This window comes from Pseudomonas sp. NPDC089996 (assembly GCF_044748405.1).
Classification (GTDB): Bacteria; Pseudomonadota; Gammaproteobacteria; order Pseudomonadales; family Pseudomonadaceae; genus Aquipseudomonas.
This window is the reverse complement of sequence record NZ_JBIVGA010000025.1, coordinates 1-44267: the sequence shown is the minus strand read 5'-3', so window position 1 is coordinate 44267 and position 44267 is coordinate 1. Positions and strand designations below refer to the sequence as shown.

The following is a 44267-nucleotide window of genomic DNA, read 5'->3' as shown; positions in this document are numbered from 1 at the left end:
CGAGGCGCGCATTCTACGCTTTCCTCAGAGTGTGTCAAGCGTTTATTTTGAAGTTTTTTGCGAGAAACTCGTTTAGCTTCAAACACTTGACTCGCTGCGATCTCTCGTAACGGGAGGCGAATAATACAGCGTTTAAAACCGCTGTCAACCTTCATCTCGACCGCTATCGATCATTCGATCGAAGCCCTTTCAGTGACCTCGTAACAATCTAACTCATTGAATTTCAAGGAGTTTGTCGTTCCGATGTCGCTGGAAGTGGGGCGCATTATAAGGGGATTCGAGAGGGCGTCAACCGATAATTTCACATATTTGAAATATTCCAGAAAAAGACCATATCAAGGCCACCAGGTGTTGTGGCAGGCGCCTCTCAAAACCAACTCAATCTCCAGCCAGCCCCCTTGCACCCCGCCCAAGCAATTGCGCACTATATTGCACACCCCGCACACCTCCCAAGGATAGCCGCAGACAAATGAACACCCAGCCCCGCAGCCTGGCCGCGACGCTCTTCCCGATCGGCCTGCTGCTCATCGCCATGGCCTCGATCCAGTCCGGCGCCTCATTGGCCAAGAGCATGTTCCCGATCATCGGAGCTCAAGGCACCACCACCCTGCGCCTGATCTTCGCCAGTATCATCATGTTGCTGGTCCTGCGCCCCTGGCGCGTGCGGATGACGGCCAACACCCTACGTAACGTGGTCATCTACGGCATGTCCCTGGGCGGCATGAACTTCCTCTTCTATATGTCACTGCAAACCACACCGCTGGGCATCGCCGTTGCCCTGGAGTTCACCGGCCCGCTGGCCGTGGCGCTGTTCGCTTCCCGCCGTCCACTGGACTTCTTGTGGATTGCCCTCGCAGTCGCCGGCCTGCTGCTACTGCTGCCGGTCGGCCACGGCGGCCAGCCGCTCGACCTGCTGGGTGCAGCCTACGCACTTGGCGCAGGCGTGTGCTGGGCCCTGTACATTCTGTTCGGCCAGCGCGCCGGCGCCGAGCATGGTATCCAGAGCGCCGCCCTCGGTGTGGTGGTCGCGGCCTTGTTCGTCGCCCCCATCGGCATCGTTCATGCCGGCAGTGCATTGCTCAACCCTGCCGTCATCCCATTGGCACTGGGTGTCGCCGTGCTCTCCACCGCCCTGCCCTACAGCCTGGAAATGGTCGCCCTGACGCGCATGCCTGCGCGCACGTTCGGCACCCTGATGAGTATCGAACCCGCAATTGGCGCACTGTCAGGCCTGCTCTTCCTGGGTGAGGTGCTGAGCACCACCCAATGGCTGGCTATCCTTGCCATCATTGCAGCCTCGGCTGGCGCGACACTGTCCATGCGCCGCGAGGCAACCCCGGCAGTCGCAGCAGACTGATTTGAGAAATATTTTCATTTGCGACGAGATTAATCATTGTCCCCATACGCCTCGCTGATTAAGCTGTCACAAAATCATAATCTTTACGCTATCTACTTGTGCAAACACGGAAGCCGAGGAAGATTCAGGAAGAACCGCAGCGATAACGACAGGGCCAGACAGCCGATCAGCCCTGCATTTAAGGACAGGAATGAAACGTATTTTGCTCATCCTGGCCGTCTTGGCCATTGCCGGATGCGCCGCAACAGCCAAGACTGAGGTCAAAAAGGGGAAAAAGGGTCTGCATATCAATTGCTCCGGCCTGTCTTCGTCGTGGGACAAGTGCTACAGCAAGGCGGCCACTTCCTGCAGCGCCCGCGGTTACAAGGTGATCGCGCGCTCAGGGGACACTGACGAGGAACCGGGGGACTACCTGTTCGGCATCAACCCCGCCGGCTACACCAGCCGGAGCATGATCGTCATCTGTAAATAAGAAAGGGCAGCCCGCGAGCTGCCCTTCTTTCATCTACCGACTTGCCGGAAGCCCGGTCAAAGCGGTTCTGTACGCGCCTTCAACCAATCCAGCGAAGCCCCTTGCAGCAACGGGGCCAGACGCTCACGCACCGTTGCGTGGTAATGGTTCAGCCACTCCCGCTCTTCCTTGGCCAGCATTTCGGGCAGCAGGCAACGCGTATCGATAGGGCACAGTGTCAGGGTCTCGAAACGCAGGAAGTCACCGAACGCACTTTTGCCCGACTCGCGGTTGGCAACCAGATTTTCGATACGCACACCCCAGGCTCCAGGCCGATAGGTACCCGGCTCGATCGAACTGATCATACCTTCCTGCATGGCCGTCTGCGGCATGGTTGCCGCCTGGTAGGCAATCACCTGAGGGCCTTCGTGTACGTTCATGAAGTAGCCGACGCCATGCCCGGTACCATGGCCGTAGTCGACCTGGTCTGCCCAGATCGGCGCCCGCGCGATGGCATCGAGCAGCGGCGACAGGATGCCGCGCGGGAAACTGGCACGCGACAAGGCAATCATGCCCTTGAGTACGCGCGTGCAGTCCTGCTTCTGCTCCAGGGTCGGCGTACCCACCGGGACCATCCGCGTAATGTCGGTGGTGCCCCCCAGATACTGCCCTCCAGAGTCGATCAACAGCAGGCCATCACCTTCGATGACCGCATGGGAGTCTTCGGTGGCGCGGTAATGCGGCATTGCACCATTGCCGTTGAACGCGGCAATGGTCGAGAAGCTCAGCGAGACGAAGCCGGGCCGGCGGGCACGCGCAGCACTCAACTGCTCGTCGACCGTCAGCTCGGTGATGACCTGGTGGCCCTGATGCGCCTCGAACCAGGCGAAGAATTCGCACAGGGCCGCGCCATCCTGCTCCATTACCTGGCGCACATGCACCAGCTCCTCTTCGCCTTTGCGTGACTTGCTCAGCGTGGTCGGGTTCAGGCCCTCAATCAACTGCACCTGGGCATCGAGGTTCTTCAACAAGCCGCAGGTAACGCGAGCGGGGTCGACCAGCAACCGGCTACCTGCCGCCAGCTGCGCCAGTGCCTGGTTCACTGCAGTGTAATCGCGCACTTCGATGCCGTCGGCCTTGAGCACCTGGCGCAAATGCTCATCGAGCTTTCCTGCTCCGACAAACAGGATCGCCTGGTCCTTGCCGATCAAGGCAAAAGAAACGAACACCGGGTTGTAGGACACATCGCTGCCGCGCAAGTTGAACAACCACGCGATGTCGTCCAGGGTCGCGATAAAATGCCAATCGGCGCCCTTCTCCTGCAGCGTGGCCCGCAACTGGTCGAGCTTCGCGGCCCGGCTGACCGTGGCGTGAGGCGGCAGGTGTTGATAGACCGGGTTGCCCGGCAGCGCCGGGCGGCCTTCCCAGACTTCGGCGAGCATGTCACGGTCGGTCACCAGCCGCGCCTGACGGGCCTTGAGCCGTTCTTCGAGCTGACGCGCCGGCGCCAACGCCATGACCGCGCCATCCACAGCCACGGCGCCGTTCACTCGAATATTGTCCCCCAGCCACTCCAGGGCGCCCGGCTTGCCAGGTAGCAGCTTCATCAACGCGATGCCGCTATCGGCCAGTTCCTTCTCGGCCTGTTCCCAGTAGCGGCTGTCGACCCACACCCCGGCAAAGTCTGCCGTCACCACCAGCGTGCCCACCGAACCGTCGAACCCTGACAGCCACCGACGCCCCTGCCAATAGCCCGGCAGATACTCGGAAAGATGCGGGTCGGCCGACGGTACCAGCAGGGCATCGAGCCCTTCGCGGGCCATAACGTCGCGCACGCGCGCCAGGCGCTCCGGCACACTTTGCTCGATGGTGGTCTGAACGTTCATGCGCACTCCTGCGGAAACTTCGTGGTTATTCCAAGATGAGAATAATGGAACAGCTACCACGGCGCCGCAATCGTGGCGACCGACTCACGGCACGCTATGCCCATGACGTCATCTGCAAAAAAGACATTTCCTACAACTGGGCCGGGACCATCAGTCACTTCCAGCTGAACTTACCGCTGGTACGGGCTTCACAACCTGTACATTCATTGCACAGAGGCACAAGCCCATGCCCAGTGCCTGCGACCCGAAGACTGCCGTGGTACTGCTCGACACCCGCGAGCACACCCCGGAGCATGAACATGCCGTGCACCTGAAACTGGCTGAGCGCCTCGCCCGACTGCTGGGTTGCAATACCGTGCTCAGCGATGTGCCGGCCAGGGAAGACAGCAACTACTATTACCTGCCTACCGCAACCCTCGTTGGCCCGGAGCGTTATGCCGCCATGGGCATTCGCAACGAGCAGGATCTGTTCGGCGGCCTGGTCAGCCACCCTTACATGGCCACCAAGGCCATTTCCCACCCGTTACCGGCCGATGCCGAATTCCCACCGGGCTGGACCGATGCCTTCGCTCGCCAGGCCAGTGACGCCCTGCTGTGTGGTTACACCGTATTCAGCAAGGACGATGCCCGGCGCGCCGCCCACTTGCTACTGCGTGATGGCCCGCTGCGCGTCAAGCCGGTGCTGGCTTGTGCCGGCCGTGGCCAGCAAGTCATCACCCAGACGGATGAACTGGAGCCACTGCTGGCCAACATGGATGAACGGGACCTGGCCTTGTGGGGCCTGGTGCTCGAGGAAGACCTGGGCAATGTCGAGACCTTCAGCGTCGGCCAGGTCCGCGTCGCCGGCCTGACCTGCAGCTATCACGGCACCCAGCAGCTAACCCATGACCACCAAGGCACCGAGGTCTACGGTGGCTCCGACCTGGTCGTGGTACGGGGGGACTACCCTGCCCTGCTGCAACTGCCCATGGAAGATCACCTGCGCCTGGCAATCAATCAGGCGATGGCCTATGAGCAAGCCGCCGAACAGCACTTCCCGGGGTTCATTGCATCGCGACGCAACTACGACATTGCCCGCGGCACCACCGCCCAAGGCCACCTGCGCAGTGGCGTGCTCGAACAATCCTGGCGTCTGGGCGGCGCCAGCAGCGCAGAGCTTCTGGCCTTGCAGGCGTTTGCCGACGACCCGGCACTGCAGCGGGTATGCGCCTCAACCCATGAAGTGTTCGGCAACCCTGACCTGCCCTCTGACGCCACCCTCTTCTATCAAGGAAATGACAGTGAACTCGGACAACTCAGCAAATACGCGCGGATTCGCCAGCATGAGCATTCAGAGTGAAACCGTGGAACTGCAGGTCGAAAATGACAGCATCGTCGGAACCTTGGTCAGCCCTGGCAGCAAGATGCCCGGCATTCTCTTCGTCCACGGCTGGGGCGGCAGCCAGCAGCGCGACCTGGCGCGCGCCCGGCATATCACCGGGCTGGGCTGCGTATGCATGACCTTCGACCTGCGCGGCCACGAGAAGACCGAAAGCCAGCGCCTGACCGTCACTCGCGAACAGAACCTCAATGACCTGCTGGCCGCTTACGACCGGCTGGTCAGCCACCCGGCGGTCGACAGCAGTGCCATCGCCATCATCGGCAGCAGCTATGGTGGCTACCTGGCTACCCTGCTGACCTTGCAGCGCCCGGTGAAGTGGCTGGCATTGCGGGTGCCGGCAATGTATTGGGACGACGAATGGAACATGCCCAAGCAGGCCCTCGACCGCCAGCGCCTCAATGCCTACCGCCAGCGCGCCCTCGGCCCGGCAGACAACCGCGCCCTGGCCGCCTGCGCCGAATTCGCCGGCGACGTGCTGCTGGTCGAATCCGAACAGGACGACTATGTGCCGCACTCCACACTGATGAGCTATCGCTCGGCATTCGTCAGTGCACACTCGCTGACCCATCGTATCGTCGACGGCGCTGACCATGCCTTATCCAGCGAAGCGAGCCAGAAAGCCTACAGTTCGATCCTCGCTGCGTGGATCAGTGAGATGGTGGTGGGCGCGCGCCTGGACCGTTACCCACACTACGCCCCTTGGTATGCCTGAACGTCACCCACCTGGCAATGCAGGCCACCATCGGCACCGCGTACCAGATTGCGCAGCGCCTGGTAAGCGGTAAAGTTGACGCCACGCGCCTGGTACTGGCTGAGCAACTCGAAGAACGGCTCCTCGGCAAAGCAATCGGCGGCCGCCGCCCAGGCCTGGCGCGACTGCCATTGCAGGTACTGCAGCACCCGGCTGCCATCGTCGCTGGCCTGGATGCTCACCCCTTGCAGGCCTTGGCAACGCGATGCGAGCTCCTCGCTGCGGGCGACCAACGCCTCGGCCAGCGCCGCCTGACGCGAGGCAGGCACTTCGTATTCGATCATCTGAGTGAACCACAGGGAATGTGGCGTGGCCGTCATGGCGAGTCTCCTTGCTGCGGGCGCTTGCTACGGAATGGTCAGCAGGGTAAAACCTCTAGTTAACTCAAGGTCAAGAGCTATTTCGCATGGCGAGCAAAACCCCTGCCACCCCGGAAAAACTGCTCAGCGTCGGCCAACTGGCAGCGCGCAGCGGCGTGGCGGTGACCGCGCTGCATTTCTATGAAACCAAGGGGCTGATCCAGAGCTCCCGCAACGCTGGCAACCAGCGACGCTATCCCCGGGCAATGTTGCGCCGCGTAGCTGTCATCAAGATGGCCCAGCGCCTGGGCATACCACTGGCCGAGATCGTGTCTGCCCTGGCCACGCTGCCCAACGACCACACCCCGACCGCCGAGGACTGGCAACAGCTTTCGGCGCGCTGGCGTGAGGATCTGAGCCGCAGGATCGACGAAATGATCAGGCTGCGCGACCAGCTCGACGGCTGCATCGGCTGTGGTTGCATGTCGCTCAAGGAATGCCCGCTGCGCAACCGCCAGGACCATCTGGCTGACGCAGGACCTGGACCACATCTACCCTGAACAAGACAAAGCGAAAGGTACCCCTGTAACCGACGCTATCCAACGACCACTGCCACAGGAGGCAGCATGAGCAAGCAGGCCCTGATCATCATCGACATCCAGAACGACTACTTCCCTGGCGGCAAATGGACACTCGACGGCGCCCACAAGGCGGCCGACAACGCCGCGCGCCTGCTGGCCGCGGCACGCCAGAAAGGTGACCTGGTGGTTCACGTGCGGCATGAGTTCGAAAGCGCCGATGCGCCATTCTTCGCGCCGGGGACCCAGGGTTCGGCCATTCATCCGAAGGTAGCGCCAACGCCAGGCGAACCCGTGGTACTCAAGCACAAGGTCAACGCGTTTCTCGGCACCGACCTCAAGCAGACGCTGGACCAGCATCAGGTCAAGGCCGTGACCATCGTTGGCAGCATGAGCCACATGTGCATCGACGCCGCCTCGCGAGCGGCCGCCGACTTTGGCTATGACGTCACCGTGGCGCACGATGCCTGCGCCACCTTGCCGCTGGAGTTCGATGGCCAGCGGGTACCGGCGGCCCATGTGCATGATTCGGCCATGGCCGCCCTGGCGTTTGCCTACGCCAAAGTGGTGAAGACTGACGAATTGCTCAAGGGCTGACCCTGGGGCCGTTCAAATCACCACATTACGCACGAAGCGCACGGGCACCGCCCCATCATTGCGGTAGGCATAGCGGCAGTTGCTGGGGAATACATGGAACTGGCCGACTTGCAGGCAGTGCCCGGCGCCTTCGATTATCAGCGTCAACTGGCCTTCGGCCACGTAGATCTGCTCACTCCAGCCCTCGGCATCGGCTTCGCTGATGTAACACTCGCCAGGCGCGAGGGTCCACTCCCAGATTTCCACTTCGCGCCGGGCGCTACTGCTGGCCAGCAGTACGGCCTTGCTCTGCGGGTGCTCGCCGGTCCAGGCAAGCTCGTCGATGCGGCTGGGGTCGCGCTGATCCGGTGCCTGGATAAGGGTGCTGAACGCAACCTCGAGGGCTTCGGCAATCAGGTCGAGGGTGGTCAGGCTGACATTCTTCTCGCCCGCCTCGATCGCCACCAGCATCCGCCTGCTGACGCCCGAGCGCTCGGCCAGGGCGCTCTGGCTCATCCCGGCCGCGTTGCGCAGGCCGCGGACATTGAGGCTGACATGCTGCAGCACCGATGCACGGTGCGCTGATTCTTTGTGCACTATATTGCTCACCTGTAGGAATTGCGCAGTATACTGCCCACTTTGCGGCGATTGTGCGCCGCCCCTTCCGAGTGCGCAAGACCATGAGCCAACCGACCCTCCACACTTCGACCACTGTCTCTTTTCGCCTGAGCAAGGCGGAAATGGTACTGGTGTTCATCACCATGCTGTGGGGCGGTACCTTCTTGCTGGTGCACAACGTCATGACTGTGAGCGGCCCGATGTTCTTCGTCGGCCTGCGCTTCGCCGCTGCGGCGTTATTCGTCGGCCTGGCCTCGGCGCGTGCATTGTCCGGCCTGACCTTCACCGAGCTGAAGGCCGGCGTGCTGATCGGGGTGTCCATCATGCTCGGCTATGGCCTGCAGACCATGGGCCTGCAAACCATCAGCAGCAGCCAGTCGGCGTTCATCACCGCACTCTACGTCCCCTTCGTGCCGCTGCTGCAATGGCTGGTGCTGGGGCGCCGTCCCGGACTGATGCCCAGCATCGGAATCTGCCTGGCGTTCGTCGGCCTGATGCTGCTGGCCGGGCCCGAAGGTGGCGCATTGCACTTCAGCGAAGGTGAAGTGGTCACCCTGGTGAGCGCCGTGGCCATCGCCGCCGAGATCATCCTGATCAGCCGCTTTGCCGGTCAGGTCGATGTGCGCCGGGTCACTGTGGTGCAGCTGGCGACCGCTTCGCTGCTGGCTTTCCTGATGATCGTCCCGACCCAGGAACGTCTTCCCGATTTTTCCTGGTTGCTGTTGCTCAGTGCACTGGGCCTGGGCGCCATGAGCGCGGTGATCCAGGTGGCGATGAACTGGGCACAGAAGTCGGTCTCGCCGACCCGCGCCACGCTGATCTACGCAGGTGAACCGGTATGGGCGGGTATCGTCGGGCGTATCGCTGGCGAGCGCCTGCCCGGCATCGCGCTGATCGGCGGCCTGCTGATCGTCATTGCCGTGGTGGTCAGCGAGCTGAAGGTGCGTCGCAACGGCGAAACCCGCGAAGCCCTGGAAGCGCCAACCTCACACGAACATGAAGCCGGCAGGTAAAGCGCCCGTCAACGTCTATGCTCTGTAAAAAACTGTTATAAAAAAACGGCTTGTCACAGCGCTTTTGTAGGATTCTGCGACAGCTTGCGTGTTGGTGATATACGGCCCGGCACGTATGATCCTTGCAAACCTATCCAGAATAGAACGCTATGTCATTGATAGTGCTACTGCTTCTGCCGTTCGTGGGCAGTTGCCTGGCAGCTGTGCTGCCGCACAACGCACGTAATGCCGAGTCCATACTTGCCGGGCTCGTGGCCCTGGTCGGCACCATACAGGTAGCACTGCTGTACCCTCAGATCGCCGATGGCGGTGTGATCCGCGAAGAAATCCTCTGGCTGCCCAGCCTGGGCCTGAACCTGGTCCTGCGCATGGACGGTTTCGCCTGGCTGTTCTCATTGCTGGTGCTGGGCATCGGTACCCTGGTGTCTCTGTACGCGCGCTATTACATGTCGCCGCAGGACCCGGTGCCACGCTTCTTCGCCTTCTTTCTTGCGTTCATGGGGGCCATGCTCGGCCTGGTGATCTCCGGCAACCTGATCCAGCTGGTGTTCTTCTGGGAGCTGACCAGCCTGTTCTCGTTCCTGCTGATCGGTTATTGGCACCACCGCGCCGACGCCCGCCGCGGCGCCTACATGGCCTTGATGGTCACCGGTGCCGGTGGCCTGTGCCTGCTGGTCGGCGCCCTGCTGCTCGGCCATGTGGTCGGCAGCTACGACCTGGACAAGGTTATGGCTGCCGGCGAAACCATCCGCCAGCACGCACTGTACCCCGTGCTGCTGCCACTGATCCTGATCGGCGCATTGAGCAAGAGTGCGCAATTCCCCTTCCAGTTCTGGCTGCCCCACGCGATGGCGGCACCCACTCCGGTTTCCGCCTACCTGCATTCGGCGACCATGGTCAAGGCCGGGGTATTCCTGCTGGCGCGCCTGTGGCCGGTGCTGTCGGGCAGTGAAGAGTGGTTCTGGATCGTTGGTGGCGCAGGTGCCGTGACCCTGTTGTTGGGCGCCTTTGCTGCGATGTTCCAGAACGACCTCAAGGGCCTGCTGGCTTATTCGACCATCAGTCACCTGGGCCTGATCACCCTGTTGCTGGGCCTCAACAGCCCGCTCGCTGCGGTCGCCGCCGTGTTCCACATTCTCAATCACGCCACCTTCAAGGCCTCGTTGTTCATGGCCGCCGGCATCATCGACCATGAAAGCGGCACCCGCGACATCCGCCGTCTGAGCGGCCTGATACGGCTGGTGCCCTATACCGCCACCCTGGCCATGGTGGCCAGCGCCTCGATGGCCGGCGTACCCTTGATGAACGGCTTCCTGTCCAAGGAAATGTTCTTCGCCGAAACCGTGTTCATCACCTCCACTGCCTGGGTCGAAGCGACACTGCCGGTCATCGCCACCCTCGCCGGGACCTTCAGCGTTGCCTATGCCTTGCGCTTCACCGTCGACGTGTTCTTCGGGCCCAAGGCCGAGGACCTGCCGCACACGCCGCACGAGCCACCCCGCTGGATGCGCGCGCCGGTCGAACTGCTGGTGCTCACCTGCCTGGTCGTGGGTATTTTCCCGGCACAGTCGGTCGGCCCGCTGCTGGCTGCCGCTGCACTGCCAGTAGTAGGTGGCACGCTACCGGAATATAGCCTGGCCATCTGGCACGGCTGGAACGCCCCGCTGATCATGAGCCTGGTAGCCATGAGCGGCGGCATCGTTCTCTATCTGCTACTGCGCAAACAGCTGCGCCGCGGGCGCTTCCCGTATCCGCCGCTGATCGAGCGCTTCAATGGCAAACGCCTGTTCGAGCACGGCCAGGTCCGGCTGATGCTGCTGGCGCGACGCATCGAGCGGTTGCTGACCAGCCGCCGCCTGCAGTCGCAACTGTTCATGCTGGTGCTGGCGGCCTTCCTCGCCGGCCTCACACCGATGCTGTACAGCGGCCTGAGCTGGGGCGACCGGCCGAAGATTCCTGGCTCCGGCGTATTCGTCGCGCTATGGCTGATCGCCATCGCCTGCGCCATCGGTGCCGCCTACCAGGCCAAATACCACCGCCTGGCGGCATTGATCATGGTCGGGGTCTGCGGCCTGATGACCTGCATCACCTTCGTCTGGTTCTCTGCCCCGGACCTGGCCCTGACCCAGCTGGCGGTCGAGGTGGTCACCACGGTGTTGATCCTGCTCGGCCTGCGCTGGCTGCCACGGCGTATCGAAGGCGTTTCGCCGCTGCCTGGCAGCCTCGACCGCGCCCGGGCACGGCGCCTGCGCGACCTGTTGCTGGCGGTGCTGGTCGGCGGCGGCATGGCGGTGCTTTCATACGCCATGCTGACCCGGCCGACGCCCAACGACATCTCGTCGTTCTACCTCAGCCGGGCCCTGCCGCAAGGCGGTGGCACCAACGTGGTCAACGTGATGCTGGTGGACTTCCGCGGTTTCGATACCCTCGGCGAAATCACTGTGCTGGTGGCCGTGGCGCTGACCGTGTTCGCCCTGCTGCGGCGCTTCCGCCCGCCAAAGGAGAGCATGCAGCTGCCAGCCCAGCAGCGCCAGCTGGCCCCCGACGTGGTCACCGACCTGATCAATCCGCGTCATGCTACCGACACCGCCCTGGGCTTCATGATGGTACCGGCCGTGCTGGTGCGCCTGCTGCTGCCGATCGCCCTGCTGGTGTCGATGTACCTGTTCATGCGCGGCCATAACCAGCCGGGCGGCGGTTTCGTGGCGGGCCTGGTGATGTCGGTGGCGTTCATCCTCCAGTACATGGTGGCCGGCACCCAGTGGGTCGAAGCGCAGATGAGCCTGCGGCCGCTGCGCTGGATGGGAACCGGGCTGTTCTGCGCGACCCTGACCGGGGGCGGCGCCATGCTGTTCGGCTACCCGTTCCTGACAACCCATACCGCCCACCTGCACCTGCCACTGCTGGGCGATGTGCACGTGGCCAGCGCGCTGTTCTTCGATATCGGCGTGTACACCGTGGTGGTCGGCTCGACCCTGCTGATCCTCACCGCTCTGGCGCACCAGTCGGTGCGCGCCTATCGCCCGGGCAGCCCATCGAAGTCCAGCCAAGCAGGAGCCGCCTGATGGAAGAAGTCATTGCAGTCGCCATCGGTGTACTGGCCGCCTCGGGGGTGTGGTTGATTCTGCGCCCGCGCACCTACCAGGTGATCATGGGCCTGTGCCTGCTGTCATACGGGGTCAACCTGTTCATCTTCAGCATGGGCAGCCTGTTCATTGGCAAGGAGCCGATCATCAAGGACGGCGTGACCCAGGACCTGCTGCACTACACCGACCCGCTGCCGCAGGCGCTGGTGCTCACCGCCATCGTCATCAGCTTTGCCATGACCGCACTGTTCCTGGTGGTCCTGCTGGCATCGCGCGGCCTGACAGGCACCGACCATGTGGACGGCCGGGAGCGTGACGAATGAGTGGCATGAGTCAACTGATCGTCGCCCCCATCCTGCTGCCGCTACTGACTGCGGCGCTGATGCTGCTGCTGGGCGAGAAACATCGCCGGATAAAGGCGCGCCTGAACCTGCTGTCCACCTTCACCGGGCTGGCCGTTGCGGTCTGCCTGCTGTTATGGGTGCGTACCCAAGGGCAGGCGGAATCGATCGGCGTCTACCTGCCCGGTAACTGGCCCGCACCCTTTGGCATCGTACTGGTGGTGGATCACCTTTCAGCCCTGCTGTTGACCCTGACGGGCGTCATCGGCATCAGCGCCCTGCTGTTCGCCCGCGCCCGCTGGGATGGTGCCGGCGCCAGCTTCCATGCATTGTTCCAGATTCAGCTGATGGGCCTGTATGGCGCCTTCCTCACAGCGGACCTGTTCAACCTGTTCGTATTCTTCGAAGTGTTGCTGGCCGCCTCCTATGGCCTGCTGCTGCATGGCTCGGGCCGCGCACGGGTGCGTGCCGGGCTTCATTATATTGCCATCAACCTGTTCGCCTCATCGCTGTTCCTGATTGGCGCCGCGATGCTGTACGGCGTGACCGGCACCCTGAATATGGCTGACCTGGCCCTGAAAATCCCGCTGGTACCGGAAGCCGACCGTGGCCTGCTGCATGCGGGCGCAGCAATCCTGGCCATGGCTTTCCTGGCCAAAGCCGGCATCTGGCCGCTGAATTTCTGGCTGGTGCCTGCCTACGCCTCGGCCAGCGCGCCAGTCGCCGCGCTCTTCGCCATCATGACCAAAGTCGGCTTGTACGCCGTACTGCGCCTTTGGACCCTGCTGTTTTCCGGGCAAGCCGGTGCTTCGGCGCATTTCGGCGGGCACTGGCTGGTGTACGGTGGCTTGGTCACTTTGGCCGTGGCGGCGGTATCGATACTCGCCGCACAACGTCTGGAGCGCATGGCCGCCCTGAGCATTCTGGTTTCCGCCGGCACCCTGCTCGGCGCGGTCGGTTTCGCCCAGCCGGCGCTCACAGGCGCAGCGTTGTTTTACCTGGTCAACTCGACCCTGGCGCTGTGTGCGTTGTTCCTGCTCGCCGAACTGGTCGAGCGCTCGCGTTCGGCCAACGAAGCGCCGCTGGAAGACGAAGAAGACGCCATACCCCCGCCGCTGGAGTCGCTGCACCCACCCAAGGGCATCAACCTCGACGACGAGCAGAAGGTAGTGATCGGCCAGATCATTCCATGGACCATGGCGTTCCTCGGCCTGAGTTTCATCGCCTGCGCCCTGCTGATCATCGGCATGCCGCCACTGTCCGGGTTCGTCAGCAAACTCAACCTGATCAGCGCGCTATTCAACCCACAGGGCCTGGGCATGCCCGTCGAACAATCGCTGTCGGCAGCGGGCTGGGTGCTGGTGACCTTGCTCATCCTCTCCGGCATGGCCTCGCTGATCGCCTTTGGCCGGGTCGGCATCCAGCGCTTCTGGAAGCCCGAAGAACGCCCCTCACCGGTGCTGCGCCGCTACGAGTGCCTGCCCATCGTGATCCTGCTCGGCCTGTGCATCATCCTCAGCTTCAGGGCGGAACCGCTGCTGCGCTACACCCAGGACACTGCGGCCAGCCTGCAGGCACCGGACGCCTACATCGAAGCCGTGATGGCCGCCCGCCCCATCCCTGGCCCGACCACGCTCGACGTACAGGTGCAGCCATGAGCCGCTTGTTCCCCGCTCCGCTGCTGTCCGCTGCATTGTTCGTGCTGTGGTTGCTGTTGAACCTGTCGCTCAGCCCCGGCAACCTGTTGCTGGCCGCAGCACTTGCCGTGCTGGCACCGCTGCTGATGGCGCCCCTGCGCCCGCAACACGCGCATGTGCGCAAACCATGGGCGGTGGCCAGACTGATGGGCCGAGTCGGCATTGACGTCATTCATTCCAACCTGCTGGTTGCCGCCGCCGTGCTGCGTGCCGGGCAACGCGAGCCACGCTCAGCCTTCGTGCACATCCCGCTGGACCTGCGCGACGCCCATGGCCTCGCGGCACTGTCGATGATCACTACCGTGGTGCCTGGCACCGTGTGGTCGGAGCTGGCCCTGGACCGCAGCGTACTGCTGCTGCATGTGTTCGACCTGGAAGACGAGGCGGCCTTCATCGAGCACTTCAAGCTCACCTACGAAAGCCCGTTGATGGAGATCTTCGAATGACAGGCCTGCTCGCCAATGCCGTACTCGCCAGCCTGTTCATCTTCGCCCTGGCCATGGGCCTGGCGTTGATCCGGCTGTTTCGCGGCCCCTCGGCCCAGGACCGGGTGCTGGCGCTGGACTACCTGTATATCCTGGGCATGCTGACGATGCTGGTACTGGGGATCCGCTATGCCAGTGACACCTACTTCGAAGGTGCATTGCTGATCGCCCTGTTCGGCTTTGTCGGCTCGTTCGCCCTGGCAAAGTTCCTGTTGCGTGGTGAGGTGATCGAATGAGCGAAACGCTTGAACTGCCATTCTGGCTGGAACTGGTCACTGCCGCCCTGTTGCTGATCGGCAGCCTCTTCGCGCTGATCGGCGCCATTGGCCTGCTGCGCCTGAAAGACTATTTCCAGCGCATGCATCCACCGGCACTGGCGTCGACCATCGGTGCCTGGTGCGTGGCACTGGCGTCGATCATCTACTTCTCGTGGCTCAAGGGTAGCCCGGTGATGCACGCCTGGCTGATCCCGATCCTGCTGTCCATCACCGTGCCAGTCACCACACTGCTGCTGGCCCGGGCGGCGTTGTTCCGCAAGCGCATGGCGAATGAGGCAGTGCCTGAAGAAGTGAGCAGCGGTCGCGATCACGGCCACTGATACCGTTACCCTCAGCCTTGGCTCAGACGCTGCAACTCGCGCCGTACCATGGCTGCATAAGGTGGCGGGCTCAGCTGATACAGCTGGGTTGCCACCCAGCTCAGCCACGCCCCGCCCATCAGCTCACGCTGCACCAACAGGCGCTGGGCCTCGGTCGAGGCCTGCGCCTGGTGCTGCCGATGAAACCCGGCACGGGTACCAGGCGCTTCGTCACCTTCGCTCATTCACTGGCCTTGAAGGTGGTCAGCTCGCCCTTGCGCCACTTGGCGACCTTGCCAGTCACCGCCTTGAGCAACTTGCCCAGGCCTTCCTGAACCTGCTGTTGCGCGGCGAACACCAGCATCACGCCCTGGCCCTCGCGGAACACAATGCCCTCGCCCTCCGGCACCGAAACAAATGCGTAGTCGCCCACTCCGTAGACGTTCAGCTTGATTTCGCGAAAGCGCATTTCCAGTTTGCCGCCTTCGCGGCTGGGCAAAACGGCGGCGCGAAAGTGATCGCCGACCTTTAGCTCCAGGCGCTGCTTGTCATCGACCACCAACGCGCTCTCGGTGTCGATCTCGGCCATGTACAGGCCTTCCGGGTTCTGTTCGGTGACATAGATGAAACGGCCCTGAAACAGCTTGGCCAACTTGCCGCGCAAATCGCCCAAGGCAAACAAGGCGTGGGTATCCAGTGTACTGACTGCCAATGAAGTAATCCTCAAACCGGTGATATCCGCCCTCACTCGGATTCGGTGAGGCACGGCCATTTCAATTCGATAGGCGAAAAGAATAATAAAGTGATGCAAGAAACGTCTGTGCCTGCTGGCGATGCAGCACGCAGGAAAATTTACTCTGGCTTGCCAGATATGGCCTCAAAAGAGGCTTAAGGCATATTCCCTGTCAGGGAAGCGTCAAGTCTGACAACAGATCCGCCAGAAAAGATGCGATAGATAACTGCAGGCCCCTCGGCAGAAAGGGCTCAGGTATCCATCAGCGTATTACCGGGGAAAGAATATGCACGAAAACACTGAAATCCGTCGAGAGGCAAAGAGCATTTCTTACCTCACATTGGTCTGCAACAAACCACGCTACGTCGTCGTACCCGCCGGTATAGAGTTCTTCCACATCACCGAGAGCGCCACTGGCAGGGTGAAGGGCTTTCGCCGACTGCACTGTGATGCCTGCGCGCTGGCCCGTCGCCTGGAAAGCTGAAACCGGTCAGGCAGCGTCACCTTCGTGCATCAGCTGCAACCAGGCGGCCTTGCACTCGACGGCCTCGCCACGGGTGGCGAACGCTGTACCACGGCGTTCGCCATTGACCAGGACCACCCAACATATCCGTTTACCCAGTGCCTGCAAGTTCGCAGGCACACCAGAACCGATCATCACCGCTACATCGACTCGGCTGTTCATCATTCCCTCCGGCACTTAGATAGCACCCTAACGATAAGGTCATGATACGCCCAGCGTGAACCGTGTAAAAGCACATCCTGGTTACAGCAGTATTACATCGCGAGCAACAAATACCGTGACGCCTTCACGCAAGAAATGCGAAAAGCCCCAGGGATCACTCCATGGGGCCTTGCGCACCACGCCGGGTCAGACCTGGCGCTGGTGGCGATCAAGCTGCTCGTGGCGCTCCTGGGCTTCGATGCAGTACTTGGTGGTCGGGCTGATCAGCAGCCGCTTCAGGCCAATCGGCTCACCGCTGTCATCGCACCAGCCGAAGCTCTCGTCGCCGATGCGGTCCAGGGCCATTTCCAATTGCGGCAACAAGCGCTGGTCGCGGTCGATGGCATTGACCAGCCAGCTACGCTCTTCTTCGACCGACGCCACGTCGGCAGGATCCGACGGGGTATCCAGGCCTTCGATGGTGGCACGGCTCAGCTCGATGCGCTCATGGGTTTCGACTTTCATCGCCTGCAGCAGGCCAGCAAAGAAAGCCAGCTGGTCAGCGTTCATGTAGTCATCGGCCGACATGGCCAGCAACTGTTCCTTGGTCATCGATTTCTCTATGAAAAAATGTGCATTTGGGCGATTCAGGTGCCACTGACGCCTCGGCATCGGCAGCGGAATGCTTCAAGCGCCAACCGGCACTCTTTTACAGGGGGCGGCAGTCTAAGGTGCCGTGCGGCCATGAGCAACAGCAATTACTTGGGAATTTGTCATAAACAGCCCGGATTCCGCCCATCGGCAGTGTATGGAGCATTATCCGGCTACCGCATTGCACCGCACTAACGCCGCTCCAATGGCTGCCCTTGCCCAGTGGAGCCTGCCTCAATGAGCCTCATAGCCGAGCGTTTACTGCATAACAGCGATTTTTCCTGCACGCTGACCCGACTGTTTCAAGACTGCCCAACCCTGCCTTCGGTGGCTGCCCAGCGTGTGAGCGATGAATGGGAGGCACGCTCGATCAGCACGCATCCACCTGCCGGCATCTGCTTGCAGAGCATCAGCCCAAATGCCGAATACGACAACACACGTCCATTGTCCCAAGTCCTGATTGAGCGCTATTGCCAGCGAAGCGACATGCTATTGCGACCCTCCACGGACACGCTGCTGGCATCGGCCAATGACGTTACCGGGATTGATGTAGACCTGAATCAGGTTCAGCGGCTGGTCAACGATTGCGGCCCGGTGCTACTCGACGATTACCGGCAGGCGCTGGTGGATTACTGGAATCAGGTCGACGGCACCGGGCAATCCACCTGGCAACGCTATTCCAGCTACCTGCGCCAGCAGCTGTCGGACAGCATCGGCGCCACTCAGCCCGGCACAATCGATCCTGCTCTGCTCGCACTGGCAGCGAAGGTCGCAACTTATCCCTCGCACGAGGCACGCCAACTGGCATCAGGCACCGCAAAGCCCAAGCTCACGCTGCTGTCGCTTGATCTTGCCCAAGGCCTGCGCCTGCACGATTTGACCGGTGCATTGCTGGTTACCGAGGATTCTGACAACGACGACAATCCCGTTGTGCTGTACACCTTGAGCGGCGATTTGCAGGTCTTCGCATCCTTCGCGGCACTGCAGCAGGCATTCGGGCAGCTCTGGCCGGAGCTGGTCGGGCAACAGCCAGAACTGCAGTCACGCCCCATCACCGGAAATGCGTTCGATGCCTTGGCCAGCCAAGTGCTGGAGCAGCAGCTAAGCATCATCGACAGAATCGCCGAGCGACACAGCGCACGGGAGGATGCCCAGCATCTCTGCGTGGAACTGAGCCACCTGACCTTACTGCTGGACCTCTGCCCCAAGGCCCAACGTGAGAGCCTTCGCAAATCAGCCGGTTTGCTGCCCACCTGGTTGCACAATGCCAATGAACACAGCCTCTTCGCCTATGCCCACAGCTTGATCGATATCGCTCAGAAAGGGGCCGATGCCAAGGGCGCCACCTGGTTGGACGGCATCGACGACGCCGCGACCTTCGCGTACACCAGGATCAACGAATACTTTGGGAAGATACACCCGGAGCATGACCTGGAGCCCTGGGATGTGGAAGTGATCAACCACCAGACGATAGCCAGTGCGCTGCCCACCGGGCAAATGGATGGCACGGTCACCCCGATACACTTCACCCTTGCGCACCTTGTGATCGGCAACTGGGGACTGATCAGGCCAGGCCGGGTAGAACTGCGGCACAAAAAGGGTAAGAGACTGCCCGACTGGCTGACGGAAAGCTATCTGCAGACGATGATTACCGAGCTGAACATCGCCAAGGTGTACCCGCAGATGCTGCAAGACAGATTGCTTGACGACCTGCCCGAGCGCAAAAGGCGTGAGCGCCTGCTGGCTGATCAGTTACGCACGCAGCTACCGGCTGGCGCGATGGCGCTGGAGTTGAGCGAACACTTGAGCCCCCGCGCGCGGCGGGCGGTGAGCGCGGTGTTCGCTGCGCCGACCGGGCGGTGGCTAATCCGTCCGTTTGGCCTGGTCCGTGAAACTGGCGCTGCGGCGGACCTGGTGCTGAACGCCTGGCTGATCGAGCCCGTCCATGCACTGCCGGGCGACCCTTGCATACTCTACCGCCCGCTTCACACCCGATCACTGCTCGAGTTCACCGACCGTACCAGCCTTCTGTGCGCACTTGGCAAGACCGGCGCACTGCAGGATGACATCCTCCGGCGCCTGGACCACGACGTGCGAAGGATCTATGACAATGACGGTTTCGCGGAGCCCAATCTGCCCGGGCTGATGGAAATGACCCTGCTTGGCATTCCCTATCAGAAGCCTGCCCCGGCAACCCTGGCATCGGAGCCTGCGATCACTCACTGGGGCCAGGCCATTTACCAGGGATGCGTCGAGGAAACCATCGCCGATTTCCGCGCCAACTCGACCACTACCGAGCAGGCCCGTTGGGAACGCTGGACAGCGCTGGGCTGGCTGCTGCTGAACTGCGCGCTGCCCTTGGTGAACGGGCCTCTCGGCACGCTGGTCTGGCTGACCCAGATCGCCATGGCACTGAAACAGTTTCTGCAAACGGGCAAACACCCGGACAGCAGCCAGCACCGGATTGCCCTGGTCAATCTACTGGTCAATGTTGGCTTGGCCCTGTTCGCCCATGCGGCACCGCGCCTGCAACTGCAGCGGCCTGCGCACCTTGCGGACGAGGCTGGCGCCTCCCTTGCCGAGCCCCCTCACCTGCAATACCTCGAAGCAGGTACTCCCGGGCGGCTGGAGCATCAGTGGGCGACCACCGAAGCACAAATGAACAGCACCCAGAGCACCGCACTGGAGGCCTTGCGCAGCAGCCGCACCAGCGAAGAGCTGGGCATGCCCATCGTTACCGGCGAACTGCGTGGCCTCTACCTTCAGGGCGAGCACTACTGGACCATCCTGGGGGGCGGCGTCTACCGCGTAACGCTCGACGAAGCGGTGCAGCAACCACGGATCGTCAGCGATACCCAGCCTTCCGTCCCTGGCCCTTGGCTTCGCCGGGGCAGTTCCGGCCGCTGGCAGCCCGACCTGCGCCTGCGTTTGCGGGGCGGTATGCCAGGTGGCAAGCGCAGGCAAGCGTTCAGGGCGCAAAATGCCGAACGCCGTGAGGCCCTGAGCCGGCAGATCATCGAAAGTCGCCAGCAAATCTTGAGTCACAATCGGACGCTGCTCCGCCTCACCCTACTGGTCCAGGAGACCAGCAACCCTGAAGTGCTCGGGCTCACCCTCAACAAGCTCGACGACATCGAGGTGTTCTGGGATACGTTTCTTGCCAATGTCGAAGAACAGGCAGTACTGACCAATGTCACCCCCGCCAACGATGTCAAAGCGTCATGGGAGTTTCAGCGATTCCACGTCACGATGACCCGCGGCACCTTGCTGTCCAAGCTCATTCTGCAAAAGCTGACCCCGGCTCCCGTGCGCGTTTTCGCCAAAGCCGAAGACCACGCTGCTTACATGCATGCGCTTGACGAAATCACGCCGCAGACTGAAAAGCTGATCAGCAATGTCGAAGGTATCGGCAAACACCTTATCGCCCTTGAAAGGCTGGCAGGCAGCCGTGGCACGGCGCGGGACCTCTATGTGGCTGCAAAAGGCATGCTGAAGGTGCCCATCGAGCGATCAATACTGGCTTCCCGATTGCTTCGCCTGGAATACAACTGGCGCAAGTTCATGGCACTACCTGACCTGGCCGACCGCACCCAGTTGATGCTCGACCGTTGCTCGATCAACCTCACGCTGGCCATTTCACAACGTATGCGTCTCTACGAGATGCCTCAGGCAAGCGAGGCACTCAGCGCCCGGCTGCTTCACGACATCGACAGCCAGCTGGGTGTCGCCTTGCGCCGCCTGGAAAACCTCAAGCTGATCGTCACCGCGAACCCGGCTGCACTCGATGCACTGGCGCCTATCGAAGCCGACGTGCGCTACGTCAACAGCCGTGTGAAGGCAGATCTTCAGGACTATCCGCCCCTCAGCAGCGTTGCGCAGTTGCAAAGGCACACCCCCGGTCTGATCGAAACGCCGAGCCATGGCTTGTTGCTGGGCAAGCCACGCACGGGAGATGACACACTGTTCGACGTCGTGGACGACAACCAGCGGCCGCTCATGACCTTCCACAAAAGGGACGAAGAATGGATACCGGTCGAGCAGCAGACTTCGCACCCGGTCCCACAAGAGCCAGCCCCCAGCCTACGGCGGCTGTTCGAAACAGCCGACGCCGAGCAGACGAAAGCCAGACACACCTTGAACCTGCTTGAATCCAGCGTTGCGCAGCACTTCCAGCCCGTCGAGTTCGAGGAACTGATCGACATGCATGTGCGGCCATTGACCGACACGGCCGCAACCCTGAGCACCCGCCTGAGCAAGGAAACAGACATGACGTCAGCCGCCCGGCAAGGCTATCGGGAACGGCTCGTTGCTCTGCGTGCGCTGGTGGATCAGCTGAACAGCAAACGTGTGACGCTGCGCACGCAGGCAATACTGCGCCAGTCGCCACGCCAGTCCGGCCTGCAGTACCTGATTGAACACGACCTGGTGCAGATCAGCCGCCAAGGCCGGCGCAGGGCGCTGAGCGCTGTGCCGGGCAGGCCCCAGGATTACCTGGACGAATATGTCATCAGCTACGCCAACGAGCCCCTGTGGTATGCCCACTTCCACTACACCAGCCATGACGCGGCGTCGAGCGACTTCGTCGCCGGCCATCTCAAGACCAGTGCGCAGCGCAGGCTCAGAGGCCACTCTGTGACCGACCCGGTGACTCAGGAGCTGGAGTACGTTCACCGTGGACCGTTGACCCAGGCCGCAGCCAGCCGGTATTTCTTCAACACCTGAGCACTACGTGCCGGGCGGGCATGCGCTACCGCCCGTCCGGTGCGGCAAGAGACTCAGCAGTCCTTGAACTGCGCTTCACGCTTGGCGATGAAAGCGGCCATGCCCTCCTTCTGGTCCTCGGTGGCGAAGGCTGCATGGAACACCCGGCGCTCGAAGCGCACGCCTTCGCTCAGGGTCACTTCGAAGGCACGGTTGACGCTTTCCTTGACCATCATGCTGACCGGGATCGACTTGCTGGCGATGGTCGCCGCCACCTTCAGCGCCTCTTCCACCAACTCGGCCTGCGGCACGATACGCGCCACCAGCCCCGCGCGCTCGGCTTCCTCGGCGCCCATCAGGCGGCCAGTCAGGCACAGTTCCATGGCCTTGGCCTTGCCCACCGCACGGGTCAGGCGCTGGGTACCGCCCATGCCCGGTAGCACGCCAAGGTTGATTTCCGGCTGGCCAAACCTTGCATTGTCGGCAGCGAGAATGAAGTCGCACATCATCGCCAGTTCACAGCCACCGCCCAGGGCGAAGCCGGACACCGCCGCGATGATCGGCTTGCGCCGGTTGGCGATACGGTCCGCATCGCTGAACAGATCGTCGACGTAGATCTGCGGATACTGCAGCTCGGCCATTTCCTTGATGTCGGCACCGGCTGCAAAAGCCTTGGCAGAGCCGGTGAGCACCACGCAGCCGATGTTCGGGTCACGCTCGAGCTGGTCCAGGGCCTGGTTGATCTCGCCGACGATCTGCGCATTCAGCGCGTTCAGCGCCTGTGGGCGGTTGAGAGTGATCAGGCCGACCTTGCCGTGGATATCCAACAGGATGGTTTCGAATGCCATGCAGTCTGCTCCTTCAAAGATTGCGCGCAATGACCATGCGCTGAATGTCGCTGGTGCCTTCGTAGATCTGGCAGACCCGAACGTCGCGGTAGATCCGCTCCAGCGGGAAGTCGCTCAGATAGCCATAACCGCCCAAGGTCTGCAAGGCATCCGAACAGACCTTTTCGGCCATTTCCGAGGCAAACAGCTTGGCCATCGACGCTTCCACCAGCGCCGGGCGCCCGGCGTCACGCAGCGCGGCCGCGTGCAGCACCATCTGCCGGGCCACGGCAATCTTCGTGGCCATGTCGGCCAGGCGGAAGGCCACGGCCTGGTGTTCGATCAAGGGCTTGCCGAAACTTTGCCGCTCTTTGGCATAGTCGCGTGCCACTTCGAAGGCTGCACGGGCCATGCCCACCGCCTGGGAGGCAATGCCGATACGGCCGCCTTCAAGGTTGGCCAGGGCGATCTTGTAGCCCTCGCCTTCGGCGCCCAGGCGGTTGGCCACCGGCACGCGCACATTGTCGAAGACAATCTGGCAGGTATCGGAGGCATGCTGACCCAGTTTGTCCTCCACTCTCGCCACTTGGTAGCCCGGCGAATCGGTGGGCACGATGAAGGCGCTGATGCCGCGCTTGCCCGCATCCGGGTCGGTCACGGCAAAGACGATCACCACACCGGCATTCTGCCCGGAGGTGATGAACTGCTTGCTGCCGTTGAGCACATAGTGATCACCCTCCAGCCGTGCACGGGCCTTCAGGCTGCTGGCGTCGGAACCGGCCTGCGGCTCGGTCAGGGCGAAGGCTCCGAGCATCGAACCCATGGCCAGCGGGGTGAGAAACTGCGCCTTCTGCTGCTCGTTGCCGAACCGCAGGATCGGCACGCAGCCCACCGAGTTGTGCACGCTCATGATGGTCGAACAGGCACCGTCACCGGCAGCGATCTCTTCCAGCGCCATGGCGTAGGCCACGTAACCGGTGTCACTGCCGCCCCACTGCTCTGGCACCAGCATGCCGAACAGGCCGAGTTCGGCCATTTCCTCGATGGCTTCCTTCGGGAAGCGATGCGCTTTGTCCCACTGTTCGGCGAACGGCTTGAGGCGCTCCTGGGCAAAGGCGCGTACCGCATCGGCGATCTGTTGTTGCTCTTCAGTTACCAGCATGGTTCACCTCAGTACAGGCATTCGACAGCCAAGGCCGTGGCCTCGCCACCGCCGATGCAGATGGCCGCCACGCCACGGCGGAGGTTGTTCTGGCGCAAGGCCCAGAGCAAGGTCACCAGGATGCGCGCGCCCGAGGCGCCGATAGGGTGGCCCAGGGCGCAGGCACCGCCGTGGATATTGACCTTGTCGTGGGGCAGGTCAAGGTGCTTCATGGCCGCCAGGGTGACCACCGCGAAGGCTTCGTTGATCTCGAACAGGTCGACTTCGCCCAGGCTCCAGCCGGTTCGTTTCATCAGCTTGTCGATGGCACCGATCGGCGCGGTCGGGAACAGTGCCGGTGTGTCGGCGAAAGCGGCATGACCGTGGATCACCGCCAGCGGCTTGAGCCCACGCTTGTCGGCTTCGCTGCGGCGCATCAGCACCAGCGCCGCCGCACCATCGGAGATCGAACTGGAATTGGCGGCGGTCACCGTGCCCCCTTCGCGGAAGGCTGGCTTGAGCTGCGGGATCTTGTCCAGGCGCGCCTTGGGCGGTTGCTCGTCGTCCTTGATGACGCGTTTCTCCTTGCCCTCGGTGACCTCGACCGGCACGATCTCGGCGGCAAAGCGGCCGCTCTTGATAGCGTCCTGGGCGCGGGTCAACGAGGCGATGGCAAACTGGTCCTGGGCTTCGCGGCTGAAGGCATTGGCCTGGGCACATTCTTCGGCAAAGGTGCCCATCAGGCGGCCTTTGTCGTAGGCATCCTCCAGGCCGTCCATGAACATGTGGTCGATGATCCTGCCGTGGCCCATGCGGTAGCCGCCACGGGCTTTGTCCAGCAGGTACGGCGCGTTGGTCATGCTCTCCATGCCGCCGGCCACTACCACATCGGCGCTGCCGGCCAGCAGCAGGTCATGGGCCATGATCGCCGCCTGCATGCCCGAGCCACACATCTTGTTCAGGGTGGTACAGGTGGTGTGCTTGTCCAGCCCGGCACCCAGCGCTGCCTGGCGTGCCGGGGCCTGGCCCTGGCCGGCGGGCAACACACAGCCGAACAGCACCTGCTCGACGCTGCCGGCGTCGATGCCGGCACGCTCCACGGCGCCGCGGATGGCCGCGCTGCCCAGTTGCGGCGCGGTCAGGCTCTTCAGGTCGCCCTGCAGGCCGCCCATGGGCGTGCGCACGGCACTGACGATAACGATCGGGTCATTGGCGAAGGTCATGTGCATTCTCCTTACTTGGCAGCCATGCGCAGTGCGCCGTCGAGGCGGATCACCTCGCCATTGAGCATGCTGTTCTCGATGATGTGGCGGGCCAGCGCTGCGTACTCCTGCGGGCGACCCAGGCGCGGCGGGAATGGCACGCCGGCCGCCAGCGAGGCACGCACTTCCTCGGTCATCCCGGCCATCATCGGCGTTTCGAAGATGCCCGGGGCGATGGTCATCACGCGAATGCCGAAACGCGCCAATTCGCGGGCCGTCGGCAGGGTCAGGCTGGCGATGGCGCCCTTGGAGGCCGCATAGGCAGCTTGGCCGATCTGGCCGTCATAGGCAGCGATAGAGGCGGTATTGATGATCACCCCGCGCTCGCCGTTATCGTCCACCTGGCCTTCAGCCATGGCCGCGGCCGCGAGGCGCAACAGGTTGAAGCTGCCAATCAGGTTGACATTGATGACCTTGGTGAAACTGGCCAGACCATGCGGGCCTTGCTTGCCCAGCACCTTCTCGGCACCGACGATGCCAGCGCAGTTGACCAGCCCATGGAGGCTGCCGAAAGCGCTGAGCGCTGCATCGACTGCGGCCTGAGCGGCCTGCTCGTCACTGATGTCAGCCACCGCGAAACGAGCATTGTCGCCCAGTTCGCGAGCCTTTGCCTCGACGGCCTGGGCATTGAGGTCGACCAGCATGACCTTGGCGCCCGCTTGGATCAGCATGTGCGCGGTGGCAGCACCCAGCCCGGAGGCAGCGCCGCTGACGATGAAGTGTTTGTTGGCTATCTGCATGATCTCGTTCCTGTTCAGGCGCTGGCAGCGGTGGCCTGTTGCGCTTGTAGTTTGGCGACTTCCTGATTGCGCAGGATGAAGCGTTGCAACTTGCCGCTGGGGGTCTTGGGTAGCTCGCTGACGAATTCGATTTCGCGGGGGTAGGCGTGTGCGTACAGGCGCTGGCGCACATGCTGGCGCAAGGTCTCCTCCAGCTCGGCGCTGCCGACCTGGCCGCTAGCCAACACCACGAAGGCCTTGATCAGTTCGGTACGCTCAGGGTCCGGCTTGCCGATCACCGCCGCTTCGATCACGGCCGGGTGTTCGATCAGCGCGCTTTCCACATCGAATGGACCAACCCGATAACCGGAGGTGGTGATCACGTCATCGCTGCGCCCGACAAAACTGATGCTGCCGTCGTGGTTCAACTCGACGGTGTCGCCGCTCAGGTAGTACTTGCCGACGAAGGATCGGGTCGGCAAGCCGTGATAGCCACCGAACCAGCACAGCGGCGACTGCTCGCGGTCAACGGCGAGAATGCCCGGCTGACCAGGCGGCAACTCGCTACCTTGCTCGTCGAGCACCACGATCCGATGGCCGGGTATGGCGAACCCGGCCGAACCCATGTGCACCGGATGCTGCAGGCCATGATGGTTGCACAGCACCATGCCCAGTTCGGTCTGCCCGTAGTGGTCGTGGATCGTGACACCCAGCTCTTCGGCGAACCAACGGATCACTTCCGGGTTGAGCGGTTCGCCAGCACTGCTGACCACCCGCAGGCGGCCCTTGATCGGAGCCGAGAAATCGTTGCCGGCAGCAATCAACAGCCGATAGGCAGTGGGCGAACCTGCCAGGTTGGTAATCCCCAGCTTGTCGATTATCCGCGCGCAGCTCTCGACACTGAACGGGCCATCGTAGAAGGTGGTTGCGTGGCCCAGCGACAGTGGGCCAGTGACGGCGTAGTACAAGCCATAGGCCCAGCCAGGGTCGGCCAGGTTCCAGAAGTTGTCCTCGGGGCGCAGGTCGATGGCATCGCGCATGTAGCCCTGGAAGGCGACGATGGCACGCAGCGGCACTTCCAGCGGCTTGGCCGGGCCTGTGGTACCGGAGGTGAACATCAGCAGGAATGGGTCGTCGCCCGAACGCATCACCGGCTCGCAATCGGCGACAGCGGTGTCCAGGCATCGGTGGAAGTCCAGTTCGCCGACGCGGGCGTCCACTGTGATGATCGTCGGGCAGGCATGCACATCGTCAAGCTTTGCACGGTTGTTGCTATCGGTGACGACGACGCGGGCGTGGGATTGCTCAAGGCGGTGTTCGATGGCCTTGGGGCCAAAGGCGGTGAATAACGGCTGGTACACCGCCCCAAGGCGCCAGGTGGCCAGGACGGTGACCAACAGCTCTGGGGTACGTGGCATCAGGCCCGCCACCCTGCCCCCGGCGCTCACGCCATGCGCCTTGAGTACATTGGCAAAGCGACTGGCCAGTGATTGAAGTTGATCGAAACTGTAGCGCGCGCTGTGGCCGCTGCGATCTTCATGGAGCAGTGCCAGCTTGCCGCTGCCGGTGTGGCGGTCGCAGCACTCGACACAGGCATTGAGGGCATCGAGATCGCCATGCAGCGCCGCGGCAGCAGCTTTGCCATGGTCGAAAACACGAACGGCCTCGGCGTAATCACGCATCGTCGGACTCCTGATTTGTTGTTTTTGGAGTTAACCATCGGTCCGACGATGTTCGCGCCGCCAAGGCGTGGCGACAATGGCCAAAGCTGTCAATCTGGATGACCGGTTTGGCCGCCCGCCTATCGACCTACCCCGCGCTCGATGCCGTGATCGATTCGCGCCATGCGCTGCATGTACTCCAGGGTCAAACGCTCGCGCAGCACGGCCAACTGGTCCTGCTGCTCCACAGCAGCGAATGAGGCAGGATCGTAACGTTCAAGGAAGCGCTGCCAGAAAACCAGGCGGCACAGATACTGCGCAACGACATCATCCCCCAGGGCCACTTCGACAGACTGCCGGGCCGCGGCCAACAATGCTGCGCTGACGCTTGGGACCGCAGTGTCGTGCAGGCGCAGTGGCTGAAACGGCAGCCTCAATGCCCTGCGCAGCCTGACTCGGTAACGCAACCCCAGCGCGACATGTTGGCCGGCATCAAGTTGTGCGCCGCGGCTGGCGATATCGGACCGCACGAATGCCTGCAGACGGTCCAGTCGATACAAGCCCTGCCCCAGTGCCAACAATACCGGTCCTGGCACTGTTGCCCCAGTGCCTTGCGCACTGGCCTCTGCCCGCAGTCGCAGCAAGTGCGAGAACCTGTCAATGGCATCATTTTCGTTGACTAGCGGGCTAGCCAGCACGCTGCGCACCGAGGCGGCGAATACCGGGTCGTGTTGTATCAGGCGCAAGATGCCCCAGCCGCGCTCGATCAGGTAGTGCTCCTGCCAGCTGAAGCCTGCCTGTGACTCCAAACGGTTCAGCAGCGCGAACATGTCGGCGTTATCCGCGACCTGGCTCAAGGCATCCCAGATTGCCCCGCGTGCGGCCTGCTGCTCACCCGCCCGTACCCACCACGCTCGCCCCGTTTCGGATTCGACCACCTCCTGGATCGAATCAAGCGCAGCCAGCGCAGACACCGCAGTACCGCTCAAGGGGTTGCCTGTCACGATGAACACCTGACGGAAATCCCTGGGCATGCAGAGTACTTGCGAAGGCACACTGCGGATGGCGTTGTCACGCAGGTCCACTTCGCGCAGAAAGCCACAGAGCTCAATGTTCTGCGGCCACATGCCGAGCCCGCAGCGGCGCAGCCTGAGTTCGATCAGCTGCGACAGATGCAGAAAATTGATATTGAAAGTGCCCAGCGTCGCATTGTTACTCAAGTCCAGATGCGTCAACTGTGCCAGGCTGCCAAGCGCCTCCACAGTCTGGGCATTCAAGCGGATCTGATTGTGCGCCAGGCGCAGGTGTCGCAGATTGACCAGGTAGCCGAGCCCACCTGGGCAGACCAGCAACCGGTTATTGCTCAGGTCAAGGCGTTGCAGTTCGGTGAAGGCTTGGAGAAATGGCGCATGCACCTGTCCGATCGCCGTCTCCTGAATGACCAATGTACTCACATGGTGGAAGGTGACATGCCGGGGAAGGTCTGGAAGCGTGGAGATCGGCAGGCCGTTGCACACCAGCTTGATCCCGCCCTTGGCCCCTTGCTCGGTCAGCTCGTGCAGCTCACCCTGGCCGCGCCATGCTCGCAGCAATCGCTCTGCAAGGTGCTGCCGGGCATTACGCTCGGCGGCGTTGAAGGCGAAGCCGACCCAGGCATCGAGTTTGACAGTCAGTTGCTGCAGGTCGTCTTCCAGTGACCTGAGTTCGGCTGCGACCGATAACCCGCGACGCCATCTGAGATTGAGCTCGCGTTCCAACTGAGCATCATCCAGCCCGGGAAACATCTGCCGCAGCCCATCGCGCAAGCGCGCCATGCGGGTGGCGCGGGGTGGCAAGCGCCCGCTGAGCAGGTAACCGACGCGCCCATCCGGCAAGCGTTGCCCAGGGTTCCACCAGCGTCTTGCAGGTGTCCAGCCAAGCAAGTGTTCGATGCTCGACGGTGTTTCTGGCAACTGCAGCATGAGCCTGTCGCGCAACTGGCTGGCGGCCTGCTCGCTGTCGATCTGCAGCTCGCTCAGCAGTCCACGCTCACGCAGTATCCAGGCGAGCGCCTGATAAATGTCACCGAAGCGATCATGTTCGACCCTGGCGCCTTGTTCGTCATATAAACCGAATACGCCGTCTTCATGTATCAATTGGTAAAAAACACCATCAGGGGTAGCCGCGACAATCGATGCCAGCGGCTCGTCCTGGGACACTGCATTGACCAGGGACACACTGAGGCCATCGAGCTGGAGGGTATCGAGCAAGTGGAACAACAGCACCCCCGCATCGTCGGTATAAGCACTCGTCAGATAACATCCGGCCATCATCCGGTTGAACCTGGCAACGCGCGCCAGCGCATGCGCCTTGGTAGCCAGCGCCATGGGAATGCGGGGGTGGGCTGGCAAGACGGCTGCCTGCCCGGCAGCCGTTTGTTCGAACGCATGGGCATCCTGAGCCAGCGCCTGAGCGTAGGCATCGGGGAGCCCGGTGAATGCAGCGCGCAACTGCTTTGCCAGGCCATCGTCGCTAGCCTCAGGGGTGGTCAGGTGATTGAACAGTGCCATGCGCAGACGTGACTGAGCGCGCAGAACATTCACGACGCCTTTACCGACATCGAATTGTTGCTCGCACCAGGTAAGCAATGAAGCGTCGCTGACCACCGCCGGCGTTTGCCGCAACTGACGGAAGAACGCCTCGATACGTGCATCGGTATCGAAAAAGCCGAGTGTCACCCGCAAGTTGACCGGCGCTCGCCGATTCTCGACCAACACGCCGCGCAATTCATCCTGGTCCATGCCTGCCACCCGCAATACCCTTTGCGCTGCTGCTTCATCCAGGGGCGGATCCTGTGGCCAAAGCCTGCCGAGCATGGCAGCCGAGTCATCGAGCGCTTGTGGACGACCATGCAATAACTGCCAACTGCGCTCGCCATTGTGCAGTACCAACGGCCCATAGGCGGTTGGCCGGTGTGGATGGCGCACGCGATAGAGCCCACCTGGCTCGGGTTGATGAACTTCAAGAAACCGGTCATCGAGCTTTATCCAGTTCCGTGTACCGTCGCTATAGCGACCATCGGGTTGCAACCAGACATGGCCCGCATCCGAGTGATAAGGCTCCAGATCGCCGCCCCAGAGGCGGCTGGTTTCACCGTCCACCGCGACGATGTCCATCGCATCGACATGGGCGCTGCGAAGGAACCCCGCGCCAGCTACCGTCGCACCGGTAGCGGCCAAGGTGGCCGCCACCCCAAGCATATGTTCCAGTGCTTCATGCTGGTGGCCCAGCGACCAATCCCGCACGCCTTCAAAGACTTCATCCAAGGTCTGCACGACCATTCTTGCCAACAGAGTGGCGCCGACCGCGGGGATGAACAAGCCGGCCAGGTTCAACATATTCAACCCGGCTGCACTCCAGGACTCACGCCTGGTCTTGTCCGCATCGGCATCCACGCTGGCGGTCGGCACCAGCAGCAGCCTGGCGTCATCCTTGCACCGTTGCACTTGGTGCCTGGCCAATGCGTCGAAAATCGAACCTTGCCGGGTACTACCTTCCAGCTCCAGGTCAGGCTCTTCATCGTGAAGGCGCTTGCCCAACCTGCCAACGAAATCTGCACGCTGGCCGAGCGCGATCTGTCGAGCGAAGTATTGCTGGTAGTCCGGTCGTTGCAACTCAGCCGCCAAGACGCGGCTCAACTGCGCAAGAGAGCTGCAACGGCGCAGGTTTTGCCGGGGATCACCGGGCATGTACAGCATCACACTGTTCAATGAGCCGTCCTTGTCGCGCAGGTATATCAAAAGCCCATCAGCGACCGGGCAGCCCAGCATTTCAAGTAGCCCAGGGTAGGCTCTGAGCCCCTCCTGGGTATGCATCGCACCCACGTCGAACATCTCGCGCAAGGCCAGTTGCTCATGGGCAGTGATCTCCCCCTTCAGCGCTGCGACCTCGACAACCAGGCCAAAGCCAGACTGCTTGTCGCTGGCCAGAAGCGTCTGCGTACTGGCGTCATACACCCTTGCAAGTTCAGCCTGGTACATCGCGCCGACATCGAGCCTTCGGCATGCCTCCACCAGATGACGGGGTGCGCCGGACAACACGGACGAGCTTGATGGCGCAACCAGCCCTGTCCCCTGATAGAAATGAACGTCGGCAAAATTGTGCATCAAACGCAGCAGGCCGCTCTCGCGAGTTTCAGCAGAACCGTAGCCTCCCAACCAGGCGTCTGGCTGCCGGCTGAAAGCAGGACCTAGCTGCAGCCATTGCAACTGGCCGAAATCGAGGCCGACCGGCAGTGGTTGCGCCAACAGACCGGTGAACCGCCGTTCGGCGAACACATGAGGAGGATGCAGCCCCTGAGTACGACCACGCAGTCGGGCCTGTGTCGCGTGATGGGCATTCAACCTCTCGCGCAGCTTGGCAAGCTGGCCACTGGAAGCCCGTTTCAACCATTCGGGCAACCGGGAACCGATGAAGTCGTCGATGACATTGTCGTGTAGCGGTGGGGTTGAGAGGTGGCGATCGAGCGAACTGTGGGGCATCACGAAACTCCGATGGGTACTGGAAGCCGCAATGCTCGATAACAATGGCCCTGGACGACAGAGGGAAGGTGTGCGTGTGCGATCATGCGAATGCGCCGCCAGCATGGTGGCGCATCCGGCTTGCGGGTAAGCGATTCAACCCTGGCTTACGGCATGTCGGTCCAGTGCCTCCTGTGTCAGCTGCACTGCCAGATCGTGGAGTTGGGCATCGCGCTCTATGCGCAGGGCATTCCAGCGTTGCAGATAGTCCTCACTGGACAACGCTGTCTGCTGCTCGTCCAGATTGCTACCCCGATCGGCAAAGCCATCCTCGATGGCCGTGAATGCCTGTGGATGCTCTGTGCGCAGGTGGTTCAGCCAGAATTCACGCTGACTGATGCTGCGTGCCAAGGCTTGAGAGTCTTCAGCGGCGCGCACGCGTTGCAGGGCTTGCTGAAGTTGCGCGCTGGTGACATTGGCTACACCCTCGAACTGCATGTGACGCGGTTGCAACGGCAAGTCCAGCTCGGTTGCCAGGTGTACCCGGTAGTACAGATCGATTTCGATATCATCGATGGCAGCACGGGCACTGGCATAACCTGCCGACTCGGCAGGCGGCAGGCGGGCGATGCGTTGCGCGGTATCATCGCGGGCATAACGCGCGAGCTCATCCAGGCGAAACAGTTGGCGCCCCAAGCTCAGCAATTCGCTGGCACGCCCAGGGCCTGCATCCCCTCGAGCTGCCTGGTGGGTCAACATCAGCACCTGAAGATCGCTGAAGCGACCAGCAACGCTGTCCACGCAAGTCACTGCCATCCCTGCGCGCTCGAATACCTGCAACCGCAGTTCATCGTCGCCACCGATGGCCAGCAACAGTTCCCGGACCTGCCCGGCGAGGTACTCCGGCGCCACACGGTAGTCTCGGGTACGCGCCAGGTCACCCAACAGGCGAAACAAACCCGTACTGCCGGGTATCGCCAGCAATCTATCCCAGTCTTGCGCGCTCGTTTCACGGCTATCTTGCGCCATGGCTTGTAGCCAGCGTTCACGGCTTTGCCCGTTCGCCTCCACGGGCAAAGACTCGAACTGCGGCGGCACCGCGTCGAAGTGTTGGTGCGGGCGCTCGGCGAAAAGCCGCTCCCGGTCTGTCACCGAAAGTGGATTGTCATTCACCCGGAAGGCGTTTCGAAAAGCCCTGGGCATCAGCAGAACCTGTTCAGGTACCCGGGAAATCTGGTTCTGACGAATATCGGCACTGTCGAGAAAACCGCAGTTTTCCAGGCCTTCCGGCCACAACAGCAGGCCACAGCGGCGCAAGCCGACCGACCGCAGTTGGGAAAGTTGATTGAACCGCAAAGCGATCGAGCCCAATGGGTTGAAGCTCAAGTCCAGATGACGCAAAGCGGCGAGCCTTGCCAGCGCCTGGGTACCATCCAGGTCCATGCGAATACGGTTGCTGGCCAACGACAGATCGGTCAGTCGGGTAAACCGAGTGATACCAGTGGGAATACGCAGCAGCGCGTTGTAGTTGAGGTTCAAGCGCCGCAATAAACGGAACCCGCTCAAGAATGTCGAAGGTACTCCACTCAATTCCAGGCCGGCCAGATTGAGCTCGGTCACATTGCCGAAGTTGGCCCCGGTCGGCAGCTCCGGAAGGGTACGTAACGGCAGACCGCTGAAGTCCAGACACACACCGTCGGCAATGCCATCCGCGCCCTGGGCAGACTCACCTTGTAACCGCCAGGCACGACGCATCAGAGCGCCCACGCGTTGGCGCATGTTGCGTCTGGTGTCGTTCAGCTCGGCATGGGACCAGCGATTGAGTGCCAGGTCGACCTGGCCGTACTCTCTTTCCAGGCTGAGCAAGTTCGTATAGGGCGAGCCGGGCAGCAGTAGAAACTGGCTTAGGAAGGCATCGGCTTGCGCATCGCTCAAGCCCCAGTAAAGCTCGCGAATACGGTTGCGCAAGTTGCGCTCGGCCCAGCGCTGGCCTTGCCCGCGACCGCTGAGCGGGTAACCGATGCGGCCATCCGACAACCGCCGCAGCGGGCTTCTACCCGACTCGACCGAGCGCCAGCCAAGCAGGTTCAGCAACTCGGCACGTGTAGCAGGCAAGCGTTGAACGACAAGGGCCCGCAGCGCACCGGCAGGCGCATGCCCAGCGATGTCCAGGCGCGTCAGCTCGGTCGGTGACAGGCATGCCACTATGGCCTCGAACAGGCCGCAAGGGGTGGCAATTTCCTCCTCACGTTCCAGCCCGTGGCTGTCGTACAAACGCATCTCGCCATCTCTGCGCACGATGACTGTGGTGAATTCTGCTGCTGCCTGAGGATCGATCACTGCCAGCCTGCGACCGCTTTCACTCCCCTCTCGCAGCTCCAGGTTGAACCCACGAGGCCAATGCGGCAATCGCGGCAGCATTGCCAGCACCAGTTCACCCGTCTGGTCGCTGTAGCTGCTGCCCAGGTACAGCCCTTCAAGGGCACGGGTCAGGCGCGACTGCTGCAACAGTGAGCGTGCCTGGCTGGACACACTCAAGGGCAGGCGTTGCTCCAGTACGGCGCGTTCACGTTGCCCGGCGCTGACATCCTGGACAAGCGCATCGCAATAGGTTGGCGACAGGCCAGGAAAATCACGCCGCACCAGATCGCGCAAGCCATCAGGCGCCAGCACCGTCTGGGTCAGATGAGCCAACAACTGTTCGCCCAGCGAGGCCTGACGCTCCAGTACGCGCACACGCAGGGCTTGCGCATCAAGCCCCTGCAGGGCGGGCTGAGCCAGGCACCACTGCTGGATTTCCAAGTCATCGGCTGCCGGTATTTCGCGCTGCATTTGCTCGAAGAATGCGTCGATGCGCGCGTCAGCTTCGAAACGACGCAGCGTTTCCCGCAAGCTGACCGGGAGTTGCCTCCCAGTCACCATCAACCCACGCAACCCCTCGCTGTCGATACCCGCAACGCGCATCACATCGCTTGCCCGTTGAGTACTCAGCGGGACGCGTTGCGGCCATAGCATGTCCAACATGCGCGCATTGTCGTCACATTCCAGGGGCCGTTCATGGCGCAAGCGCCAGCCCCGATCTCCGTTGAACTCGACTTCAGGTCCGAACGCATCGACGCGTTCTGGATGCCGCACGCGCCATGGGCCGTCCGGCTCAGGACGATGCACGAGATAAAAGCGCTCGCCGACACGCAGGAATTTGCGATCTCCCTCTTCGAACAAACCATCCCTTCCTTGCGATGGGTTGAAAGGCGTGACCTCATAGGCCTTCAGCTCGCGCTGCCACAAGCGTTGATGCCCGCCCTCCAGAGCAACCGGCTCCAGCCCATCGACGAAGGCGCTACGCTGAAAACCACGCACCAGTATTGTTGCGCCGGTAGCGACAACGGCAGTGACTGCCAGGGCTTCGGCGACGCCGAGCATGTGCTCCAGTGCTTCGTGCTGGTGCCCGTGATACCAATCCGCAGCCCCCTCGTAAACTTCCGACAGTGTTTGCACCACCAGTTGCCCCAGCAGCAAAGCACCCACCACCGGAATGAACAGGCCGGCCAGGTTCAACAAGCCGAAGCCGGCACTTTCCCATGCCTGAAGCCTGTCTCTGGCCGCTCTCAAATCGGCATCAGCGGTAGGCACCAGCAGCAGGCGAGCGTCATCCTTGGCCCTTTTCACCTGCTGTGCCACCAAGCGCTCGAAGGCATCGCCCTCGCCGGTCAAAGCGTCCAGCTGAAGATCCGCGACGTCGTCCTGCAAGCGCTTTTCCAGCGTGCTCAGGAAACCCGCCCTCGCCTGCAACGCTACAAGCTGGCTGAAGTAGCTGCGGTAATGCTTCTGGCGAAGTGCTTCCGCCATCGCGCCATTGAGGTACTCCCAGGATTCGAAATAGCGCAGAGCGCGCTTCGGGTCGCTTGGCAAGTACAGCACTACCCCGCCTTGCTCACCGTCAGGTCCGCGTAGCTGGAAAGCCAATGCATCGCTGATCGGGCAACCCAGCATCGTCAACAGCCCCGGGTAGGCACGTAGCCCGATTTCCGAACCCGCCTGCACGACGGCGCGCAACGCGGCCTCCACTTCTGTGCCGAGATCGCCTTTGAGCGCGGCAACGTCGAGTGCCAGCAGTAAACCGGCACGCTTGTCACCTGCCAGCAGGGCATGGGTAGCAGGTGTGAAGGTGCGTTCCAGCAATGTCTGATAACGGGCACCGACATCCCAGCGGCGGCAGTCTCTCGCCAGTTGCTCGGGATCGCCCGACAACACAGAGCCGGTGCCACTGGACACCAAACCCGAACCCGCCAGCACTTCGGCATCTTCATGGAAGTTCTGCATCAACCGCAACAAAGCCGGCTGGCGATCATAGGTTGGGCCATAGATTGGCCAGTGGATGCCTGGGAGGCGAGAAAAGTCCCGCCGCACCTGCAGCCACTGTAACGTTTGCAGCTCGGTGCCTGATGGAAGTCGGTCCTTCAACAATTGGCCGAACGTCTCTTCAGCGAAGCGCTGCAAAGGGATCAATGCCGATGTCGCAGCACGCAGTGACGCCTGATTGGCGTGGTGGCGTTTGAAACTGTCCCGCAGGCGATTGATCTGCGCCGGACTGGCCCTTTTCAGCCAATCGGGAAGGACAGTGCCAATGAAGGTATCGGTCGCAGTGTCGAGCTTGCTACCAGAAAAGTCTGGAGCACTTGAGCTTTGGTTGCGCATGGCAGTTCCTGGGGTTCATGAGTTCGCCCCAAGCCTGCCCAACATCCGCTGCCTGGCAGCAGCAGGAAATCAGCCACCTTCAGTGCCGGCCTGCCCCTCCCGCGCCAAGGCCAGCTGCCGATACTGCCCCGGGTTACAGCCGAACCACTTGCGAAATGCCTTGTAGAACGAACTGCCATCAGCAAAGCCCAGGCCGGCGGCGATGTCCTGCATACTCAGCCGGTCTCCGGCCAGCCAGGCGAGGGCCAGTTCGCGCCGCACACTGTCCTTGAGGCCCTGGTAGGTCTGCCCTTCCTCCGCAAGGCGACGACGCAAGGTCGATGCCGACAGGCACAGGTGGCGTGCCAGGGTGTCGGCATCAGGCCAACGGGTGGGTTCGAGCGCCAGCAGATCGTGGCGAATGCGCCGCCCCAGGCTGGCTGGATCGCGGTACCTGACCAGGATATTGCCGGGCGCCTCGGCGAGAAACCGCTGCAAGTCCAGGGCCGTGCGCCTGAGCGGCAGGTCCAGGCCATCGGCCGCGATGATCATTCGCGTGCGCGGGCGCCGGAACTGCAGGTTTTCGGAAAACATCACTCGATAATCATCGCAGAATGGAGGTTCGCCACAGCGCAGGTCGATGGCCAGGATAGGGATGCGTCGCCCGGCAAGCCAGCAAGCCACGCCATGCACGATCATCCAGAAGGTGAAATAGGTGAAGGCCCTGCGGGGTGCGTCTTGTGGTTCGTCGATGACGATCTCGGCCAGGCCCGGCTGGCGTACCAGCCTTGGATGCAAGTCTTCGAGCATCAGGCCAAGGAACTCCAGCGCAGTCTCCAGGCCCAGGGCCAGCGTCGGCTGGGCCATGGCCGCGCGGCAAAGGAAGGCCAGGCTGCCGCTGCGCAGCCCACGCCGGTCCATGGCGAAGAACTCGTCATTGCAACGACGCGCCAGCAGGCGCCACAAACGTGCATAGGCTTCGGCACTGACACGGGCTTCGGGGTGATCGAGTTCACTGGCCTCTATACCGGCGCGCCCGAGCTCCACGGCGCCAGACAAGCCATCCGGGCACGTCTGCAGCAGCGCTTCACGCACCAGCTGCATGGAAATGGTGTCTTTTTCGCTCATCGCCCACCCGGGTTGAATAGTGCCGGCCATCTTAGGCCGCCATGAAGAAAATGCCAGCCCGCCCTCATGAGCTGGCAGCCAAGCCAAGGAACGCCTGGATCAGCCGCAATTCACGGCGCCGTTCCAGGCAGCCGATCATGTGCTGGTTGACCAGCCCAGCACCCGCCAATGGGCGCGCTACCACCCGGGGGTCGTTGGCCACTTCGGTCGACGAAACGACGCCAATCCCCAACTCCGAGGCCACCGCCTCGGTCACCGCTTCCCGGCTGTCCAGTTCCAGCAGTACACGGGGCTGTACCGCAGCCTCACCACAGGCACGGTCGAACGTGCGCCGGGTGGTGGAGCTGGGTTCGCGCAACACCATGATCTGCTGATGCAACTCGGCCAGCGGCAGGTCGACCTGCGACTGCGCCCAGGCATGCCCCGCCGGCAACAAGGCGCACAGCCGCGATTGGCAGAGGCTCTGCAAATGCAGCCCCTTGCGCGGCTCGATCTCGGTCAGCACCGCGACGTCGGCATGTTCACCGAGCAACGCGGCCAGGGTTTCCTGCGCGTTGCCCAGCCGCAGGTTGACGGTAATGCCCGGGTAGCGTTCACGCAGCAGCGCCAACATCGGCATGACCCGGTGCGGGCCATCGGCCGCCACCTCCAGGCGCCCGGTCAGCAACTGCCGGTTGGCTTCGAGCATGGCCTGGGCCTCTTCGGCCAGGCCGAACATCGCCCGGGTAATGGCCGCCAGGCGGGTGCCCTCTTCGGTCAGCTCGACCCGCCGAGCGGTACGCCGCAGCAAAGTGATCTGGTAATGCTCCTCCAGCGCCTTGACGTGCCCGGTCACCGCCGGCTGGCTGATGAACAAGCGCGCGGCGGCGCGGGTGAAGCTGCCTTCTCGGGCGACTGCATCGAAGGCACGCAACTGAAACAGGTTCATATGTATCGGCCTGACTTATAGCTCGGATAACGACAAACAATTTGATTGATGATGACGGGAATTGCAACCTAGGCCCCGTAGTTTCAGCCCACCGCTTGTGAGGAATAACGGAATGAGCAACGCCCCGATTCTGCTGACACCCGGCCCATTGACCACATCACTCCGCACCCGCCAAGCCATGCTGGTGGACTGGGGCTCATGGGACCGCGACTTCAACCAGCTGACCGCCAGCGTCTGCGAACAGCTGCTGGCGATCATCGACGGCAGCGCCAGCCACCACTGCGTGCCCCTGCAGGGCAGCGGCACGTTCGCCGTGGAAGCCGCCATCGGCACCTTGGTACCGCGTGACGGCAAGGTGCTTGTGCTGATAAACGGTGCCTACGGCCAGCGCCTGGCGAAGATCTGCAAAGTACTGGGCCGTGCCTACAGCACCTTCGAAACCGCCGAAGACCAACCGACCACCGCCACCGACGTCGATGGCCTGCTGGCCGCCGACCCGGCCATCACCCACGTGGCGCTGATCCATTGCGAAACCAGCACCGGCATCCTCAACCCGCTGCCAGAGATCGCCCAGGTGGTCAAAAGCCATGGCAAGCGCCTGATCATCGACGCCATGAGCTCGTTCGGCGCGCTGCCAATCGATGCCCGCGAAGTGCCCTTCGAGGCGCTGATCGCCGCTTCCGGCAAGTGCCTGGAAGGCGTGCCCGGCATGGGCTTCGTCTTCGCCGATAAGGCCGCTTTGACCGCCGCCGAGGGCAACGCCCACTCGCTGGCCATGGACCTGCACGATCAGCACGCCTACATGGCGAAGACCGGCCAGTGGCGCTTCACCCCACCCACCCACGTGGTCGCCGCCCTGCACGAAGCATTGCAACAGTACAGCGAGGAAGGCGGCCTGCACGCCCGCCACCAGCGCTATGCCGACAACTGCAAGACGTTGCTCGACGGCATGGCCGCCATTGGTCTGCGCAGCTTCCTGCCTGCGGCAATCCAGGCGCCGATCATCGTCACGTTCCATGCGCCGAACGATGCCCGCTACCAGTTCAAGGACTTCTACGAGCGGGTCAAGGCCAAGGGTTTCATCCTCTACCCGGGCAAGCTGACCCAGGTAGAGACCTTCCGTGTCGGCTGCATCGGCGTGGTCGGTGCCGATGGCATGCAGGCCGCCGTCAACGCCGTGGCCGAGGTGCTGCGGGAAATGGAAGTACTGGACATCTAACCCCTTTGCCCACCCGATTTCAGGAATCAGCGCACATGAACTACAGCAATCCTACCCAGCTGCAAGCCGCCATCCTCGACTGGGCCGGCACCGTGGTCGACTTCGGCTCGTTCGCCCCGACCCAGATCTTCGTCGAAGCCTTCGCCGAGTTCGACGTGCAGGTGTCCATCGAGGAAGCCCGTGGCCCGATGGGCATGGGCAAGTGGGACCACATCCGCACCCTTTGCGACGTGCCGGAAATCGCCGAGCGCTACCGCAAGGTGTTCGGACGCACTCCGACCGACGACGACGTCACCGCCATCTACAACCGCTTCATGCCGCTGCAGATCGAGAAGATCGCCGTGCACTCGGCGCTGATCCCCGGCGCCCTGAACACCCTCACCGGCCTGCGCCAGGGCGGCCTGAAGATCGGCTCGTGCTCTGGCTACCCGAAGGTGGTGATGGACAAGGTGGTGGAACTGGCCGCACAGAACGGCTACATCGCCGACCACGTGGTGGCCACCGATGAAACCCCCAATGGCCGCCCATGGCCAGCCCAGGCCCTGGCCAACGTGATTGCCTTGGGCATCGACGATGTGGCGGCGTGCGTCAAGGTCGACGACACCGTGCCGGGTATCCTCGAAGGCCGCCGTGCCGGGATGTGGACCGTGGCCCTGGTGTGCTCGGGCAATGCCCTGGGGCTGACCTGGGAAGGCTACCAGGCGCTGAGCGCAGAGAAGCTGGAGAGCGAGCGCAAGCGCATCCATCAGCTGTTTGCCGAATCGCGGCCGCACTACCTGATCGACACCATCAACGAGTTGCCGGAGGTGGTCGCCGACATCAATCGCCGCCTGGCCAAGGGTGAAATGCCGCAGGCCTTCTGACGACCACTGTATGGCCATTCGCGGGCAAACCCGCTTCCACAGGGGAATGCATAACCCTGAGGGAGCGGGTTTAACGGGGCGCCGAACCGCCGCGAATGCGTCAGTTCAGGAAACAATGATGGATCACACCGCCCGGTTCAGCTTCACCCAGGAAGCAAACTTGTCGATAAAGCCCTGCAGAAACGGCCGGGTCTTGTCACTGAGCTTGCCGCCCTCATCGAACAGCGTGGCCGCCCCACCGATATACGCCTCAGGCATCTGCATGCACGGCATGTCGAGGAATACCAGCGACTGGCGCAGCGCATGATTGGCACCGAAACCGCCAATGGCCCCCGGCGATACACTCGCCACCGCTGTTGGCTTGCCGCCCCAGGCGCTCTGCCCGTAAGGCCGAGACCCCACGTCGATAGCGTTCTTCAGGCAACCCGGCACCGAGCGGTTGTACTCTGGTGTGACGAACAGCACCGCATCGCTACGACGGATCTCGTCGCGAAAACGCTTCCACGCCTCGGGCACGCCCTCGGCCTCGACATCCTCGTTGTACAGCGGCAGGTCGCCGATCTCGACGATTTTCAGGGCAAGGCTGGACGGCGCCAGCTCCGAAAGTGCGCGGGCCACCTTGCGGTTGTAGGAGTCCTTGCGCAAGCTGCCGACAACAACCGCTACCGAATACACCTGGCTCATGGCGTGATCCATCCTTCGCTGGGAAAAGGGACGTCAGTAGTTATAGATGACCGTTCCTCGGCGGCCTGGTTTTTTTTCGCCCGGGCGAAAACTTCCGAGTATCTTGTACGGTCTATCCCTGCAGACATTTCCTACGTAATTCAGAGGTTTCTCACCAAATGGCAGCAGTAATGGTCGGCCAGTTCCACGCCCGTGACGCCGAAGGCCGAATCTACCCCGTGCACGAGTTCCAGGAGTCCACCCTCCAGACGGATGGCAGCGCTGTGGGTGCCCCGATCACCACCTACCGCCTGGCAATCGGTGACCGCGTGAATCACTTGGGTGAAAACCGCTTCGAACTGGCACAGACCGGCGTCGAGATCATTCGCATTCCTTGATGCAGTCAACCGTGTACTGGCCGCTTTCATTCTGCAGGCCGTGCACATCGGCGACGAAGCCCGGGAAGCCAGTGTTGAAGGCCCGGGCGAACGCCAGGTAATCGAGGATCGAACGGGTCGCTTCGGTGAACCGCTCGCCCGGCATGATCAGCGGAATCCCCGGTGGATACGGCACCAGCATCACTGCCGCGACCCGGCCCAGCAGGGCTTCGATCGGCACCGCCTGCACCTCCCCCCTCACCATCCGGTCATAGGCCTGCGCCGGGCTCACAGCCACTTCCGGCAAACGTGTGAACACGCGCTTGAGCTGCTTGGCCGTGGCGTTGTCGCGGTAGCAATCATGCAGCTGATGGCACAGGTCGCGCAGGCCCAGGCCTTGATAACGCACGGCGTCGACCGCGACGACGCTCGGCAGGCAGGCGCTCAGCGCGGTATTGCCGTCGTAATGGCGCTTGAACTCCAGCAACTCGGTGAGCAGCGTGCTCCACTTGCCTTTGGTGATGCCCATCGAGAACAGCACCAGGAAGCTGTACAAGCCGGTCTTCTCCACCACCAGCCCGCGCTCCCAGAGGAACTTGCTGACCACTGCCGCCGGTATGCCGCGCTCGCCCAGTACACCACCGGCGTTGAGCCCAGGCATGACCAAGGTCACCTTCAAGGGGTCGAGCAGCATGTAGTCGTCGGCCACCTCGCCAAAGCCATGCCACTCAGCGCCGGGGTGCAACAGCCAGTCCTGCGGGGCCAGGCGATGAATGCCTTCGGCCGCTGGCGGCTGCCAGATGCTGAACCACCAGTCATCGGCGGCGATGTGCTCGCGCAGGTTGGCCAGGGCGCGGCGGAAACTCAAAGCTTCGTCGAACATCTCCTGCAACAGCGAGCGCCCGGCCGGGCCCTCCATCATGGTCGACGCCACGTCCAGCGAGGCGAGGATGCTGTATTGCGGTGAGGTGGAGATATGCATCATGAAGGCTTCGTTGAAGCGGTCACGATCCAGCTGCCGCTGGGCGCCGTCCTGCACGTGGATCATCGACGCCTGGCTGAAGGCGGCCAGCAGCTTGTGGGTGGAATGGGTGCTGAACACCAGCGGGCTGCTCTCGCTGCAGGCGGTGCCCATGGCGTAGCGGCCCTCGAAGAACTCATGGAACGCCGCGTAGGCAAACCAGGCCTCGTCGAAGTGCAGGACCTCGACACTCGCGCCCAGGGCCTGCTTGATCAGCCCGGCGTTGTAGCACAACCCGTCGTAAGTGGAGTTGGTCACCACCGCCAGCTTGATCCGTGGCTCACGCCCAGCGGCCAGCGGGTTGGCCTGGACCTTGGCCTGGATCGACTCAGGGCTGAACTCGCTAAGCGGAATCGGCCCGATGATGCCCAGCTCGTTGCGCTCCGGGCACAGGTAGATGGGGATCGCGCCAGTCATGATGATGGCGTGGACCACCGACTTGTGACAGTTGCGATCGACCAGTACCAGGTCATCACGCCCCACCATGGCATGCCACACGATCTTGTTGGCAGTGGAGGTGCCATTGATGACGAAAAAGGTGTGGTCGGCGCCGAAGTTGCGCGCGGCACGGGCTTCTGCTTCGGCCAAGGGGCCGGTATGGTCAAGCAGCGACCCCAGCTCCGGGACCGAGACCGACAGGTCCGAGCGCAACGTATTTTCGCCGAAGAACTGGTGGAACGCCTGGCCCACCGGACTCTTGCGGTAGGCCACGCCGCCGCCATGGCCAGGTGTGTGCCACGAGTAGTTGGACTGGGCGGTGTGCTGCACCAGGGCCTTGAAAAATGGCGGCAACAGGCCGTCCAGATAGTTGTGCGCAGCACGCGCTACCTGGCGAGCGAGAAACGGCACGGTGTCTTCGAACAGGTAGAGAATGCCACGCAGCTGGTTGAGCTCGCTCATGGCCTCGGCGGGGGCGTTTTCCAGGGTGACCTGCTCGCCCAGGGCGAAGATAGGCAGGTCAGGTGCACGCAGGCGGGCCAGGCGGATCAGCTCGGCCATGTTCTGCAGCAGGTGGGTGTTGTCGCCAACGCCCTCGGCGGCGATCAGCATGCAAGCCAGGCCATGGTGGGTGGTGGCGACCAGGCGCGCTTCGCCGTGATCGGCAGCCTTGATGATGGCGAAGCCGTCCTGGCTCAGTTCCTCGGCGATGCCGCGGATGCGCTCGCCGGCAACGCTGTCGGTCTTGATGGCGCGGTGGACGATGAGGATCGGAAACTTGAGGTCCTTGTACATCCGGCTGCTACCTCTGCAGGACTTGTTGTCCTGTTGAGGTTAGTAGGCCTTGCTCCCTGTGCCGGCCTCTTCGCGGGTAAACCCGCTCCTACAGGCATCGCATGACTCTTGTGGGAGATTCTATGGCAGGAGGCAATTTCTTTGAGGAGCCAGCCTCCCAGCGTTTTCCGTTGCCTTCAGGCGTGAAGCATCGCACTTGAAACT

At 62.5% G+C, this 44267-nt stretch carries 36 protein-coding genes; 18 read left to right on the top strand and 18 right to left on the bottom strand.

Annotated elements, in window-relative coordinates; genetic code table 11:
• Positions 1-469: 469 nt before the first annotated feature.
• The gene (gene rhtA / locus ACIPW4_RS26480) at positions 470-1357 is read left to right on the top strand and encodes a threonine/homoserine exporter RhtA (RefSeq protein WP_400663430.1); all 888 of its coding nucleotides are present in this window, start codon (positions 470-472) and stop codon (positions 1355-1357) included.
• A 190-nt stretch (positions 1358-1547) separates the two neighbouring features.
• Positions 1548-1829 (top strand): hypothetical protein, encoded by a 282-nt coding sequence (locus tag ACIPW4_RS26475; protein WP_343598514.1) that lies wholly within the window; start codon positions 1548-1550, stop codon positions 1827-1829.
• Positions 1830-1885: 56 nt separating this feature from the next.
• On the opposite strand, the gene ACIPW4_RS26470 is transcribed toward ACIPW4_RS26475, so the two are convergent.
• A complete protein-coding gene (locus ACIPW4_RS26470; RefSeq protein ID WP_400663426.1) occupies positions 1886-3694 on the bottom strand; it encodes an aminopeptidase P family protein in 1809 nt (602 codons plus the stop codon).
• 226 nt (positions 3695-3920) lie between these two features.
• On the opposite strand from ACIPW4_RS26470, the gene ACIPW4_RS26465 reads away from it, so the two are divergent.
• Together ACIPW4_RS26465 and ACIPW4_RS26460 are read left to right on the top strand one after the other, a co-directional pair.
• Entirely contained in the window at positions 3921-5033 is a 1113-nt protein-coding gene (locus tag ACIPW4_RS26465) for a DUF3182 family protein (RefSeq protein ID WP_400663424.1), read from the top strand.
• On the top strand, positions 5017-5787 hold the full coding sequence (locus tag ACIPW4_RS26460) for an alpha/beta hydrolase family protein (protein WP_400663421.1): 771 nt from the start codon (positions 5017-5019) through the stop codon (positions 5785-5787). The genes ACIPW4_RS26465 and ACIPW4_RS26460 overlap by 17 nt, the downstream gene beginning before the upstream one ends.
• Here ACIPW4_RS26460 and ACIPW4_RS26455 read toward each other — a convergent pair.
• Positions 5766-6146 (bottom strand): antibiotic biosynthesis monooxygenase, encoded by a 381-nt coding sequence (locus ACIPW4_RS26455; RefSeq protein WP_400663419.1) that lies wholly within the window; start codon positions 6144-6146, stop codon positions 5766-5768. The two genes, ACIPW4_RS26460 and ACIPW4_RS26455, sit on opposite strands and share 22 nt — an antisense overlap.
• An 86-nt stretch (positions 6147-6232) precedes the next feature.
• Between ACIPW4_RS26455 and soxR the strand changes: the two genes are divergently transcribed.
• Entirely contained in the window at positions 6233-6685 is a 453-nt protein-coding gene (gene soxR, locus ACIPW4_RS26450; RefSeq protein WP_400663416.1) for a redox-sensitive transcriptional activator SoxR, read from the top strand.
• A gap of 66 nt (positions 6686-6751) precedes the next feature.
• Positions 6752-7300, top strand: coding sequence for a cysteine hydrolase family protein (locus ACIPW4_RS26445; RefSeq protein WP_400663413.1), 549 nt, complete (start codon positions 6752-6754; stop codon positions 7298-7300).
• A gap of 12 nt (positions 7301-7312) precedes the next feature.
• On the opposite strand, the gene ACIPW4_RS26440 is transcribed toward ACIPW4_RS26445, so the two are convergent.
• Positions 7313-7876 (bottom strand): helix-turn-helix domain-containing protein, encoded by a 564-nt coding sequence (locus ACIPW4_RS26440; RefSeq protein ID WP_400663411.1) that lies wholly within the window; start codon positions 7874-7876, stop codon positions 7313-7315.
• 83 nt (positions 7877-7959) lie between these two features.
• On the opposite strand from ACIPW4_RS26440, the gene ACIPW4_RS26435 reads away from it, so the two are divergent.
• From ACIPW4_RS26435 to ACIPW4_RS26405, 7 genes are all read left to right on the top strand, one after another.
• Positions 7960-8910, top strand: a complete 951-nt coding sequence (locus ACIPW4_RS26435) for a DMT family transporter (protein ID WP_400663409.1) — start codon at positions 7960-7962, stop codon at positions 8908-8910.
• Between the two features lie 149 nt (positions 8911-9059).
• The gene (locus tag ACIPW4_RS26430; RefSeq protein ID WP_400663407.1) at positions 9060-11975 is read left to right on the top strand and encodes a monovalent cation/H+ antiporter subunit A; all 2916 of its coding nucleotides are present in this window, start codon (positions 9060-9062) and stop codon (positions 11973-11975) included.
• A complete protein-coding gene (locus ACIPW4_RS26425) occupies positions 11975-12319 on the top strand; it encodes a Na+/H+ antiporter subunit C (protein WP_003250128.1) in 345 nt (114 codons plus the stop codon). The genes ACIPW4_RS26430 and ACIPW4_RS26425 overlap by 1 nt, the downstream gene beginning before the upstream one ends.
• Positions 12316-13995, top strand: a complete 1680-nt coding sequence (locus tag ACIPW4_RS26420) for a monovalent cation/H+ antiporter subunit D (protein ID WP_400663404.1) — start codon at positions 12316-12318, stop codon at positions 13993-13995. Before ACIPW4_RS26425 ends, ACIPW4_RS26420 begins: the two co-directional genes overlap by 4 nt.
• Positions 13992-14480 (top strand): Na+/H+ antiporter subunit E, encoded by a 489-nt coding sequence (locus ACIPW4_RS26415; protein ID WP_400663402.1) that lies wholly within the window; start codon positions 13992-13994, stop codon positions 14478-14480. The genes ACIPW4_RS26420 and ACIPW4_RS26415 overlap by 4 nt, the downstream gene beginning before the upstream one ends.
• Complete coding sequence (locus ACIPW4_RS26410) at positions 14477-14755, top strand: K+/H+ antiporter subunit F (RefSeq protein ID WP_103446664.1); 279 nt, start codon at positions 14477-14479, stop codon at positions 14753-14755. The genes ACIPW4_RS26415 and ACIPW4_RS26410 overlap by 4 nt, the downstream gene beginning before the upstream one ends.
• Positions 14752-15117: a Na+/H+ antiporter subunit G gene (locus ACIPW4_RS26405; RefSeq protein WP_400663399.1), complete on the top strand. Its 366-nt coding sequence runs from the start codon at positions 14752-14754 to the stop codon at positions 15115-15117. Before ACIPW4_RS26410 ends, ACIPW4_RS26405 begins: the two co-directional genes overlap by 4 nt.
• 11 nt (positions 15118-15128) lie before the next feature.
• Here ACIPW4_RS26405 and ACIPW4_RS26400 read toward each other — a convergent pair whose 3' ends face one another.
• Together ACIPW4_RS26400 and ACIPW4_RS26395 are read right to left on the bottom strand one after the other, a co-directional pair.
• On the bottom strand, positions 15129-15341 hold the full coding sequence (locus tag ACIPW4_RS26400) for a hypothetical protein (protein WP_400663396.1): 213 nt from the start codon (positions 15339-15341) through the stop codon (positions 15129-15131).
• Positions 15338-15808: a hypothetical protein gene (locus ACIPW4_RS26395; protein WP_085673022.1), complete on the bottom strand. Its 471-nt coding sequence runs from the start codon at positions 15806-15808 to the stop codon at positions 15338-15340. Before ACIPW4_RS26395 ends, ACIPW4_RS26400 begins: the two co-directional genes overlap by 4 nt.
• Positions 15809-16115: 307 nt before the next feature.
• Here ACIPW4_RS26395 and ACIPW4_RS26390 point away from each other — a divergent pair, with 307 nt between their 5' ends.
• Positions 16116-16313: a hypothetical protein gene (locus ACIPW4_RS26390; protein ID WP_400663392.1), complete on the top strand. Its 198-nt coding sequence runs from the start codon at positions 16116-16118 to the stop codon at positions 16311-16313.
• Positions 16314-16319: 6 nt separating this feature from the next.
• Here the strand turns inward: ACIPW4_RS26390 and ACIPW4_RS26385 are convergent, their stop codons facing one another.
• Together ACIPW4_RS26385 and ACIPW4_RS26380 are read right to left on the bottom strand one after the other, a co-directional pair.
• On the bottom strand, positions 16320-16514 hold the full coding sequence (locus ACIPW4_RS26385; RefSeq protein ID WP_400663389.1) for a hypothetical protein: 195 nt from the start codon (positions 16512-16514) through the stop codon (positions 16320-16322).
• A gap of 186 nt (positions 16515-16700) precedes the next feature.
• On the bottom strand, positions 16701-17105 hold the full coding sequence (locus tag ACIPW4_RS26380; protein WP_400663387.1) for a TraR/DksA family transcriptional regulator: 405 nt from the start codon (positions 17103-17105) through the stop codon (positions 16701-16703).
• A gap of 276 nt (positions 17106-17381) precedes the next feature.
• Between ACIPW4_RS26380 and ACIPW4_RS26375 the strand changes: the two genes are divergently transcribed.
• Complete coding sequence (locus tag ACIPW4_RS26375) at positions 17382-21866, top strand: hypothetical protein (RefSeq protein ID WP_400663384.1); 4485 nt, start codon at positions 17382-17384, stop codon at positions 21864-21866.
• 53 nt (positions 21867-21919) lie between these two features.
• Here ACIPW4_RS26375 and ACIPW4_RS26370 read toward each other — a convergent pair whose 3' ends face one another.
• From ACIPW4_RS26370 to ACIPW4_RS26330, 9 genes are all read right to left on the bottom strand, one after another.
• The gene (locus tag ACIPW4_RS26370; RefSeq protein WP_400663382.1) at positions 21920-22693 is read right to left on the bottom strand and encodes an enoyl-CoA hydratase; all 774 of its coding nucleotides are present in this window, start codon (positions 22691-22693) and stop codon (positions 21920-21922) included.
• A gap of 13 nt (positions 22694-22706) precedes the next feature.
• Positions 22707-23834, bottom strand: coding sequence for an acyl-CoA dehydrogenase (locus ACIPW4_RS26365; RefSeq protein WP_400663379.1), 1128 nt, complete (start codon positions 23832-23834; stop codon positions 22707-22709).
• A gap of 8 nt (positions 23835-23842) precedes the next feature.
• Positions 23843-25036, bottom strand: a complete 1194-nt coding sequence (locus tag ACIPW4_RS26360) for an acetyl-CoA C-acyltransferase (protein WP_400663376.1) — start codon at positions 25034-25036, stop codon at positions 23843-23845.
• An 11-nt stretch (positions 25037-25047) separates the two neighbouring features.
• On the bottom strand, positions 25048-25815 hold the full coding sequence (locus ACIPW4_RS26355; protein WP_400663374.1) for an SDR family NAD(P)-dependent oxidoreductase: 768 nt from the start codon (positions 25813-25815) through the stop codon (positions 25048-25050).
• Positions 25816-25829: 14 nt separating this feature from the next.
• Positions 25830-27476: an AMP-binding protein gene (locus ACIPW4_RS26350; protein WP_400663371.1), complete on the bottom strand. Its 1647-nt coding sequence runs from the start codon at positions 27474-27476 to the stop codon at positions 25830-25832.
• A gap of 119 nt (positions 27477-27595) precedes the next feature.
• The gene (locus ACIPW4_RS26345; protein ID WP_400663368.1) at positions 27596-31975 is read right to left on the bottom strand and encodes a dermonecrotic toxin domain-containing protein; all 4380 of its coding nucleotides are present in this window, start codon (positions 31973-31975) and stop codon (positions 27596-27598) included.
• Between the two features lie 135 nt (positions 31976-32110).
• A complete protein-coding gene (locus ACIPW4_RS26340; RefSeq protein WP_400663365.1) occupies positions 32111-36652 on the bottom strand; it encodes an NEL-type E3 ubiquitin ligase domain-containing protein in 4542 nt (1513 codons plus the stop codon).
• 69 nt (positions 36653-36721) lie between these two features.
• The gene (locus tag ACIPW4_RS26335; RefSeq protein WP_400663363.1) at positions 36722-37759 is read right to left on the bottom strand and encodes an AraC family transcriptional regulator; all 1038 of its coding nucleotides are present in this window, start codon (positions 37757-37759) and stop codon (positions 36722-36724) included.
• 64 nt (positions 37760-37823) lie between these two features.
• The gene (locus ACIPW4_RS26330) at positions 37824-38687 is read right to left on the bottom strand and encodes a LysR substrate-binding domain-containing protein (RefSeq protein ID WP_400663361.1); all 864 of its coding nucleotides are present in this window, start codon (positions 38685-38687) and stop codon (positions 37824-37826) included.
• Positions 38688-38799: 112 nt separating this feature from the next.
• Here ACIPW4_RS26330 and ACIPW4_RS26325 point away from each other — a divergent pair, with 112 nt between their 5' ends.
• Positions 38800-39906: a 2-aminoethylphosphonate--pyruvate transaminase gene (locus tag ACIPW4_RS26325; protein ID WP_400663359.1), complete on the top strand. Its 1107-nt coding sequence runs from the start codon at positions 38800-38802 to the stop codon at positions 39904-39906.
• Between the two features lie 35 nt (positions 39907-39941).
• On the top strand, positions 39942-40769 hold the full coding sequence (phnX, locus tag ACIPW4_RS26320; RefSeq protein WP_400663357.1) for a phosphonoacetaldehyde hydrolase: 828 nt from the start codon (positions 39942-39944) through the stop codon (positions 40767-40769).
• A 123-nt stretch (positions 40770-40892) separates the two neighbouring features.
• On the opposite strand, the gene ACIPW4_RS26315 is transcribed toward phnX, so the two are convergent.
• The gene (locus ACIPW4_RS26315; protein WP_400663354.1) at positions 40893-41453 is read right to left on the bottom strand and encodes an NADPH-dependent FMN reductase; all 561 of its coding nucleotides are present in this window, start codon (positions 41451-41453) and stop codon (positions 40893-40895) included.
• A 158-nt stretch (positions 41454-41611) separates the two neighbouring features.
• Between ACIPW4_RS26315 and ACIPW4_RS26310 the strand changes: the two genes are divergently transcribed.
• Positions 41612-41830 carry a hypothetical protein gene (locus tag ACIPW4_RS26310; RefSeq protein ID WP_400663352.1) on the top strand — a complete coding sequence of 73 codons (219 nt, stop codon included), beginning with the start codon at positions 41612-41614 and terminating at the stop codon, positions 41828-41830.
• On the opposite strand, the gene ACIPW4_RS26305 is transcribed toward ACIPW4_RS26310, so the two are convergent.
• Positions 41814-44063: an Orn/Lys/Arg decarboxylase N-terminal domain-containing protein gene (locus ACIPW4_RS26305; protein ID WP_400663349.1), complete on the bottom strand. Its 2250-nt coding sequence runs from the start codon at positions 44061-44063 to the stop codon at positions 41814-41816. The two genes, ACIPW4_RS26310 and ACIPW4_RS26305, sit on opposite strands and share 17 nt — an antisense overlap.
• Between the last annotated feature and the right edge of the window lie 204 nt (positions 44064-44267).

Excerpts from the sequence above, each read along its gene's own strand:
- rhtA (WP_400663430.1), top strand. The coding sequence starts at position 470 with ATGAACACCCAGCCCCGCAGCCTGGCCGCGACGCTCTTCCCGATCGGC.
- ACIPW4_RS26475 (WP_343598514.1), top strand. The coding sequence starts at position 1,548 with ATGAAACGTATTTTGCTCATCCTGGCCGTCTTGGCCATTGCCGGATGC.
- ACIPW4_RS26470 (WP_400663426.1), bottom strand. The coding sequence starts at position 3,694 with ATGAACGTTCAGACCACCATCGAGCAAAGTGTGCCGGAGCGCCTGGCG.
- ACIPW4_RS26465 (WP_400663424.1), top strand. The coding sequence starts at position 3,921 with ATGCCCAGTGCCTGCGACCCGAAGACTGCCGTGGTACTGCTCGACACC.
- ACIPW4_RS26460 (WP_400663421.1), top strand. The coding sequence starts at position 5,017 with ATGAGCATTCAGAGTGAAACCGTGGAACTGCAGGTCGAAAATGACAGC.
- ACIPW4_RS26455 (WP_400663419.1), bottom strand. The coding sequence starts at position 6,146 with ATGACGGCCACGCCACATTCCCTGTGGTTCACTCAGATGATCGAATAC.
- soxR (WP_400663416.1), top strand. The coding sequence starts at position 6,233 with ATGGCGAGCAAAACCCCTGCCACCCCGGAAAAACTGCTCAGCGTCGGC.
- ACIPW4_RS26445 (WP_400663413.1), top strand. The coding sequence starts at position 6,752 with ATGAGCAAGCAGGCCCTGATCATCATCGACATCCAGAACGACTACTTC.
- ACIPW4_RS26435 (WP_400663409.1), top strand. The coding sequence starts at position 7,960 with ATGAGCCAACCGACCCTCCACACTTCGACCACTGTCTCTTTTCGCCTG.
- ACIPW4_RS26430 (WP_400663407.1), top strand. The coding sequence starts at position 9,060 with ATGTCATTGATAGTGCTACTGCTTCTGCCGTTCGTGGGCAGTTGCCTG.
- ACIPW4_RS26425 (WP_003250128.1), top strand. The coding sequence starts at position 11,975 with ATGGAAGAAGTCATTGCAGTCGCCATCGGTGTACTGGCCGCCTCGGGG.
- ACIPW4_RS26420 (WP_400663404.1), top strand. The coding sequence starts at position 12,316 with ATGAGTGGCATGAGTCAACTGATCGTCGCCCCCATCCTGCTGCCGCTA.
- ACIPW4_RS26415 (WP_400663402.1), top strand. The coding sequence starts at position 13,992 with ATGAGCCGCTTGTTCCCCGCTCCGCTGCTGTCCGCTGCATTGTTCGTG.
- ACIPW4_RS26410 (WP_103446664.1), top strand. The coding sequence starts at position 14,477 with ATGACAGGCCTGCTCGCCAATGCCGTACTCGCCAGCCTGTTCATCTTC.
- ACIPW4_RS26405 (WP_400663399.1), top strand. The coding sequence starts at position 14,752 with ATGAGCGAAACGCTTGAACTGCCATTCTGGCTGGAACTGGTCACTGCC.
- ACIPW4_RS26400 (WP_400663396.1), bottom strand. The coding sequence starts at position 15,341 with ATGAGCGAAGGTGACGAAGCGCCTGGTACCCGTGCCGGGTTTCATCGG.
- ACIPW4_RS26390 (WP_400663392.1), top strand. The coding sequence starts at position 16,116 with ATGCACGAAAACACTGAAATCCGTCGAGAGGCAAAGAGCATTTCTTAC.
- ACIPW4_RS26385 (WP_400663389.1), bottom strand. The coding sequence starts at position 16,514 with ATGAACAGCCGAGTCGATGTAGCGGTGATGATCGGTTCTGGTGTGCCT.
- ACIPW4_RS26380 (WP_400663387.1), bottom strand. The coding sequence starts at position 17,105 with ATGACCAAGGAACAGTTGCTGGCCATGTCGGCCGATGACTACATGAAC.
- ACIPW4_RS26375 (WP_400663384.1), top strand. The coding sequence starts at position 17,382 with ATGAGCCTCATAGCCGAGCGTTTACTGCATAACAGCGATTTTTCCTGC.
- ACIPW4_RS26370 (WP_400663382.1), bottom strand. The coding sequence starts at position 22,693 with ATGGCATTCGAAACCATCCTGTTGGATATCCACGGCAAGGTCGGCCTG.
- ACIPW4_RS26365 (WP_400663379.1), bottom strand. The coding sequence starts at position 23,834 with ATGCTGGTAACTGAAGAGCAACAACAGATCGCCGATGCGGTACGCGCC.
- ACIPW4_RS26360 (WP_400663376.1), bottom strand. The coding sequence starts at position 25,036 with ATGACCTTCGCCAATGACCCGATCGTTATCGTCAGTGCCGTGCGCACG.
- ACIPW4_RS26355 (WP_400663374.1), bottom strand. The coding sequence starts at position 25,815 with ATGCAGATAGCCAACAAACACTTCATCGTCAGCGGCGCTGCCTCCGGG.
- ACIPW4_RS26350 (WP_400663371.1), bottom strand. The coding sequence starts at position 27,476 with ATGCGTGATTACGCCGAGGCCGTTCGTGTTTTCGACCATGGCAAAGCT.
- ACIPW4_RS26345 (WP_400663368.1), bottom strand. The coding sequence starts at position 31,975 with ATGCCCCACAGTTCGCTCGATCGCCACCTCTCAACCCCACCGCTACAC.
- ACIPW4_RS26340 (WP_400663365.1), bottom strand. The coding sequence starts at position 36,652 with ATGCGCAACCAAAGCTCAAGTGCTCCAGACTTTTCTGGTAGCAAGCTC.
- ACIPW4_RS26335 (WP_400663363.1), bottom strand. The coding sequence starts at position 37,759 with ATGAGCGAAAAAGACACCATTTCCATGCAGCTGGTGCGTGAAGCGCTG.
- ACIPW4_RS26330 (WP_400663361.1), bottom strand. The coding sequence starts at position 38,687 with ATGAACCTGTTTCAGTTGCGTGCCTTCGATGCAGTCGCCCGAGAAGGC.
- ACIPW4_RS26325 (WP_400663359.1), top strand. The coding sequence starts at position 38,800 with ATGAGCAACGCCCCGATTCTGCTGACACCCGGCCCATTGACCACATCA.
- phnX (WP_400663357.1), top strand. The coding sequence starts at position 39,942 with ATGAACTACAGCAATCCTACCCAGCTGCAAGCCGCCATCCTCGACTGG.
- ACIPW4_RS26315 (WP_400663354.1), bottom strand. The coding sequence starts at position 41,453 with ATGAGCCAGGTGTATTCGGTAGCGGTTGTTGTCGGCAGCTTGCGCAAG.
- ACIPW4_RS26310 (WP_400663352.1), top strand. The coding sequence starts at position 41,612 with ATGGCAGCAGTAATGGTCGGCCAGTTCCACGCCCGTGACGCCGAAGGC.
- ACIPW4_RS26305 (WP_400663349.1), bottom strand. The coding sequence starts at position 44,063 with ATGTACAAGGACCTCAAGTTTCCGATCCTCATCGTCCACCGCGCCATC.